Below are 55,735 nucleotides of genomic sequence, written 5' to 3' on the forward strand. Positions count from 1 at the left end.
GGCCAAGCGCCCAGCGAGAGGGCGGGTGGGTGGGGAAAAAACCTCACGGCCGCAGAAAGCGACGCAGGCGCGTCAGTGGCCACGTGTTGATGACCTCGGCCGGCGTCAGCCAGCCCCGCTGGGCCGTCGCCACGCCGAACCGCACGTTGGCCAGCTCCGAGACCGCGTGCGCGTCGCTGTCGATCGCGAAGCGGACGCCGTGCCGCCGCGCCAGCAGCACGTGTTCGTCGCGCAGGTCGAGCCGTTCCGGGTGGCCGTTGACCTCCAGCGCCGTTCCCGTGCGCGCGCAGGCCGCGAAGACCGCGTCGAGGTCGACGTCGATGCCGGCCCGGCGGCCCAGTTTCCGTGTCGTCGGGTGGCCGATGACGTTGACGTGCGGGTTCTCGATGGCCCTGATGAGGCGGCGGGTCTGGGCGGCGCGGTCGAGGCCGAAGTGGGAGTGGACGGAGGCGACGCAGAGGTCGAAGCCGGCGAGGAAGTCGGCGGGCCAGTCCACCTCGCCCTCCGGGTCGATGTTGAGCTCGGTGCCGTGCAGCAGCCGCAGCCGGCGCCCGTACCGGTCGGCGAGGGCCCGCACCCGGTCCCGTTGGGCGAGCATCTTCTCGCTGGTCATCCGCTGCATCTTCAGCTCGGGCGCGTGGTCGGTGACGGCGTAGTAGGCGTAGCCGCGGCGCGCCGCCGCCTCCACCATCTCCTCCAGGGACGCCAGGCCGTCCGTCAGGTCGGTGTGCGTGTGCAGGTCGCCGCGGAGGTCGTCCTCGCCGACCAGCGTGGGGAGTTCGCCGCGCTGGGCGGCGGCCACCTCGCCGCGGTCCTCGCGCAGGGTCGGCGGGATCCACGGCAGGTCGAGGTGGGCGTAGACCTCCTCCTCGGTGCGGGCCGGCAGCGGCTTGTCCCGCTCGGCGTCGAAGACGCCGTACTCGGAGAGCTTCAGGCCCTTCCGCTGCGCGATCTCGCGGGTGCGGATGTTGTGTTGCTGGGCGCCGGTGAAGTACTGGAGGCCGGCTCCCCATGAGTCGGGCGGCAGTACCCGCAGGTCGATCTGGAGGCCCTTGGCGGTGCGCACCGACGTCTTCTTCAGCCCGTGCACGACGACCTCGGCGGCGGTCGGCAGTTCGGTGAAGGCCGTCATCACGGCCTCGGCGTCCTCGTCGGGGGCGGCGACCAGCACGTCGACGTCGCCGATGGTCTCCTTCATCCGCCGCACCGAGCCGGCGTAGGCGCACCGCTCGCAGCCGGTGGCGGCGACGAGTCCGGCGACGGTCTCCTCCGCGATCCGCAGCGCCTCGCCCAGCAGGATCCGGCCGCCGGAGGCCCGCATCAGTTCGACGCCGTGCAGGATGTTGTCGGCGGCCTTGGGGCCGAAGCCCTTGAGCCCGGTGAGCCGGTCCTCGTGGACGGCGGCCACCAGTTCGTCGACGGAGGACACCTTCAGCTCGCGGTAGAGCGTCATGGCCCGCTTGGGGCCGAGGGTCGGGATCGACATCAGTTCGCGGACGCCGGGCGGCACCGTGGACCTGGTCTCCTCGATCGCGGCCACGTGCCCCGTCTCCAGGTATTCGGCGATCTTGTCCGCGATGGACTTGCCGACGCCGGGGATGCCCTTGAGCGCCTTGGCGTCGAGCCCCGACACGTCCTGCGGGTAGCCGCCGACGGCGCGTGCCGCGCGCTCGTACGCGCGCTGCTTGAACGCGTCCCCGCCGGTGATCGCGATGAGGTCGGCGTACTCCTGGAGCAGCGCCTCGACCTCCTCGTTCGGCCGAGCCATGCGTTCAGTCTAGGAAGCGGGGCGCGCCCCGGCACGGCGAGCGGTCGCGGCCATTGGCGCGGCGCGGCGCGAGGAATGGCCCGGCCGGTCGCGGGTACTCGGCGCCGGTCAGTGGCACAGGGGGCCGAGGGTGAGGTGGTGACCGGTGCGCGCGACCTTCGTTCTGGGGCGGATCGCCGGCATCAGGGTCGGGGTCAACTGGAGCGTCCTGGTCATCTTCGCGCTGATCGCCGCCGTGCTGGCCGCCGGCCGGCTGCCGGCCGACTACCCGGGGCACGGCTGGGTGATCTACACCCTGGTCGGCGTCGGGACCTCCGTCGTCTTCTTCGCCTCGCTGCTCGCGCACGAGTTGGCGCACGCCATCCTGGCCAGGCGCAACGGCGTCGAGGTCGACGACATCACGCTGTGGCTGCTGGGCGGGGTGACCCGGATGCGGTCCGAGGCGCCGACGCCGGGCGCCGAGTGGCGGATCGCGGGCGTCGGCCCGCTGGTCAGTCTGCTGCTGGGCGGCGTCTTCGTGGTGCTGACGTGGCTGCTGCACGCCATCGGGGCGTCCGGGCCGCTGGTGGAGGGTGCGGCCTGGCTGGCCACCATCAACATCCTGCTGGCGGTCTTCAACGTCATCCCGGCCGCGCCGCTGGACGGCGGCCGGCTGCTGCGCTCGTTCCTGTGGTGGCGCACCGGCGACCGGCTGCGGGCGACCAACGGCGCGGCGCGCGCCGGGCAGGTGTTCGGCTGGCTGCTGGTGGGGTTCGGGCTCTGGGCCTTCCTGTGGAGCGCGTCGTTCTCGGCGCTGTGGCTGGCGCTCGTCGGCTGGTTCCTGGTGCTCGCGGCGACGGAGGAGGCCAGGCAGGCCAGGCTGCGGGAGCTGCTGTCCGGGGTGGCGGTTCGGGACACGATGACCCGGGATCCGGTCACGGTGCCGTCCCGGGAGACGGTCGGCGATTTCCTGTCCGGGGAGGCGCTGGCCGGCCGGCACGCCGCGTTCCCGGTGACCAGGGACGACAGCGGCGAGGACGGCCACGCGGTGGGGCTGCTGACGATGGACAGGGCGGAGCGGGTGGAGCAGGACGAGCAGGGCCGGACCACGGTCGGCGACATCATGCTGCCGCTGGAGGAGACCCGGCTGAGCCGGCCGGACGAGCCACTGTCCGAAGCGCTGACCAGGATGACGCCGGGCCCCGAGCACCGGCTGCTGGTGCTCGACGACGACGGCCACCCGGTGGGCATCGTGTCGCCGGCGGACGTCGACCGCACGGTGCGGCGGGTCGCGGCCGACCACGGCGGCGGCCGGGGGTGAGGTGGGTCAGCCGGCGGCGCGGGTGAAGCGGAGGCTGGCGGTGACCGTGGCGAGGCCGCGCATCATGCCCAGCTGGTTCCAGCCCATCTCGAACCGGGCGCGGTCCACGGTGAACTCGGTGTCCAGGGTGAGCGCCTCGCCGGACACGTCGCCGAGGGTGGCGGTGAGCGAGAGCGGCCGGGAGACGCCGCGCACGGTGAGCCGCCCGTCGACCCGCACGGTCCCGTCGTCGCCCGGCGTGGCGCCGTTCGCGGTGAAGGTGATCTCGGGGTGGCGCTCGGCGTCGAAGAAGTCGGCGGAGCGCAGGTGCTGGTCGCGCTTGGCGTGCCCGGTGTCGAGCGTGGCCACGTCCAGGGTGACGACGCCGCTGGCGGTGCCGTCGGCGCGCACCTCGCCCTGGCCGCTGACGGCGGCGAAGGTGCCCTTGACGGTGACCAGGCCCCACATCGTCCGGTGCCGGATGGCGACGGTCGAGGCGGCCTGGTCGAGCTGCCAGGTCCCGGTTTCCACGGCGACGGTCATGAGCCGCTCCTGTTCGTCCAAATTTGGATGAGTGTTGGCGTCACGCTAGCAAGTCATCCATTTTTGAACAAGCCGTAGAATCGGTGTCATGGCCGAACCCGAGGAACCCGCCGCCGACCTGCCCCGATGTCCCTCGGAGGCCGGCACGGGCGCGCTGCGGACCGAGCTCAGGGGCTGGATGCTGCTGCTCGCGGCCACCGGCGCGATCGAGCAGCGGCTGCGCTCGGTCGTCAAGGCCCGGCTCAACGTCTCGCACGACGAGTTCCTGGTCCTCTGCCTGCTGGCCGACCACCCCGACGAGGGCCTGCGGATGACCCGGATCGCCGAGCTGCTCGGCCGCCCCAAGACCCGGCTCACCTACCAGATCGCCTGCCTCCAGCACGCCGGGCTCGTCAGCAGGCGCTCCGTCTGCGGCGACCGGCGCGGCGTGGAGGTCGCCCTCACCGAGAGGGCCCGACGGCTGCTGGCGGAGGCGTCACCCGACCTCGCCGACACCGTCACCCGCGCCCTCGCCGAGGCCATCGGCCCCGCCCAGTGCGAGGCGCTGCGCGCACTCCTGCGCGACGCCCCGGACGGCGATCCGGCCTGACGCCCGCGCGGCGCGGCGCGAGGCGCCGCGCCGCGCACGCCGCTCAGTAGATGTCCGCCTCGCGGGAGGTGGCGGCGATCCCGTTGGCCCCGTTGAACAGCCGCTGGCCCCAGGAGGTCAGCTGCGAGGCGTTGAAGCCGGTGACCAGGTCCAGGTACTCGACCCCGCCGCTGTTCCCCGACCACGACCAGCCGAGGTAGCCGATCCGCAGCTGCTGCGCGGTCGCCATGATGGTGTCCTCGTCCGGGTTGCCGTCCGAGTGGTTGTGCCCGAACTCGCCGACGACGATGGGGAGTCGGGCGTTGACGAACGCGTTGAGGTAGTCGCGCACCTCGGCCGCCGTGTCGTAGACCCCGTACATGTGGACCGAGAAGAGCGTGTTGCGGTCCGGGTCGGAGTTGAACACGGCCTGCGCGTTGGACCGCATGGTCCCCGACCAGTCCTGGCCCCAGTTGGGCGCGTCCACCATCAGCGTGTGGTCGAAGCCGGCGTTGCGCAGCCTGCTGATCGCGTTCTGCGTGTCGGCCGTCCAGCCCGCGGCGTTGTTGTTGCCGTAGGGCTCGTTGCCGATGTTGATGACGACGTAGTTCTCCTGGCCGGCCAGCGCGCTCTGCACGCTGATCCAGTAGTCGGCGGCGCGGCTGAGCGAGACGGCGCCCGACTGCTCGCCGTAGCCGGTGGTGTCGTGCGCCTCCAGCACACAGATCAGCCGGTTGGCCTTGCAGAGGTTGACGACGTTGGTCACGTCGGCGGCGTCGTTGCGCGTCCAGCGGTCGCCGGTGGAGAGCACCACCCGCACCGTGTTGGCACCGAGCCGCTTGATGTCGGCGAAGGAGTTGGTCTGCGAACGGAACCAGGTGTGGGCGTGGTTGACGCCCCGCATCACGAAGTCGTTGCCCGTCGACTCGACCAGCCGGCCGTTGCTGATCCGGAGGCCGACGGCGGCCGTGTCGACCGGCTCGGCCTGGGCGGCGACCGGACCGCCGAGACCGATGAGACCGATGAGGGCCGCGAACGCGGCCACCACCAGAGCGCCTGAGCGCGTGCGTGCTTTCATGGCCTGCTCCTCGAGGAGATCCGTCCCGTGGGACTCCAGTGTTTGGGAGCGCTCCCAATGCCCATCAGGCCAGCCTGTCCGAGCCATGTCAACCCACGCGAACCACCGAACCCCGGCGTTACCCGGCCCGCCCTCCGCCGCTCACGCCCGGCCCCGGCCGCCCACCAGGGCGGGCAGCAGGCCGGGGAACGCCGCCTCGAACTCCTCGCGGCGCAGCGCGTTCATCCGGGAGGTGCCGACGTAGTACTGACGGATCAGCCCCGCCTCACGCAGCACGTGGAAGTGGTGAGTGGCGGTGGACCTGCTGACCGGCACGTCGAAACCGCCGCAGCTGATGTCCCGGTCCGAGGCGTACAGCTCGGCGACGATCCCCCGGCGCACCGGGTCGACCAGCGCCTCGAGCACCTGCTGCAGGCCGATCGCCCCGACCTCCGGATGGGGCGGGACCCGCTCCCGCCCGTCGCGCCGCGTTCTCACCACGCCACCATGGTACGACGTTCATCAAAGTTTGACAGCCATCGTACTTATGGGCTTGGCTGAGGCGAGGACACGGTGAGCCGGCGACACGGCGACGTTCGAGAGGGATGAGGCGCGATGACCGCGACGGCGAGGACGGTACGGTTCCACGAGCTCGGCGGTCCCGAGGTGCTGCGCGTCGAGGACGTGCCGCTCGGCGATCCGGGCCCGGGCGAGCTGGCGATCCGCGTCGACGCGATCGGCCTCAACCGGGCCGAGGCCCTGTTCCGCGCGGGCCACTACATCGAGGACGTCAGGGAGTTCCCGGCCCGGCTCGGCTACGAGGCGGCGGGCGTGGTCGAGGCGGTCGGCGCGGGTGTGACCGGCTTCGAGGCGGGCCAAGCCGTCAGCGTGGTCCCGGCGTTCTCGCTCAACGACTACGGCGTCTACGCCGAGCGCGCCCTCGTCCCGGCGGCGGCCGTGCTGCCACGCGCGGCGGGGATCGACGCGGTTCAGGGCGCCGCCGTGTGGATGCCGTACGTCACGGCGTACGGCGCGCTGGTCGAAGTCGGCGGGATGCGCGCCGGCGACACGGTGCTGCTGACGGCCGCCACCAGCAGCGTGGGGCTCGCCGCGATCCAGCTCGCCCTGCGCGTCGGGGCGGTGCCGATCGCCACCACCCGCACCCCGGCCAAGCGGGCCGCCCTGCTCGAAGCAGGCGCCGCCGAGGTGATCGTCACCGGCGAGGAGGACGTCGTCGCGCGGGTCACCGAGCTGACCGGGGGCCGGGGCGCCGAGTTCGTCTTCGACGCGGTGGCCGGCCCGGGCGTGGTGGGCCTGGCCCGGGTGGTGGCCCCCGGCGGCACGCTCTTCCTCTACGGGGCGCTCAGCGGCGAGCCGACGCCCTACCCGGGCTTCCAACTCGGCATGCCGGCGCTGAACATCCGCACCTACACGCTCCACGAGACCACAAGGGACGCCGAACGCCTGCGCCGCGCCGAGGCGTTCGTCACCTCGGGCCTGCGGACCGGGGCGTTCCGCCCCGTGGTGGACCGCGTCTTCCACGGCCTGGACCAGATCGTCGAGGCGCACCGCTACCTGGAGGCGAGCGCCCAGGTCGGCAAGATCGTCCTCACCGTCGACCACGACGGGCCCGCCGAAAACCCGTTGGCGGACCGCGGCGGCCGCTGCTAGCTTGCTGGCGGCCGTGCGAGAGAACGAGGAGGTGGTACCCGTGACCGCGATATCGACATGGGTGCTCCCCTCCGGGGTCACGGTCGGGCGATAGGTCGTCCGGGAGCGCCGTTCAGCGCACTCCCGAAAGGCACGACCATGCCTCTTCACCTCACGTCCGAACAGCGCCTCGACGACGGCGTCCTGGAACGCGGGTTCACCCTCGGCGAGATCCCCGGCATCCTGTGGACGCCCCCGTCCGCGTCCACGCCGGTGCCGCTGATCCTGCTCGGCCACTCCCCGCTCGGACTGCGCCCGATGTACCCCCGCCTGGTGGCGCGGGCCCGGCGGGCCGCGGCGGACGGTTTCGCCGCGGCCACCGTCGAGCTCCCCGGCAGCGGCGACCGGCCCCGTCGGGCCGCCGCCGAGCAGGCCCGCGCCGACCTGCGCCGGGCTGTGGAAGCCGGCGAGCGGGTCGGCGACGAGATCGTCGACGCGCTCATCCTGCCGCTCGTCGACCAGGCGGTCCCGGAATGGCAGGCCGCCCTCGATGCTCTCCTGTCGCTGCCCGAACTCGGGGGCCCGGTCGGCTACTCGGGCGGAGTGATCTCCATCGGCGTGCGCCTCGCGGTGGTCGAGCCGCGCATCGTGGCCGCCGGCCTCTTCGCCGGAAGCCTCGTGCCGCGCGCCATCTTCGAGGAGGCCCGCCGGGTCACCATTCCGCTGCACGTCCTGCTGCAGTGGGACGACGAGGGGAACGACCGGCAGGCGGCGCTCGACCTGTTCGACGCCTTCGGCTCCAGGGAGAAGACGCTGGTCGCCAACATGGGCGGGCACACCGGCGTCCCACAGTCCGCGGGGGACGCCGCGGCCCGGTTCTTCACCCGGCACCTGAGCTAGCAGCGACCACCCCCGGCCGGCTGGGCACGGCCTCTCACAGGTCCCGGCGCATACAGGTCCGGGGCCATCGGTCCAGGCCGTGTGCCGCCTCGCGGTCCCGGATCTTCCGCAGGCCGGGGGTGAGGTCGCCGTCGTCCAGGGGATGGAACCCGCAGCGCGCGTAGTAGGGGGCGTTCCACGGGACCTCGGTGAACGTGGTGAGGGTCAGGGCGGGCGCGCCCTCGCTCGCGGCGTGCCCGGCCAGCTGGTCGAGCAGCGACCGGCCGACGCCGCGACGCGCGCTGTCCGGGTGCACCGACACCTGCTCGACGTGCAGGTTTCCCTCGACGCGGTCGGCGATCAGATAGGCGACCGGGGTGTCGGCGTCGTCGACCGCGACCCAGGCGAGCCCGGCGCGGTGGTAGCGGGCGAGTTCGTCGAGCGGCAGCGGCTCGTCCTCGGCGATCTCCGGCATGCCGACGTCCCGGAAGCACTGCCCGGCGGCCCGCTCGATGTCCTGGAGCAGCGGCAGTTCGTCCAGGTGCACGGCTCGTATGCGCATGAACGCATTGTCCGGGCTCGGCGGGCTCGCGCCACCGAATAACGGAGCCCGAGCGCCGGGCCGGCGCGGACGCCGACCGATCACGCCGGGCCGTCGAGAGGGTGTGTGCGCCGAAGTACTTGGAAGTTCCAAGGAAACGTGTGGGAGGAGGAGGTGACGGGGCGGGCGGTGGCCCGGACCGGGCTACCGGGTAGTGGTGCCCCATGACTTCCGCCTTACGACTCGAAGCCGTCGACCGGGACAACGTCGGCGCGGCCTGCAAGCTGGACGTCCGGCCCGATCAGCAGGACCTCGTCGCCCCCGTCGCCGTGTCGCTCGCCGAGGCGTACACCTGCCCCGACGTGGCCTGGCCCCGACTCGTCTACGACGGCGATCGCCTCGTCGGTTTCGTCATAGGCGCGGACAACACCGGGTGACCGTGCTGTGGGTCCCGCGCCCCGGCGGCGCCGAACCGTTCTACCGGGCGCTCGGCTTCCGGCCGACCGGCGAGACCATCGCCGGCCAGGTCGTCGGCGAGCGTTTCCTCGACCAGCCACCGCCGCCGGCTCGTTGAGCTACCGCGCCCGGCCCGGCTGCCAGGCGCAGTCGGGCGCGTGGTCCGCGCGCTGCTCGACCCGGTGACGGCAGTACGAGCACGTGGCGACGGGAACGGCCGTCGGCGCCTCGCGGCCGGTGACGACGGTGACCACGTCGGCGACCAGCGCGTCGCGCAGCGCGCCGGCGTCGGTCAGGCAGTCGCCACGCGGCGGCAGCAGCCAACGCACCGGTTCCCGCGTCCAGTCGGCCGGCGGCACGCCCACGTAGTGGCCGTGCCCGAGGATCCGCACCGCGCCGAGCGCCCACGCCTCGGCGGCACCCGGCGCGACGAACCACCGGGCCACGCCCGCGCCCTGGTCCTCCACGACCGGACCGCAGCGCCACGCGAGCCGCGCCATCGCGCCCCAGACCACCGAGCTCGGTGCCTCGGCGACGTCCCACCAACGACCCGCCGGCACGTCACGCACCCCGGCGGACGCGGGCGGGATCCACACGGGCAGCGGAGAGAGGAAGAAAGCCACGCGAGTGAAACTACGAGCTGTAGCCGATCGACTACAGGCATGGCGCGTGGCCGTCTCGCACCGCCTGGCCTACCAGGGGAGACACGGAGCGTGTCCGCTCACCGCACCCTCAGGAACTCCCCTACCTCCCGCTGCTCCCACGTGAGCGGACGGCGCTTCGCCCGCCGGGCCGCCCGGAAGACGTCTCGCGCCAGCCCCTGGTGCTGGAGCCAGCCGGGGGTCGAGTTCCGCAGCGCGGAGAGGATCCGGAACGCGTCGTCCGCCTGCCGGAGTTGCGTGTGGGCGTGCGCCACGTCGAGCAGGTGTCGGTTCCGGGTGTTCGACGTGAGCGTGAGGGTGGGCGGCAGACGTCGCGCGAGTCCGAGCACCCGCTCCGGGCGGCGGGCCACCGAGTGGTTCTCAATCGCCTGAAGCGCGACGCTGCTCCAGTCGAACCGCCCCCAACTACGCATCTCCGTGGCGGTCCTGCCACCGAGGGCCAGCGCGGCGGTCCGGGCGACGCGCAGCATTTCCCGGGCCTCACCGGGCCTGTTGTTCCGGGCCGCCGCCGAGGAGCCGCGCAGCAGGAGGCGCCCCCAGACGCCGAGTTCGCCGCGCGACGCGCGCGAGATACGGGGCTCGACCTCGTCTGCCGTGGCGACCGAGATCAGTTCCGTCTCGTCGAGCCGCCCCTGACGTAGGAGCATCCACCCCTGCAAATAGACGCCGGCTGCCCCGCGGGCTCGGTCTTCGACGGCCGCCGCGTCTCGCACCGCGTCCCGGAGAGCGATGTGGGCCAGGTCGTACGCGCGAACGGCCGTGAGATACCGGCCGGCCATCAGCAGGACGTCGGCGCGCAGTTCCAGCGCTGCCGCACGGTCGTCCCCGTCGTCGAACCGATCGACCGCGAGGTGCGCGGCCTGAACGAGCGGAGGCAGCAGCTTCCCCAACTCGTCGTAGTCGTCCTGGTAGTACGAGCCCACGACGGAGTCGGCGGCCCGGCGCAGCCGGTCCAGAGCGACCGGCTCGTCGGCATCGGTCAGGCTCAGGCGCCCGCCGATGGTGACCGGCGGCGAGATGGCCTGTCGCAGCGGCATCAACGCCATGGTCCGGTCATCGGCGTGCGGGTCCGCCCCGAGCGCGGGCGGATCGAACAGTTGGCTGGTCCGCAGCCCCAGCGCGCTGGCCAGCGCGTGATAGGTGTCGATCCGGCAGGTGCCGCCCCGCTCGATCTTCTTGACGACGCCGACGCTGAGTCCAGCGCGCTCGGCCAACTGTTCCTGGGTGAGGTTGAGGGCGTCACGAGCCCGCCGCACCCGCCGCCCGATGGCCAGATCCTCGTCCATGACGCATCCCCGTTCGCATGCCGCGCTCGCGAGTCGCTGCCAGCATAGGGCGGGAATTTCCGTTACAGCCCGGAGCGCGCCCCGAGGTGCGGCGGGCCCCGACCGAGCGGGTCTTCACCAGGCTGGACGTCAGTGACCGGACGCACGCCGTCGTGGTGGCGCTGCGGCGCGGGCCGTTGCCGCCGCCGTGACGGCGGTGGCCTCGGCGACGAGCAGCGCGCAGCGCAGCGTGCCGTCGTCGCGGCGGCCGAGCGCCGTCAGCGGGAGGATCCGCACCGTGAAGCCGGCGGCGGCCAACTCGCGTCGCACGTCGGGGAGTCGGAAGGTGCGGTAGTACATCACGAAGCGCGGGCGCCAGACCGCGTTGCGCAGCCGCATGGCGGCGTCGAAGCCCCACAGGGCCCAGTAGGGCGGGGAGCCGACGCGGGGCGGCGCGGCCATCGGGAAGGCGAAGCGGCCGCCGGGCCGGAGCGTGGCGCGGATGCCGGCGAAGAGCGCGGGGCGTTCGTGTGGCAGGAAGTGGCCGAAGGCGCCGAGGCTGATCGCGAGGTCGAAGGTGGCCGGCGCGAACGGCAGCGCCCGCGCGTCGGCGCGTACCCAGCGTGGCCCTCCGGGGTGTGCGGCGCGCGCCCGGGCGAGCATGCCGGCGCTGAAGTCGACACCGACCACCCGGTCCACGGCGAGGCGGCGCAGCACGCCGACGCCGGCGCCGGTGCCGCAGCAGACGTCGAGGGCGGCGTCGAACGGGCCGAGCGGGCGCAGCGCCTCGGTCATCGCGTCCAGCACCGGGTCCGGGGTGCGGAACGAGGTGTGATCGAACTTCGGCGCGAGCAGGTCGTATCCGCGCTCCACCGAGGACAGCGCCTGCGCGGTGAGCTCGCGGACGGTCGGGCCGCGCGTCACCGGCTCAACTCCCCTCGCCCCGCTCCGGGGCGGCGCGCCGGTGCCGGCCGACGGCCGGCGGGCAGGGCGTGGGGTCGGTGCCGGCCGTCTCCGGGTAGAGGATCCGCTTGGCCTCGGCCAGGTTGGCGACGACGGCGACGGCCTCCCACTCGTAGCCGTTCCACCGGCTGACGAGGCGGGGTGCCGCCGGGTCCACATGGCCGCCGGCCGGCGGGCCGGGGGTGAGCGTGACCACCCGGTAGCGATCGGCGCGGCGCCGGCTGCGTCGCTCTGCCCAGTCGGACAGCGGCTCCTCTTCCATGCGAACGGTTCTTTCTCTGGCGCGAACGGGGCGGAGTCCCTCCATGACACCACGACACGCCGTCAGGCACCCCCGTCTCGCGGGGAATCGTGACGCACGGCCGCCGCGCACCGGGGCACGGGGGACGCACGGGGGCGCGGCCGGTCAGTCCGCGCGGCCGGTGGCCGCCACCGTGACGCCGAGACCGATCATCGCGAAACCGCCGAAACCGCCGATGGCGGAGAGGCGCCGCGGGGAGCGCGCGAACCAGCCGCGGGCGCCGGCGGCGACCAGGCCCCAGACGCTGTCGAGGGTCAGGGCGATGGCGTTGAACACCAGACCGAGGACGAGCATCTGGAGCGTCACATGGCCCTGTGCCCGGTCGACGAACTGCGGGAGCACGGCGGCGAAGAAGACGATCGTCTTGGGGTTGGTGACACCGACCACGTACCCCTCCCACAGGGTGCGCAGCCCGCGTCGGGCCGCTGCCCCCTCGCCCTCGGCGGCGAACTCGGCGCGCAGCGAGCGGCGTTCACGGACGGCCCGGACACCCAGGTAGACCAGGTACGCGGCGCCGGCCAGCTTGAGGGCGGTGAAGACGAGGGCCGAGCGCTCGACGATCGTGCCGACGCCGAGGGCGACGGCGATCACCAGGGTGTAGGCGCCGAGCGTGTTGCCGACGACCGTGGTCAGCGCGGCGCGACGGCCGTGGGCCAGGGCCCGACCGATCACGAAGAGAACGCTGGGCCCTGGGACGATGATCAGCAGGAAGGACATGGCCGCGAAGGCGAGCAGCCGGTCAGGGGACGTCATCCGGCCATCGAAGCACGGTCGGTGACCGGCCCGCAGCCCTTTTCAGCGCTGGTGGTCGCGCTCCCAGTCCGCCCGGCTGAGCGCGTACTCGACGTCGCCGTGTTCGGCGCCCTCGGCGGGCTCCGGCCAGTCCTCGAAGAAGGTGCGGACGTGGCGCAGCCCGACCTTCTCCATCACCCGGCGGGAGCGGGTGTTGACGGACATGGTGGTGGCCAGGATCCGCCGGGCGCCGAGCTCCGTGAAGCCGAGCCGGACCAGGGCCCTGGCCCCCTCGGTGGCGTAGCCGCGCCCCCAGGCGGCCCGCAGCAGCCGGTAGCCGAGCTCCCGCTCCCCCGGGTCGGCCAGCGCGCGGAGTTCGAACCAGCCGACGAAGGCGCCGCCCGCGAGCTCCTCGGCCGCCCAGTAGCCGGGGCCGAGCAGCCTGGGCAGGGTCACGGTCCGCACGGTCTCGGGGTCGAGCGGGCGGCCGGCGTCGAGGTGGCGCATCACCTCGGGGTCGCCGTCGAGTTCGACCAGCGGGCCGAGGTCGTCGGCGGTGAAGGGGCGGAGGCGCAGCCGCGCGGTGGTGAGGTAGGCGTCCACGCGCCGATGATGGGCGACGGCGGCCGCCCGGGGCCAGGCGTTTTCACCCCTGGGCCAGCGGCTCCTCGCCCACCACCTCGCGCAGCCGGTCGTTGGCCTCCTCCAGGACCGCGAGGGCGATCTCACGGCGCTCGGGGTCGACGGCGCCCATGGTCAGCTCGGCCAGCTCGGCCCAGGTGCGCTCGATGTCGGGCAGCAGGCGGTGGCCGGCCTCGGTGACGACGATGCGGACCTGGCGGCGGTCGGTCGGGACCGGCTCGCGGCGGAACCAGCCGCCGGGTTCGAGCCGGGCCAGGCTGCGGGTGGCGGTGGGCTGCTCGATGCCGAGGGTGGCGGCCAGTCGCGAGACGGTCATGCCGTCGGGCTCCTGGGCCAGCACCCACAGCAGCACGTCCTGCCCTGGGTGCAGGCCGAGGGCCGCGAGACGGCGCGCCTTGGCCGCGCGGTACAGCTGGCTCGTCTTGTTCAGCGCCCGGTTGACGCGCCTGACCTCACTCGCTTCCACGCCTCGATCCTAGCTGCACATAGTCGGCTAACCGATAGTCGACTATGCGGATCGACCTCCCCGCCGGGCCGGCGCCCGGCTCCGGCGGAAGCGGTCAACGCATGCCGGTGGAGCGGCGGTTGGCCTCGGCCACCCGGGCGCTCAGCGACTCGCTCAGCGAGACCCGACGCACGTCGCAGGGACGCGCCGTCCACTCCAGGCCGCCCGCCAACGGGCGCAGCCACACCTGGCCGCCCTCGTAGGCCATGACGCGGCCGATCCGGTCGCGCCGCACGTCCCGTGCCATGGCGCCGACCTCCGGCAGCCCGCGCCCTTCCGCCCGGATGTCCTGCTCCATCGCGTCAGCTCCTTCCTGACCGCCGGCCGAGGGCCGGGGCCGGTGCCGGTGCGCCCACAGGAATCACGTGCGAGCGGCGCCGGCGGTTCATTCCGTCTTCCGGGGGAATCGGAAAACCCGCAGGCCGGACGGCACACGGGCGGGCGGAGACCGGCGCGACGGGTCACCGTTGCCGGGATATATCCTGAACTCAACGCCAGAGTCTGGGACTTCCACCGTGAGCCGCCCGGGTGTCGCCCGGATCAGCCGGTCGCGGTCGGACTATCAGGTCACGCTCCGCCCCAGATCGGCTACGCTGCATGACACGCGCCAGGACGAGCGCCAAGCCGCACGGGGACCCACATGGACGTGACCTACCGCCTCAGGTACGACCCCGTGGCGGAGGCTGCCCACGACGCGCTGCCGCCCGACGTCAGCGAGCGGCTGACCCTGGGCATGGCGGGGGCCTGCGAGGACCCGCTGCGGGCCACCGAGCCGTATGGCCACGACGACCCGGTGATGCGGATGGTGGTGACCGAGCAGGCGTTCGCCGTGGTGCTCGCCGGCCACCGCTTCAAGACCATGACGGTCCTGCAGATCAACCACCTGTGCTGAGCGGCGGCGCCGGTCAGCGCCGCCTGCCGATCGCCCGCGCCGGCGGGGGAGGCTCGGCGTGCGCCGCCCGGCCCGCGGCACGCGGGTGCACGAGGTCGGACGGCAGCGCCACATACGCCGAGACGCCGGCGCCGCGCGCCGCGGCCGTGGTGGGAGCGCTCTGGGTGTGTCGCACCTCCACCTGGACGCCGAGCCGGGCGGCGATGGTGCCGACCACGAAGTGGCCGAGGAACCGGGTGGGGGCCACCAGGAACGAGTCCTCGCCGCGCAGCCGGGCGTTGGCGAGGTCCAACTCCTCATCGGTCATCCCGTCGCCGCGGTCGACGATGGCCAGGCAGTACTCGGGTCCGTCCCACCAGCCGTAGACCTCCACGAGCCGGCCCTGCGGCGATGCGGTCAGCGCGTTCTCGATCAACTCCGCGAGCAGGTGCGAGAGTTCGTAGAAGGCGCCGCCGTGCACCGAGCACGGCTCGGCCTCGACGAGGGTGACCCTGCGGTAGTCCTCCACCTCGGAGACCGCCGAGTGGACCACCTCGGCGATCTCGGCGGTGCCGGTCCAGACGCGGGGCGGCAGTTGCTGGCCGGTGAGGATCAGCAGCGAGTCGGCGTTGCGGCGCATGCGGGTGGCCAGGTGGTCGAGCTCGAACAGCTCGCCCAGCGCGTCCGGGTCCAGCTCCTTGCTCTCCAGGGCGGTGATCAGCCGGAGTTGGCGGCGCACCAGGCGCTGGTTGCGGTGCCCGAGGTTGGCCAGCGACTCGGTGCCGTTGCGGCGCAGCACGGTCTGCTGGGCCGCCAGGCCGACGGCGGTGCGCTCCACGTCGTGCAGCGCGGCGGCCAGCCGGGTGACCTCCTCGGCGCCCCCGGCCAGCGTCGGGTCGGGTTCGGGCGGCAGCAGCTGCTCCGCCTCCTCCGGCTCGGCCTCCTGGATGGAGCGGACGGTCTCCGGGAGCCGGTGCCCGGCCACGGCCTCGGCCTGCCGGGTGAGCTCGTCCAGCGGGCGGGCGATGGAGCGGGCGGCGAGCACCGCGAGCCCCACGGCCACGCCGAGGATCAGCAGGCCCAGGGCGACGAAGCCGGCGAGCTGCCGGGTGGCGGCGGCGCTGAGCCGGTCGGCGCGCTCGGCGACGTCCTCCCCCACCTGTCGCTGGGTCTCGTGCAGCCCGTCGGTGAGCGCGGTGCTCGCGGTCCACCAGTCGTCGGCCTGGGCGTCGAGCGGGGAGCCGTCGGCGCCGGCGTCGGCCAGCTGTTCGAAGGTCGCGACCCGCGTCGCGTCCTCGGTCTCGAACGCCGCGTCGAGCGCGGCGCGTTGCTCGGCGGTGGCCACCTGCTCGTAGCCGCGCAGCGCGGACTCGCGGGCGGCCCTGGCGCCGGCGAACTCCACGTACTGGCCCTCGGTGAACCGGCCGGCCACGAACACGCCGTTCATCAGGCCGCGTTCCTCGGCCAGCGCCTCGGTGGCGCCGGCCAGCTCCTGCAGCGCGGCCATGCCGTCGCCGAGGAGTTGGTCGCCGTGGTTCGAGCCCTCGGCGAGCTGGGCGTCGTTCAACTCGGCCATGGCGGTGGCGAAGAAGCCGAGCGCCTCCTCACGGTCGATCGACTCGTCGTCCACCCCCTCGCGGACGGCGGGGAGTTGGTCGAGCGAGCCCAGCGCGTCCTCGAAGGCGGGGGCCGAGTCGCGGTCGACGCGGCGTTGCAGTTCGGCGTGGATGGCGTCCACCCGCCGCCTGGTGTCGGCCAGTTCCGGCCGGTAGCGACCGGCACCGCCGAGCAGGCCGCTGGTGAGTCCGTGTTCGCGTTGCAGCTCGCGGACCAGGTTCTGGGCGTCGAGGGCGAGTTGGACCCGCTCGCCGCTCTCCCGGGCCGCCGACCAGTCCTCCGCCCGGTCCCCCACCGCGACCCCGGTGAGCACGAGCAGCAGGCACGTGGGCACGGCGAGCACGATGGCCACCCGGCCGCGGATGGTGCTCCAGCGCGGCAGCCAGCCGGTCAGGACCCGCCTCCCGGTCGGCCGCCCGGACCGGCGTCCGGACCCTCGCCGCGTACTCGACACACGCGTCATAGCCACACAGCACAGCGTCACGTGGTTACCGAAGGCTCCGATACCCGTGGCCGTGAAGTGAACAAGTGGCGTGAATCGGGCCCGCGGCGGGCGTGAAGGGGACGGGTTCGAGCCCCACGCCATCCGGACAGTGACGCTCCGGTTCCCCCTCGGACCGGCCTGGACCGTTACCCTTCAGCTCATGAGCAGCCGCCCCGACCCGCCCGGTCCGGCCTACCGCAGACTGAGCGTGGAGGAGCGCCGTGGCCAGCTGATCGCCACGGCGCAGGCGCTGTTCGCGCGCAGCGTGCCGGAGGAGGTCTCGCTGGACGACGTGGCCCGCGAGGCCGGGGTCTCCCGGCCGCTGGTCTACCGCTACTTCCCCGGCGGCAAGCAGCAGTTGTACGAGGCGGCGCTGAGCAGCGCGGCCGAACAGCTCGAACTGTGCTTCGCGGTGGCCGAGTCGGGCGCGCTGAGTCAGCGTCTGGCGGCCGGCCTCGACCGCTACCTGGCCTTCGTCGACGGGCACGGCGAGGGCTTCACCGCGCTGCTCAAGGGCGGCAGCGTGGTGGAGACCAACCGCACCACGGCCATCGTCGACCGGGTGCGGCGGGCGGCGGCCACCCAGGTGCTGCGGCACATGCGGGTGGCCGAGCCGAGCCCGCCGCTGCGGCTCGTCGTACGCACCTGGATAACCACGGTCGAAGCCGCCTCGCTGATCTGGCTCGACGAGGAGAAGGAGCTGCCGCTCGACCGGCTGCGCGACTGGCTGGTGGACCAGTTCGTGGCCCAGCTGGTGGTCACCGCCGGGCGGGACAAGGCCACGGCGCGCTTCCTGCGCGCCGCCGCCGAGCTGGAGGAACCGGGCGGCCGGATCGACCAGTTGTTCGAGCGGACCATCGCGATGATGACGCCCACGGGCGCCTGACGGGGCGGCGGGATGCGGAGCGAACGCACGCCCTTCGTCGGCGGACCGCTCGACGGCCGGGTGCTGCCGGTGCTCGTCGGGCCCACGGGCAAGCCGCCGCGCGTCTACCGGGTGCCGGTGCCGGGCGACGAGGTGCAGCCTGACCGGGTCTACGTCTACCGCCTTGAGCCGATCGGGCACAGCAGGCTGCTGCGGCTGCCGCGCGGCTGGCAGTACGTCTATGACCCGGACGCCGGAGACTGACCACCCCTTCGGACCCGCCCGGCGCGCGCCGGCCGCGCGGCCGTGCGCACCATGCGCGTGACCACTGCGCGAGCGGCACGGAGGTGCGCCCTTGACCCGACAGCGCCGATGGGCGGCGGCGGCCCTGGCCGTGCTGGCCCTCACCGCCGTGCCGGTGCGTCCGGCGGCCGCCGAGCGCTCGCCGCAGGAGGAGTTGCGCGCCCTGTACCGGGAGACCGGGGAGGCGACCCGGGCTCACGAGGAGGCCGTCGCGCGGCTGGCCGAGCGGCGGGACGAGGCCAGGCGCTTGGAGGAGCGGCTGGCGGCGACCCGCTCCGACCTGGCCGCCGCCCGGGAAGCCGCCGGCCGCGTCGCCCGCGCCCAGTACCGCGGCGGCCTCCAACTGCCGCCGGCGCTCGCCCTGTTGCTCGGCGAGGACCCGGGGCAGGCGCTGCACGACCAGACGGTGGCGGCCCGGGCGGCGGCGGCCCGCGCCGCCGAGATCGACCGGCTCGACTCGGGCGAGCGGGCCGCCGACGAGCTGGCCACGGCGGCCCGGGCGGCCCTCGACGCGGAGCTGGCCGCCGCCGAGGAGGAACGCCGCCGGCGCGACGACCTGCACCGCCGTCTCGACGAACTGGCCGCCCTGACGGCCGGCCTCACCCCCGAGGAACTGGCCGAGCTGACACCGCCCCAGACGCCGGAGCCGACCGGAGGGGCCGGCCAGGCCGCCGGGGGCTAGCGGGGTCTCGGCGTCGCCTGGCGCAGTTCGGCCCGCAGCTCGGGGGTGAGCAGGTGGCCGGCGCGGCCGACGAAGAGCGCCATGTGGTAGGTCACCACACCCATGTCGGCCTCGGGGTCGGTGTAGACGCCGAGCAGCGAGCCGTCGCTGATGGACATGACCAGCAGGTTGCCCTCCGCCATGGCCACCAGCGTCTGCCGCACCTGGCCGCCGTCCATCAGCGCGGCCGCGCCGTTGGTGAGGCTGCCGAGCCCGGAGACCACGGTGGCCAGGTCGGCCGCCGCGCCCAGCGGTCCGGTCAGCGACCGGCGGCGCCGACCGGTCCCCGCCGGGTCCTCCGGGGGCTCGGAGGACAGCAGGGGCAGGCCGTCGGCGGAGACCACGGCGACCGAGAGCACCCCGGGCACCTCCTCCACCAGTCGGGTGAGCATCCAGCGCAGGTCCTGCCCTCCACTGCGGCTGGCGCCCGGCGGGACCTGGATCTGCGAGGTCATGACGGCATCTCCTCTCCGGTCGCTGCGGAGCCACGGAAGTCTCCCGGATAGCCACCCGCGGCCTGGGCCGCGTCCCGGTGGCCGTCACGCGCGCCACGCTGGAAGCCGCCGAGCCGACGACGCAGCTCCTCGGGGTCGACGGCCGGGGTCCGGCCGCCGTTGGGGTCGTCGAAGGGGGTCGGCACGCCCCTGGTGCGCCGCGGCAGGCCGCTGTCGGTGATGGCGTGCGCCGGCGGCGGCTGCGGCTGGAACCTGGGCGCGGTGTCCGCGGCGTGCGCGTGCTCGGTGTGCTCCGCCGCGCGCGCGTACTCGGCGGTCCTGGCGTCGGGGATGGGCACGGGCCCGCTGCCCCCCGGCTCGCGGACCGGCAGCGTGGGCGCCGTGCCGTGGCTCGGGTAGGGCTCGGTGACGTCCTCGACGAGGCGGGCCGGCACCGCGACCTCGGCCACCGTGCCGCCCGTCGGTCGGGCCCGCAGCCAGCAGCGGAGGCCGTGCCTGGCGGCCAGCCGGGCCACGGTGTAGAGGCCCATGCCGATGCCCATGCCGGCCTCGGGGACCGAGGCGGCGCCGGGGGGCGGGGTGACCGGGTCGGCGATCCTGGCGTTGAGCTCGGCGAGCCGCTCCTGGCTCAGGCCGAGGCCCTCGTCCTCGACGGTCATCAGCAACTCGCCGTCCGCCCAGCGGCCGGTGAGCCTGACCCGGGCGCCGGTCGGCGAGTAGGCGGTGGCGTTGTCGAGCAGTTCGGCCAGCAGGTGGCTCAGGTCGCGGGCCGCGACCCCGGTGATCCACACCGGCGGCGGCGCGGGCGCCGTCTCCACCAGCTCGTAGCGCTCTATCTCGCTGACGGCGGCGCGGGCCACGTCGATCAGCGGCATCGGCTCGTTGAGCTGCTGCGGGGGCTCGGCGCCGGCCAGCAGCAGCAGGTTCTCGCCGTGCCTGCGCATCCGGGCGGCGAGGTGATCGACGGTGAACAGCACCGCGAGCCGGTCCGGGTCGGTCTCCTGCGACTCCAGGCCCTCGATGACGGCCAGTTGCTCGCCGGTGAGGATCAGCAGCCGCTGCGCGTGGTGCGCGAACATGCCGTGCACCGCGCCGTGCAGCGCCGCGAGCCTGGCGTGCAGCTCGTTCTGCTCGGCGAGCAGCCGGTCGCGCTCGGCGCGCAGCCCGCCGGTGTCCTGGGCGATCTCGGCGGCCTGCTGGGCGGCCTCGGTCGCGTGCTGGTGCAGGCTGAGGGCGCGGGCGTGCAGCGCGTTGACCGAGGCCACGACCTCGGCGAACTCGTCGTTGCGCCCCGAGTACTTGACGGGCTCCTGCCCGGTGGGGTCGGCGGCGACCCGGCTGCTGCCAAGGCGGACGGCGGCCAGCGGGCGGGTGAGGGAGCGCGCGGTCCCCACGCTCACGCCGATCCCGAGGACCAGCGCCACCAGCAGGGCGCCGCCGGCGAAGGTGAGCTCCTGCACCTCGCCGTCGCGCAGGCTCCGCACCCGGTCGGTGTGCTCGTCGGCGAGGTCGGTGAGCACGCCCCGCTGGAGCCGGGTGCGGTCCAGCAGCGTGTCGTGGACCTGGCTCTCGTCCAGCGCGTGGTCCTCGGGCGAGAGCACGGGCGCGTCGGTGAGGACGAGCAGCAGCCCGGCGGCGGCCTCGGCGCCGCCGCCGGTGAGGGCGTGTTCGTAGGCGCCGGCGGCCCGGGGGCCGGCCACGGCGGTGAAGTCGGCGAGGGCGGCCTCCTCGCGCACCCGCTGCCGCTGGGCGAGGGTGGTGAGCTCGCGCTGCTCGCCGGGTCCTGCGAGGGCGGCGAGCAGCAGGCCGCGGGTGGCGGACGAGGCGTCCACGGCTCGGGCCAGGTCGGGCAGCGCGTCGGCGGCGGGGTCGTCGGCGTCCTCGGGGGCGGCGTCGACGGTGGCGCGCAGGAAGCCGTCGAGGGCCTGGACGATGGCGGTGTAGGCGTCGAAGGTCGCCAGCGGCGTCGCCTCGGCGGAGTGAGCGAACTCGCGGGCCGCCGGCAGGCCGGCGAGCGCGGCGCCGGTCTGCTGGTCGAGGGAACCGCCGAGGCCGGCGGCCGCGTCGTCGACGTGGGCCAGCTCGTCCTCGCCGCGAGCCGCGCCCGGGTTGCCCGCGGCGACGGCCGCGACCAGCGCGTCACGCTCGTCGGCGACCAGGTGGGAGAGGGTGACGACCTGCTCGGCGACCTGGGAGCGCTCGTGCAGCCGCCGGGCCTCGTCGTAGTCCTCCACGGTGCCGAGCATGGCGGGAGCACCGGCACCGAGCACCGCGACACCCGTGAGGAGCACACCGACCACCAGCCGGGTACGCACTCTCGCCCGCCGCCGCGCCGCACGCGTCCGGGAACCTGACGGTGCGGGGTGGGACGGGTCGGCGGGGTCGTGCAGTGTGGTCTTCCGCACCTGTGCTCGCATTCTCGTCACTTTGGGCACCGAACGTTGCCAGCGCCGACCGGGCAGCAGAGCGGTGTCCGCCCGGTCTTACCCGAAGGAGTGAACCTTACGGGGGAGTTGGCGGACAAGCCGACGTCGGAACCCGGCCTGCTCAGGGCCCCGATTCGACTGGAATTCCGCCGCGTCTCCTGGCAAGATCCCCTGTCCCCGCGTCAATACCCGCTGTTATACCCGCTGTTATCCCCACAATCACTGACATATCCCAGCCTACGGCAGACTGGTCGCCATGCGCATCCAGTCCGCTACCGAACCGGGCACCCCCGGCCTGCCAGACGAGGACTACGTGGCCGCGGCGACGCCCGCCTCGGGCGCGGGCGGCGCCCTCGTGCTGCTGGACGGCGTGACGGCGCCGACCGATGCCGTCGGCTGCCGGCACAGCGTCGCATGGTTCTCGTCGAGGCTCGGCGGGGCGCTGCTCGAACTGCTCGGCTCGCGGGCCGAGATGTCGCCCGCCTCCTGCCTGGCCGAGGCCATCGGCCGGACGGCCGACGCGCACCGCGAGACGTGTGACCTTTCTCACCGCCGCACGCCGCAGGCCACCGTCGTCTGCGCCCGCTGGACGGCCGAGACCGTCGAGTACCTGGTGCTTTCCGACTCCGCGCTGCTGATCGAGGACCAGGAGGGTGAGATCCACCCGGTACTTGACACGCGCCTCGACGATCTCCGGCCGGCGGCGCTGAGGTTGCCGCGCGGCGAGCGGGCGGCCTTCGTCGAGGGCCTGCGCAACATGCCGGGCGGCTTCTTCACGGCGGCGGCCGATCCGGCGGTGGCCGAGCTCGCCGTCACCGGCGCGCTGCCCCGGAGCCGGGTGCGCTCGCTGGTGGCCCTCAGCGACGGACTCGGCCGCTGGGTCGAGACGTTCGGCCTCGGCAACTGGGCCGACCTGTTCTCGGTGCTGATCGCGGACGGGCCGCAGGCGGCCATCAGGCAGGTGCGGGAGGCCGAGGCCGCCGACCCGGCGGGCACGGCGTACCCGCGCGGCAAGACGCATGACGACGCCTCGGTGTTGCTCGCCGAGCTCTGACTCCGCCCGCTGCGCGCGTAGACCGTGGGGGTCCCGGGGAGTTTTCACGCCTGAAAGTTGAGGGCCGGTCAGCCGTCCTGGCAGATCCGTTCGCGATCGCCACCGGGGTAGACCAACGGCGTGCCCGGCGCCCCCTTCCGCCTCACCAAGCACTCCCATTACCTTCACGATTGACGTGATCACACCATGTGAGCGCGACGAGCTGCTTCGCCCACCCCCACACCTCACGGCTCGAAAGGCTCGGCCCATGCTTGGTTCCGGTAGGTCAAGAACCCGTCCCGGCGCCCGCCGCCGCGGCATACCCGCCCTGCTCTCCACGGTCGTCGCCACCCTGGCGCTGCTGATCGCCACCCCCAACGCCGCGACCGCGGCCGAGGCCGCCGAGCGCGGCGAGCCGGCCGTCGGCTCCGCCTACCTCGGCTCCGAGATCCTCGAACACGAGGGCGGCCAACGCGTCACCGAGGACTCGATCGTCACCCCGCTCGCCACGGTCGAGGGCGTGGACGTCTCCAGCCACCAGGGCAACGTCGCCTGGAGCACGCTGTGGAACGCCGGCAACCGGTTCGCCTACGTCAAGGCGACCGAGGGCACCTCGTACCGGAACCCGTACTTCGCGCAGCAGTACAACGGCTCCTACAACGTGGGCATGATCCGCGGCGCCTACCACTTCGCGCTGCCCAACAACTCCAGCGGCGCCGCCCAGGCCAACTACTTCGTCGACAACGGCGGCGGCTGGTCCCGGGACGGCAGGACCCTGCCCGGCGTGGTGGACATGGAGTACAACCCCTACGGCGCCACCTGCTACGGGCTGAGCCAGTCCGCGATGGTCAACTGGATCCGGGACTTCGCCAACACCTACCGCGCCCGCACCGGTCGCGACGTGGTGATCTACACCTCCACCAGCTGGTGGACCACCTGCACCGGCAACTCCAGCGCCTTCGGCTCGACCAACCCGCTGTGGGTCGCCCGCTACGCCTCCTCGCCCGGCACCCTGCCGGCCGGCTGGGGCTTCTACACCTTCTGGCAGTACACCTCGACCGGTCCGACCGTTGGCGATCACAACGTCTTCAACGGCGCCATGGACCGGCTGCAGGCGCTCGCCAACGGCTGACCCGACCGCCGGAGCGAACCACCGCGAACGTGCGAAGGGGGCCATGCGCGATGATGGGCGCATGGCCCCCGCTCCGTTCCCCAACCCAGCTCCCCCCGCCGAGGACGACCGGCCGGTCGTCCTCGACCGCAGGGAAGGGCCGTTCGGCGAGGTGGTGTTGCGCCGCCACGGCGCGCTGCTCCAGATCGTCGCCAACGGCTGCTTCCTGATGGACACCTCGGACGGCCGCTCGGAACGCCTGCTGGTCACCGAGGCGTTCGCGGCCCTGGCCGGCGGCGGGCCGGCCGCCGCGCCGCCCGAGGTGCTGATCGGCGGTCTCGGGGTCGGCTTCTCGCTGGTCGCCGCGGCCAGCGAGCCGGGCTGGGGCCGCATCACCGTGCTGGAGCGGGAGGCGGCCGTCATCGACTGGCACCGGGCGGGCCCGCTGGGCGAGTTGACCGCGGGCGCGCTCGCCGACCCCCGGGTGCGGCTGGTCCACGACGACCTGCTGGCCCACCTGCGCGGCGTCCGGGCCGGTTACGACGCGTTGTGCCTGGACATCGACAACGGTCCCGACTGGACGGTGACCGAGGACAACGACGGCCTCTACTCCCCCGCCGGGCTCGCGGCCTGCCGCGCCGCGCTCCGCCCGGGCGGGCTGCTGGTGGTCTGGTCGGCACACGGCTCCGAGCGTTTTGTGGAGAATCTGCGGAAGGCCGGTTTCGCCGACGTTCGCACCAGAGAAGTCCCGGTTGCCCGAGGCGTTCCCGACGTGCTGTTTCTCGCCAGCCACCATCTCGCCAGGCAGTCCGCGTAGCCGCGGCCTTCCCATCGGGCCTACGCTGCTGCCCAGTGCCTACCAGCACCTTCACAGTCTCTGTGCAATCAGCACAGTCGCGGACCGCCACGACCGTTGGTCCACCCCGTACTTCGAAGCACACACCGAAGAACTCAGCAAAGAGCACAGCAAGAGAGCACAGCCAGCCGACTGGCACCACGATCCCGGGGGCGGGATAGATGAATCAGACGGACACCAGGACTCAGCCGATGGACCACACCCATCAGGAGAAGACACCCAAGCTCAACGGCCTGGGCGGGACCTCCGCCCCGCCGGAGCCGGCAGGACAGGAGCGCACCGGGCACCACACCTCCACCGCGACCACCCCAGGGGCGCAGCGCCGGGTCCTCGTCGTCGAGGACGACCCGACCATCGTCGAGGCGATCGCCGCCCGGCTGCGTGCCGAGGGCTTCCTCGTGCAGACCGCGGCGGACGGCCCGGCGGCCGTCGAGACCGCCGCCGCCTGGCACCCCGACCTGCTCATCCTCGACGTGATGCTGCCCGGCTTCGACGGTCTCGAGGTCTGCCGCCGGGTGCAGGCGCAGCGCCCCGTGCCGGTGCTGATGCTGACCGCGCGGGACGACGAGACGGACATGCTGGTCGGCCTCGGGGTCGGCGCCGACGACTACATGACCAAGCCGTTCTCCATGCGCGAGCTGGTCGCCAGGTCGCACGTGCTGCTCCGCCGCATCGAGCGCGCGGCGGTGGCCGCGACCACGCCCCGGCCCGGGAGCGTGCGCCTCGGCGACCTGGAGATCGACCGCACCCAGCGGCGGGTCCGGGCGGCCGGCAAGGACATCCACCTCACGCCGACCGAGTTCGACCTGCTGATGTGCCTGGCCCGCTCGCCGCGCGCCGTGCTCACCAGGGAGCAGCTGCTGGCCGAGGTCTGGGACTGGGCCGACGCCTCGGGCACCAGAACGGTGGACAGCCACGTCAAGGCGCTGCGCAGGAAGATCGGCGCCGAGCGGATCCGCACCGTGCACGGCGTCGGCTACGCGCTGGAGACCCCGCCGGGCTTCGCCGGTGAACCGGCGGCCAGGAGCCAGGGCGGATCCGAGGTCTGAGCCGCGTGTCCGTCCTGTCCGACCTGGTCAGACGCCCGGTCTGGCGGCGGGCCTGGCCCGCCGTGTGGCGGCTGCTGCGCCCGATCGACCCGATGCGCTCCGTGAAGGCGGCGCTCGGCTGGCTGGTGATCATCTCGGTCGCCATCACGACCCTGCTGATCCTGGTGGCCTACCGCTCGGACCTGGGGCTCCAGCTGATCGCCATCTTCGCGATCATCGCCTCGCTGCTGGTCACGCAGTTCGTGGCGCACAACCTGGCGACCCCGGTGCTGGAGATGACGTCCGCGTCCCGGGCCATGGCGCGGGGCGAGTACGGCCGGCGGGTGACCGTCACCCGTCGGGACGAGCTGGGCGACCTCGCGCACGCGTTCAACCGGATGGCCGCCGACCTGCAGGCGGCCGACCGGCACCGCAAGGAGCTGGTCGCCAACGTCTCCCACGAGCTGCGCACCCCCATCGCGGGGCTGCGCGCCGTGCTGGAGAACGTGGTGGACGGCGTCTCCGAGGCGGATCCGAAGACCATGGCCACCGCGCTGCGGCAGACCGAGCGGCTTGGCCGGCTCGTGGAGCAGCTGCTCGACCTGTCGCGCCTGGAGAACGGCGTGGTGCCGCTGCAGGCCGGGTTCTTCCAGGTCGAGCCGTATCTCACGGCCGTGCTGGGCGACGCCCAGGTGGCCCAGAAGCGCGGCAACGGGCGCACCGACGTGCGGCTGCGGCTCGACGTGACGCCAGTCGGCCTGCGGGCGCACGCCGACCGCGAGCGGCTCGACCAGGTGGTCACCAACCTGGTGGACAACGCGGTCAAGCACAGCCCGCCCGGCGGCCAGGTCACCGTGGTGGCGCGCCCCGGGCAGCTGCCGGGCGGCCTGGTGCTCGAGGTGCTCGACGAGGGTCCCGGGATCCCGCCGGAGCAGCGCGAGCTGGTCTTCGAGCGCTTCGGCCGGGGCACGATCGACGGCGTCACTCCGAGTGACGGCGGGACCGGTCTCGGGCTCGCGATCGCCCGCTGGGCGGTGGATCTACACGGCGGGACCATCGCGGTGGCCGAATCCCGACGGGGTTGCCGGATCCGGCTCACGCTCCCAGGTAACGCGAAGGCAAACAGTTGACGTAGAGTCGGTCCGGACCTCCGCCCCCAGGCCTGGCGGCCTGGGAGGTGCCCCCAACCGGGCGCTCCGGCGCCGACGGCTGCCCGCACGTGTCGGGCGCCGCGCGCCGGCATCGACGCAGCTCGGGTGCGGGGCCGGCCGGCCGCCACGGTGCCGTGGTCAGGCTTTGCCTTTTCGTTGCCTCTTTGAGCCGAACTTGGTGCCGTTCCCGAGGATTCAGCCGCTGAAACCCCATCCGGAATGTGGCGTAGGCCACGTCTGAGCTGTGAGGACTGCGCCCGACGGCGGTTGGGGCGTAGCCTTGTTTTCCGCTGTCCAATCACCTTGCGAAGCGGAAGAGGGCGGTTGCCGCCGTGTCGCCACAGTCTCCGAACACCTCCAGCGTCGACACCGACCAAGCGGCAGGGAAGAACCCTGCGGCTGGCTTCGGTGCAAACGAATGGCTCGTCGACGAGATCTACCAGCAGTACCTCCAGGACCCGAACTCGGTCGACCGTGCCTGGTGGGACTTTTTCGCCGACTACAAGCCGGGCACGGATGGTGCGGCGGCGGCCAGGCCGGCCGTGAGCACGCCGGCCGCCGCGGCACCCGCCGCCGCGCCGGCGGCCCGGGAGGCCGCCGCGCCCGCCGCTCCGGCCGCCGCGCCGGTTGCGCCTGCGAAGCCCGCCGCGGCCAAGCCGGCGGCGGCCCCGAAGGAGGTCGAGCCGGCCGCCGGGCCCGAGTTCGTCACGCTCCGCGGTCCCGCCGCGGCCGTGGCGAAGAACATGAACGCCTCCCGTGACCTGCCGACGGCCACCTCGGTCCGCGCGGTCCCGGTGAAGCTGCTGTTCGACAACCGGATCGTCATCAACAACCACCTGAAGCGCGCCCGCGGTGGCAAGGTCTCCTTCACGCACCTCATCGGCTACGCGATGGTGCAGGCGCTGAAGGCCATGCCGTCCATCAACTACTCGTACACCGAGAAGGACGGCAAGCCGACGCTGGTCAAGCCCGAGCACGTCAACCTGGGCCTGGCCATCGACCTGGTGAACAAGAGCGGCGACCGGCAGCTGGTCGTGGCCGGCATCAAGAAGGCCGAGACGCTCACCTTCTTCGAGTTCTGGCAGGCCTACGAGGACATCGTCCGCCGGGCGCGCACCGGCAAGTTGACGATGGAGGACTTCTCCGGCGTCACCGCCTCGCTCACCAACCCCGGCGGCATCGGCACGGTCCACTCGGTGCCGCGCCTGATGCCGGGTCAGGGCGTGATCCTCGGCGTCGGCGCGATGGAGTACCCGGCCGAGTTCCAGGGCACCTCGCAGGAGACGCTCAACCGCCTGGGCATCTCCAAGGTGATGACGCTCACCAGCACCTACGACCACCGGGTCATCCAGGGTGCGGCCTCCGGCGAGTTCCTGCGCCAGATCAGCCAACTGCTGCTCGGCGAGCACGGGTTCTACGACGACATCTTCGAGGCGCTGCGGATCCCCTACGAGCCGATCCGCTGGCACGTCGACATCGACGTCAACCACGACGACGAGGTCACCAAGGCCGCCCGGGTGTTCGACCTGATCCACGCGTACCGGGTGCGCGGCCACCTGATGGCCGACACCGACCCGCTGGAGTACAAGCAGCGCAAGCACCCCGACCTGGACATCACCGAGCACGGGCTCACCCTGTGGGACCTGGAGCGCGAGTTCGCGGTCGGCGGCTTCGCCGGCAAGTCCATGCTCAAGCTGCGCGACATCCTCGGCGTGCTGCGCGACTCGTACTGCCGCACCACCGGCATCGAGTACATGCACATCCAGGATCCCAAGGAGCGCAAGTGGATCCAGGACCGGGTGGAGCGCCCGCACACCCCGCCGGAGCGTGAGGAGCAGCTGCGCATCCTGCGCCGGCTCAACGCGTCGGAGGCGTTCGAGACCTTCCTGCAGACCAAGTACGTCGGCCAGAAGCGGTTCTCGCTCGAGGGCGGCGAGACGGTCATCCCGCTGCTCGACTCAGTGCTCGACGAGGCCGCGGCGGACAAGCTGGACGAGGTCGTCATCGGCATGGCGCACCGTGGCCGGCTCAACGTGCTGGCCAACGTCGTGGGCAAGTCCTACGCGCAGATCTTCCGGGAGTTCGAGGGCAACCTCGACCCGAAGTCCATGCACGGCTCGGGCGACGTCAAGTACCACCTGGGCACCGAGGGCACCTTCACCGGCCTGTCGGGCGAGCAGATCAAGGTCTCGCTGACGGCCAACCCCTCGCATCTGGAGGCCGTCGACCCGATCGTCGAGGGCGTGGCGCGGGCCAAGCAGGACGTGATCGGGCGCGGCGGCAAGGACTTCACGGTGCTGCCGATCCTGATCCACGGCGACGCGGCGTTCGCCGGCCAGGGCGTGGTCGCCGAGACGCTGAACATGTCGCAGCTGCGCGGCTACCGCACCGGCGGCACCGTGCACGTCATCATCAACAACCAGGTGGGCTACACCGCGACGGCCGCCGCCGCCCGGTCCTCCACCTACTGCACGGACGTGGCGCGGATGATCGAGGCGCCGATCTTCCACGTCAACGGCGACGACCCGGAGGCGGTGTGCCGGGTGGCCCGGCTCGCCTTCGAGTACCGGCAGGCGTTCAACAAGGACGTCGTCATCGACCTGGTCTGCTACCGGCGTCGCGGGCACAACGAGACGGACAACCCGTCGTTCACCCAGCCGCTGATGTACGACCTGATCGACAAGAAGCGCTCGGTGCGCAAGCTCTACACCGAGTCGCTGATCGGCCGCGGCGACATCACGCTGGAGGAGGCCGAGCAGGCGCTCCAGGACTTCCAGGACCAGCTGGAGAAGGTCTTCAAGGAGGTCAGGGAGGCCACGGTCACCCCGGCCCCGGCCGAGGTGCCGGCGCCCAAGCCGGAGTTCCCGGTGGCGGTGGCGACCGGCGTCAGCGCCGAGGTCGTCAAGCGGATCGCCGAGTCCCAGGTCAACATCCCCGAGCACATCACCGTGCACCCCCGGCTGCTGCCGCAGCTCCAGCGGCGCGCGGCGATGGTCGAGGAGGGGACGATCGACTGGGCGATGGGCGAGCTGCTGGCCATCGGCTCGCTGCTGATGGAGGGCACCCCGGTCCGCATGGCGGGCCAGGACACCAGGCGCGGCACCTTCGGCCAGCGGCACGCGGTGCTGATCGACCGGAAGACCGGCGAGGACTACACCCCGCTGCTCTACCTGTCCGAGGACCAGGCCAGGTTCAACATCTACGACTCGCTGCTCAGCGAGTACGCGGCGATGGGCTTCGAGTACGGCTACTCGCTGGCCAGGCCCGAGGCGCTGGTGATGTGGGAGGCGCAGTTCGGCGACTTCGCCAACGGCGCGGCCACCGTGATCGACGAGTTCATCTCGTCGGCCGAGCAGAAGTGGGGCCAGACCTCGGGCGTCACGCTGCTGCTGCCGCACGGCTACGAGGGCCAGGGCCCGGACCACTCCTCGGCCCGCATCGAGCGCTTCCTGCAGCTGTGCGCGCAGAACAACATGACGGTGGCGCTGCCGACCACCCCGGCGAACTACTTCCACCTGCTGCGGTGGCAGGTGCACAACCCGCACCACAAGCCGCTGGTGGTCTTCACGCCGAAGTGGATGCTGCGCCTGAAGGCCGCGACCTCCACGGCCGAGGAGTTCACGAGCGGCGGCTTCCGGCCGGTCATCGGGGACACCACGGTGGACCCGGCCGGCGTGCGGCGCGTGGTGCTCTGCACCGGCAAGGTGTACTACGAGCTGGCGGCCGAGCGCGAGAAGCTCGGGCGCCAGGACGTGGCGCTGGTCCGTCTCGAGCGGCTCCACCCGCTGCCGGCCGAGGAAGTCCAGGCGGAGCTCGCCAGGTACACGGCCGCGGACTCGGTGGTGTGGGCCCAGGAGGAGCCGGCCAACCAGGGCGCCTGGCCGTTCATCGCGCTCAACCTGGTGGAGAAGGTCGAGGCGGCCGGCAAGCTGCGGCGGGTGTCGCGTCCGGCGTCGTCCTCGCCTGCGGTCGGTTCCGCCAAGCGGCACCAGGCCGAGCAGCAGGCGCTGCTCGACGAGGTGTTCGCGCTCTGAGCGAGCCTTCCACGGGTCCGGCCCGTCGCCCGACGTGGGCGGCGGGCCGGACCCGTGTCCGTCCCCGTCCCGACAACGGAAAGGAGCAGCGTTGTACTTCACCGACCGAGGCATCGAGGAACTGGCGCGGCGGCGCGGCGAGGAGGAGGTCACCCTGGCCTGGCTCGCCGACCAGTTGCGGCTCTTCGTCGACCTGAACCCGGACTTCGAGGTGCCGGTCGAGCGGCTGGCGACCTGGCTGGCGCGCCTGGACGACGAGGACGACGACGACTGACCTTGACTTTCGCGTTACGCGATATATCGTGTGTCCAGGACGCGATATAACGCGGGAGGGGTCATGCCGCGCACATCCGAGTGGTCCATCAGCGAGGACCGCACGCTGACCTTCGACGGGGAGCCCGTGGAGGAGCTCCAGGTGCGGGTCGTCAGCGGCCTGGTCAACGTGGTGGGCACCACCGAGTCCACCACCCGGGTCGAGATCACCGAGGTCAAGGGGCCGCCGCTGGTGGTCCGCCGGGACGGGGGCACGCTCTCGGTCGCCTACGACGACCTGCCGTGGCAGGGCTTCCTCAAGTGGCTGGACCGCAAGGGCTGGCGGCGCAGCGCGGTGGTGTCGGTCTCGGTGCCCGCCGGCGCCCGGCTGACGGTGGGCCTGGTGGGCGCCTCGGCCGTGGTGAGCCGGATCGCGGGCCCCACGGACGTGCGGGGCGTCAGCGGGGACACCACGCTGGTCGGCCTCTCGGGCAAGGTGCACGCCGAGACGGTCTCGGGGGCTCTGGAGGCGCAGGGGCTGACCGGCCGGCTGCGGTTCAACTCGGTCTCGGGGAACCTGACGGTGATCGACCACCGCTCCCCCCAGCTCGCCGCCGACTCGGTCAGCGGGGACATGGTGGTGGACCTGGCGCCGTCGGCGCTGCCGCCTGAGCTGCGGCTCAACACCGTCTCCGGCGAGGTCGCGGTCCGGCTGCCGGAGGGCGTGAGCGCCGAGGTGTCGGCGAGCACCGCGAGCGGCCCCGTCTCCTCGGCCTTCGCCGAGCTGTCGGCGGTCGGCGGCTGGGGGGCCAGGCAGCTGTCCGGCACGCTGGGCGCGGGGGCCGGCAGCGTGCGGTGCAGCAGTGTCTCGGGCGCCCTGGCCCTGCTGCGCAGACCGCCGGCCGAGTACGACACGCCCGCCACCTCGCTGCGTAAGGACGCCTGACATGCCTCCCGTCTTCGGCCACGGCCGTCTCCGCCTCTACCTGCTGAAGCTGCTCGGGGAGGCGCCCCGCCACGGGTACGAGGTGATCAGGCTGCTGGAGGAGCGCTTCCAGGGGCTCTACGCGCCGTCCGCCGGCACGGTCTACCCGCGGCTCGCGAAGCTGGAGGCGGAGGGCCTGGTCACCCACTCGGAGGAGGGCGGCCGCAAGGTGTACTCGCTCACCCGGGAGGGCGAGCGGGAGCTGGCGGCGCGCGACACCGAACTGACGGACCTGGAGCGGGAGATCAGGGACTCGCTGGCGGCGCTCGCGGCCGACATCAGGGAGGACGTCAGCGGCTCGGCGCACGACCTGCGGCAGGAGGTCAGGGAGGCCGCCGCGGCGGCCCGCGGCGGCCGGCCGCCGGGCGGCGCCGGCGGGCAGCGGCACGGCGCGCATGAGCGGGCCGCCTGGAAGGCGGAGGCCAAGCGGGCCAGGGAGGAGGCCCGTCGGGCGCGCGACGAGGCGCGGACGGCCGGCGCCCGGGCCGGCGAGGAGGCGAGGGCCCAGTTCGAGCAGGCCGCGCGGCGCATCCAGGAGCGGGTGCAGACCAGGGCCGCCAGCGGCGACTGGTCGGGCGCGGTGCGCGAGGGGCTCGACGGCCTCAACCACGAGATCGGGGGCTGGAGCCGGTTCGTCGGCCCGAGCACCCCGTGGGCCTGGGGCCACCCGGTGCGGGAGGACGAGCCGGGCGGCGAGCCGGACGAGCCGGTGGCCGACCCGGAGCGCGAGCTGATCCGGCTCCTCGACCGCTTCCGGGACGACGTGCGGGACGCGGCCAGGGACCACGGCGTCTCCCAGGACCAGCTGCGCCACGCCCGCCGCCACCTGTCGGCGAGCGCCGCCCACCTGGTCGCGCTGCTGCGGCTCCCCGAGGACGGGTCCTAGGGCCGGACCGGGCCTAGCCTTCGGTCAGGGGCAGGGGTGGTTCCCCTCGCCCCAGGTGGTCCTGACGTCCGCCGCGGTGACGGCCCCGCAGACCAGCTCGGCGCGCGGCGGCTGTGCGGCGGCGACATGCAGGATGATCACCAGCTTGTCCTCGGTGGTGCGCCCGCCGCCGTCGGCGCCGGCGGGGTCGAGCCGGCCGGTGGCGCCGTCGAAGCCGTCCGGGCCGAGGCCCTGGTAGAGCACGCCCTGCACGAGGTCGCGGTCGAGCCGGCCGTTGGCCCGGCCGGTGCTCTCCCACGCCTGGTCCACGGCGGTGGCGAAATAGCGCAGCGCGTCCCAGGCCAGCGCGGGTCGCGGGTCGAGCGCGATGGCCCGGGCCACGTCGGCCGCGTCCGTCCCGCCGTAGGCCCGCTCGTAGGCGTCGGCGAAGGCCTGCCCCTCCTGGCTCTCCCGCAGCATCGGCCCGCCGCCGTCCAGCACGTAGTACAGGGAGAGCTCGGGGAAGACCCGCCAGGGCTCGTCCTCGGTGATCCGCACGTTGGAGATCTCGTCGCCGCCGAGCACGCTCACCCGCGGGCAGTCCTCCGACCGCACCCTCAGCTCCTGGAGGAAGAGCGGGAGTTCGCTGCCCCGCGCCGCCCAGACCAGGGCGGTGGCGGGCTCCTCGGCCAGCCGTCCGCACACCTCGGCCGCCAGCCGCGCCAGGGTGGGCGCCGGCTCGCCGGTCAGCGTCCCCTCGTCGCGCGGCAGGTCGTTCGACGGCGTGTAGAGCAGGGTGTCCAGCGGCCCCGGGTAGCTCTCCTGGAAGGAGCCGGCCAGGCCGCTGCTGTAGGCGTCGCGGGCGTCGGCCACCAGCACCGCCCGCTCGGCCGGGCGCCGCCGGCCGTCCGCGTCGGCGATCATCGGGGCGTCGGTGGCGAACGCGGCCATGGCGACCGCGGCCCTGCTGTTGGTGGGCGCGTTCTGGTAGTAGTGCGTGCCGTGGTCGAGCAGTTCGTCCGCGGTGCCGGCCATGCCGACCACCGGAAGCCCGGCCCGGCTCAGCACCTCGAGGGCCCGGTAGACGGTGTCCCGGCTCTGCGCCATCCCCACCACCCCGACGATCGACGGGTCCTCCTCGGCCAGGTCGACGACGTGCCGCGCCACCTGCACCGCGTCACGGAACCGGTCCCCCGCGTCGGCCGCGACCACCCGCAGCGGCACCCGCTCCCGGGTGCCCAGCGCCTGCGCGTTGCCGTGGCCCTGGGCCAGCGCGAGCCCGCGCAGCTGGGCGAGCGTCCCGCCGCGCACCGGATCGTCGGAGCCGGCGCCGCCGCTCAACGGCCCGATGTAGAAGACGGTGCGCGGCATCGGCAGCCCGTCCTCGGGACGCCAGTCGGCGGTGGCGGCGTCGACCGCGGCGTTCTGCTCCTCGATGCGCCCCAGCACCTCGCGGATGTCGGGGTCGGGGACGACCGGGCTGCCGAGCGTCGGCCCCTGCGGCCCCACGCAGGTGCCGTCCGAGCCCCGGAAGGTGCCGCCTGCGCACCCGTCGTCCCCGGGCAGCGGGACGAACGGCAGCAGGCCGGCGAGCAGCGCCACCGCCGTGAGTTCGGCGGCGAGTTCGGCGCGCGGCCCCAGGCGGTGCGGCCTGACCCGAAGGCGCCGCCGGCGCCGCAACTGGTAGGCGGCCCTGGGGTCGTCGGGGGCCTGGTCCTCGGGCACGGTGACCACGAGCCCGGTCACCGTGGCCACCAGGCGGGGGTCGGTCAGGCCGTCGACGAGCCAGTCGGCGGCGGCGTCGAAGCCGGTCTTCTCCTCGTCGGGGATCAGGCTGGCGAGCCCGTTCACCCCGGCCGCCACCACCAGCAGCGAGGTGGCGCCCCGGTCCTTGGCCTCGTTGCGCAGCTCCCTGATGAACCGCTGCACCCGCGAGTGCTCGTCGCCCGCGCGGTCGAAGAGCAGCACGTAGCGGTGGGCGCGCCGGCGGCGCCAGGGCCGCGGGAAGCCGCCGCGCACCGCCCGCTCCAGGTCGGTCATCATGGCCTGCACCAGCACCCGGTCCAGGTCCTCGAGGCCCTCGGCGCTGGACGCGGCCGGCACCAGGTCGCGCAGGTGGTCGAAGAGGGAGGCGGGGCCGCGTTGCCGGTCCGCCCAGGCGGTGAACCAGGCGAGCCGGCGCTTGGCGCGGGCCGTGAACAGCAGCCGGGGCAGCCCCTGGAAGGCCCAGCCGACCAGGAAGTTCCACACCGCCGCGGCGATGCCGCCGTCGCCCCTGATGCCGTCGCCGCGTTCCTCGCCCGCCACGTTCCACAGGGCCTGGGCGAGGGTGGACTCCTCGCGGTGCCTGGCGTAGAGGTGGTCGCGCATGCCCCGCCAGTGCCCCGACCTGATCGGCTCGGGCGCCGCGGCGACCGTCCTGAGCAGCCAGAGCCCGGGGAGCCTGAGCCGGCCGCCGTCACAGGCGCGGGTGGTGCGCCGCAGCTGCTCGCTGATCTCGTCGAACAGGTCGGGCGCCTCCGGGCCGCTCTCCGCGCCCGAGACGTAGGCGTGCGGGGTGAGCGGGCCGTGGTCGCCGTTGAGCCAGCGCCGCAGCCCCGTGGCGACGCGCCCGTCGACCGGGCCGGTGAGCAGCAGCACCGGCAGCCAGCTGCGCCGCCGCCGGGGCTGCTTGATCAACTGTTCGAGGGCATCGACGAACTCGCCCATCCCCCGGTACGCGGGTAACTCGCCCGCGTCTCCCCCCTGGTCGGTCATGGTCGCCTCCCCCAGCGCCATCCTCGTCCCCGTCCTGCTGGACGACGCCGGGGGCACTCGGAACGGTTCCGTCACATGGTGAGCACGATCTTCCCGAACTGTTCGCCGGCCGCCATCCGGGCGAAGCCCTCGCGCGCCCGGTCGAGCGGCAGCACCGTGTCGATCACCGGCCGGATGCCCTTGGCCGCGCAGAACGAGGCCAGCGAGGCCAGTTCCTCCCGGCTGCCCATGGTGGAGCCGACGACCTTGAGCTCCAGGAAGAAGATGCGGTTCAGCTCGGCGGAGGGCGGGGCCTGCCCCGAGGTGGCGCCGGAGATCACCAGGGTGCCGCCGGGCCGCAGCGACTTGACGGAGTGTGACCAGGTGGCGGCGCCGACCGTCTCCAGCACCGCGTCGACCCGCCTCGGCAGCCGCGCCCCCGACTCGAACGCGGCCTCGGCGCCGAGCGCCACGGCCCGCTCACGCTTGGCCGCGTCCCTGCTGGTGACCAGCATCCGCAGGCCCGCGGCGGCGCCGAGCACGACGGCGGCGGTGGCCACCCCGCCGCCGGCGCCCTGCACCAGCACGCTGTCGCCCGGGCGCACCCCGGCGTTGGTGAACAGCATCCGGTAGGCGGTCAGCCAGGCGGTGGGCAGGCAGGCCGCCTCCTCGAAGGACAGCTCCTTCGGCTTGGGCAGCACGTTCCACCGGGGCACGGCCACCCGCTCGGCGAGCGTGCCCTGGTACTTCTCGCTCAGCAACGTGCGGCGCTCGGTCGGGCCGACCCCGTGTCCGGTGGCCCCGATGACCGAGTACACGAGGACCTCGTTGCCGTCCTCGTCGACGCCGGCCGCGTCGCAGCCGAGCGTCATCGGCAGCGCCTCGGCGTCGAGCCCGACGCCGCGCAGGGACCACAGGTCGTGGTGGTTGAGGGAGGCGGCGCGGACGTCGACGACGGCCCAGTCGGCCCGGGCCTCGGGCTCGGGACGGTCGCCGAGCTCCAGGGCGTTCAGCGGCTGGTCGCGGTCGAAGCGCGCGGCATAGGCGGCAAACATGGCCCTCACGCTAGTACCGTCCCGCCGCTCCGTTCCAGAACCGGCGCTGGAGTGGGACGATGGAGAGTTCACGGCGCGGAGTTCACGGGGAGATGTCATGGGCACGGTTTTTCTGCGGCGTCTCAGCCGGTGGCAGGCGGAGTCGGAGCGCGCGGGCATCGGCGACCTCTACCTGGCGGCCCGCCAGGACGCGCCGGGCGTCTTCCCGCTGGAGCGCGAGGAGTTCGTCCGCCGGCTGGTCGACGAGGACACCGGCGAGCCGGAGTTCGACATGATGGTCGCCGGCGACCCGGCGCCCGTCGGCTGCGTCTACGGCTTCCGCGTCGACCGGGACGGCGACTGGTGGCGCGCGTTCACCGACGTGCCGCTGACGATCGACGAACTCACCACCTCCCGCCAGGTGTTCGTGATCGCCGCGCTCCTGGTCGCGCCGCACCGCAGGCGCCAGGGGGTGGCGACCAGGCTCCAGCGCGAACTGCTCGCCCGCCACCGGGCGGGCCTCCACCTCACCCTCCTCGACCCGGGCAACACCCCGGCCCGCACCGCCTTCCAGTCCTGGGGCTGGACCAAGGCCGGCCAACTCACCCCAACCGACGGCACGCCGCCACGGGAGGCGTGGATCGCCACGTAACGGGCGTGCCCGCGTAACGGGCGTGGCCGCCCTACCCGACCCGGCCGCGGCGTCGGGCCACCGCCGGGACGCTGTCCCACCCCGCGCTGCGCGCGGGGCGCCAGGGGCGTGCCGCTCCCCACGGAGTGCTGAGCGCCGCTCGGCGCGAAAAGCCCGAGCGCCGGCTCGGTCGGGCCGGAACACAGCCGGGGCCGTGCCCCGCGCCGCCCTGCGCGCGGCCGTGCCACTCGGCGTGAAGCGGAGCGCCGGCACCGTCGGGCCGGAACACACGGGGCCGGTGCCCCAGCCCCGCGCCGCGCGCGATGTGGCGCGTGAACGGACGCCACCCTGCCACTTGGCGCGAAGCGCCAAGGCACCCGGCCCGCCGGACACCGCTGCCGCGACCTGCCCTCCGGCGCGAAGCGCCGGCTCCACCGGGTCGGATCGCCACGGGCCTCGCCCCGCACCGCGCTCTGCCGCGTGCGCGCCACCGCGCCACTCGGCGCGGGAAGCGCCCAGGCAAGGGCTCCACCGGACCGGAACGCACGGGGCCGGCACCCCGCCCCGCGCTGCGCGCGACCGGGCCCACCCGGCGCGCGGCGCCAAGGCCCGGCCCCGCCGGACACTCACTGCCGCGGCGCGCGACGTCCCAGGGGACGCACCACCGTGCCACCCGGCGCGGAGCGCCAAGGCATCGGCGGAGCCGGTCGCCCGCTCGGCGCGGAGCGCCGAAGGGTCCGCTGTCGCCGGCGCTGCGCGCCGGTTCCGCAGGGCACGCCAGCCGCTAGAGGACCTTGGAGAGGAACGCCTGCGTCCTCGGGTGGCGGGGGCTGTTCAGCACGTCCCTCGGGTGTCCGGACTCCACGACCACGCCGTCGTCCATGAACACGAGCGAGTCGCCAACCTCGCGGGCGAAGCCCATCTCGTGGGTGACCACGATCATCGTCATGCCGTCCTCGGCGAGCCCCCGCATCACGTCGAGCACCTCGCCGACCAGCTCCGGGTCGAGCGCGGAGGTCGGCTCGTCGAACAGCATCAGCTTGGGGTCCATCGCCAGCGCCCTGGCGATCGCCACCCGCTGCTGCTGCCCGCCGGAGAGCTGGGCCGGGTAGTTGTCCACCCGGTCCGCGAGCCCGACCCTGGCCAGCAGGGCCTCGGCTCGCTCCCTGGCCGCCGCCCGCTTCATGCCCTTGACCTGGACCGGCGCCTCCATCACGTTCTCGGCGGCGGTCATGTGCGGGAAGAGGTTGAAGCGCTGGAACACCATGCCGATGTCCCGCCGCTGCGCGGCGACCTCGCGCTCCCGCATCTCGTAGAGCTTGTCGCCCTTCTGCCGGTAGCCCACCAGGTGGCCGTCCACGTAGAGCCGGCCGGCGTCGATCTTCTCCAGGTGGTTGATGCAGCGCAGGAACGTCGACTTGCCGGAGCCCGACGGGCCCACCAGGCAGAACACCTCGCCGGCGCGCACCTCCAGGTCGATGCCGCGCAACACCCGTACGGAACCGAACGACTTGTGGACCCGCTCGGCCCGCACCATCGGATGAGTCGACCCGCTCATATGCTCGTGCCTCCCACCTGGCTCGGGCTGCGCAGCGACGTCAGCTGCGCCCGCACCCGCTGCAACGGCGTGGCGGGCAAGGCCCTGTTGGTCCCCCGGGCGTAGTGACGCTCCAGGTAGTACTGGCCGATGCTGAACACCGTGGTCAGCACCAGGTACCAGACGGTGGCCACGAGCAGCAGTTCCATCACCGCCAGGTTGCGGGAGCTGATGGTGGTGGAGGCGCGGAACAGCTCGGTGTACTGGATGGCGTAGACCAGCGACGAGGTCTTCAGCATGTTGATGAACTCGTTGCCGGTCGGCGGGATGATCACCCGCATCGCCTGCGGCAGCACGATCCGGCGGGTGGTCTTGGCGCCGCTCATGCCGAGCGCGTGCGCCGCCTCCGTCTGCCCCGGGTCGACGGAGAGGATGCCGGCCCTGGCGATCTCGGCCATGTAGGCGGCCTCGTTGAGGCCGAGCCCGAGGAGCGCCGCGAGGAACGGCGTCATCACGTCGTTCATCTCGTTCTTGTACAGCGGCCCGAGGTTCACCGTGTCGAAGACGAACGACAGGTTGTACCAGAGGAACAGCTGCACCAGCACGGGCGTGCCCCGGAAGAACCAGATGTAGCCCCAGGCGACGCTGGAGAGCACCGGGTTCCTCGACAGCCGCATCACGGCGAGCAGGACCCCGAGCGCCACGCCGAGCAGCATGGAGAGCAGGGTGATCCACAGCGTCTTGCCGGCGCCCTCGATGATGGTGTCGTGGTCCAGGTAGTCGCCGACGACGCCCCAGTCGACGTCGGCGCCGGCGAACGCCCACACCAGCAGGCCGAGGACGGCCAGCACGGCGGCGGCGCCCACCCAGCGGCCGTAGTGGCGCACCGGGACGGCCTTGATCGGCACCGGGAGCTCGTGGGCCGTCTTCCCCGGTTCTGGTGACGGTACGGTCTTGGTCACGGCGCCGCCCCTACTGGCCGGCGTTGACGGTCGCCTCTTCGATGGCGCCGGCCTCCGCGTCCCACGCGGCCAGGATCTCGGCGTAGGTGCCGTCGTCGATGATCTGCTGGACGGCCGCCTGCAGCGCGTCGCGCAGCTCGGTGTCCTCCTTGTTGACGGCTATGCCGTAGGGCGCGGCGTCGATCTGCTCGCCGACCACCTCGAACAGCTCGCCGCCGCCCGCCTCGCGCTCGTTGTAGAGGGCCACCGGGAAGTCGGTGATCGCGGCGGCCGCGCGGCCGCTCTGCAGCGCCGTGATGGTCTCGGTGTCGACCTCGTTGATGATCGGGTCGATCGGCTCGTCGCAGTTCTCCTGCTGCGCCTCGATCACGGCCTCGTTGGCGGTGCCCTGCTGGGCGGCGACGGCCAGCCCGCACAGGTCGTCGAGGGACTGAATGCCCTCGGGGTTGCCGGCCGCGACCAGGATGGCGGAGCCGGCCTGGAAGTAGTTGACGAAGTCGGCGCCGCCCTCGGCGTCCTCGCTCACGCCCTGCTGCCGCTCGGCGGTGTCGGTCATCGCCGACATGATCACGTCGTGCCGGCCGTTGTTCATGCCGAGGATCAGGCCGTCGAAGGTGCCGTTCTCGAACTCGAACTCCACGCCGAGCACCTCGCCGAGCGCGGCCGCGATGTCCGGGTCGATGCCGGCTATCTCGTCGTTCTCGTCGTAGAACTCGATGGGCGCGTAGGCGATGTCGGATCCGACCTTGATCACGCCGGCCTGCTGGATGTCCTCCGGCAGCAGGTCGAAGAGCGGCGCGTCGGCACCGGCCTCCTGGCTCGCCCCGCCGTCACCGCCGCCGTCGCCGCCACCGCTGCCGGCGTCGTCGGTCTGGTCGCCGCAGGCCGTCAGCAGCAGCGCGCCGGTGGCGACGAGGGCCCCGAGCGCGGCGCGGCGTCGGGGGCGGCGGACGAGGTTGGCGCTCATGGCGTTGGTCCTCCAGGGGTCGCGGAGTATCCGAGGGGGCCGGGCACGCGTCTTCGGGTGTCACGACAGGGCAGATGCGATGGAGGGCATCCTCCCACTCCGTTCGACGTATTCGGCGGCCGCGAACGTCAAGATCGGATAACGGACACGTCGTACCGGTTACCGGGAGTGATGAACTGCCGGGCGCCTCGCCCGTCTTGCGCCCGCCCGCGCGCCGGTGAGAGATGCGTCACGCCCCCGTGGCGACGGTCGCGGGCGGGTAACCCCTGAGTGGGCCGGTGGCCGTGCGTTTCGCCCGCCGCGCTGCCACGGCCCGGTGTCAAGAGGAGCACTCGTCAAACGGCCGCGCCCAGCCTGGTCGCGGATCACGCTCGTCCCACGCGTGCTTGATCAGGTAGAACCGATCGATACACCCCTCACCCGGGGACCTGGACGCGTGTGCGGCGCGTCCGGCGTCCGCTGCCCACCCTCGCGGACGTGGTGCCCGCCCGTTCCCCGACCGGGGAGCGGCCACCCTCGATTCAGCGACGCAGTAAAGGGGTTACCCAGTGGCTTCGGAGACCGTCAATCCCAGCGACGGCAAGCTCACCGACACTCGACTCGACAGCGGGCTCGATACCGAGCTCGATCCGGCGTTCGCGCTCCACCGCGGCGGCAAGATGGCCGTCACGGCGACGGTTCCCGTGCGCGACCGCGACGACCTGTCGCTCGCCTACACGCCGGGCGTGGCCCGGGTGTGCGCGGCGATCGCGGAGCGTCCCGAGCTGGTCCACGAGTACACCTGGAAGTCGAAGGTCGTCGCCGTCGTCACGGACGGCAGCGCGGTGCTCGGCCTCGGCGACATCGGGCCCGAGGCCTCGCTGCCCGTGATGGAGGGCAAGGCGATCCTCTTCAAGCAGTTCGGCGGCGTGGACGCGGTGCCGGTGGCGCTCGACTGCCGCGACCCGGACGAGATCGTGGAGACGGTCGCCCGCCTCGCGCCGTCGTTCGGCGGCATCAACCTGGAGGACATCGCGGCGCCGCGCTGCTTCGAGATCGAGCGGAAGCTCCAGGAGCGGCTCGACATCCCGGTCTTCCACGACGACCAGCACGGCACGGCCGTGGTGACGCTCGCCGCCCTGCGGAACGCGGCGCGGCTGACCGGCCGGGCGCTGGCCGACCTGCGGGTGGTGATCTCCGGCGCGGGCGCGGCCGGGGTGGCCATCGCCAAGATCCTGCTGGGCGCGGGCGTCGGCGACGTGGTGGTCTGCGACCGGCGCGGCGTCGTGTCGACCGACCGGGACGACCTGACGGCCGTCAAGCGGGAGCTGGCCGAACTGACCAACGCGGGCGGCCTGACCGGCTCGCTCGAGTCGGCGCTGGCCGGCGCGGACGTCTTCGTCGGCGTGAGCGGCGGCACGGTCCCCGAGCCGGCGGTGGCGAAGATGGCGCCCGGCGCCTTCGTCTTCGCCATGGCCAACCCGGACCCGGAGATCCACCCGGACGTCGCCGCCCGCTACGCCTCGGTGGTGGCGACGGGGCGCAGCGACTACCCGAACCAGATCAACAACGTGCTGGCCTTCCCCGGCATCTTCGCGGGCGCGCTGCGGGTGGGCGCGAAGCGGATCACCGAGTCCATGAAGCTGGCCGCGGCCGAGGCGCTGGCCGCGGTCGTCGCCGACGAGCTCGCCCCCGACCGCGTCATCCCCTCCCCCTTCGACCCCCGCGTGGCCCCCGCCGTCGCGACGGCCGTCGCCGAGGCGGCGGAGAAGGAGGGCGTCCTCCGCTGACACCGCCTGCCGGCGGCAGCGACTCGAAGGCCGCGGGGGTGGTGGGGGACCTCGGGCCCCCACCACCCCCGGCCGCGGTTCCTTGGCCGGCTTCGCCGGCACGAAGACGCCGCGGGCGCCACCGGTCACGGGCGCGCCCGCGGCACCCGCCCGCACCGCAGACCACGGGCGGCCCGGCTGAGCCGGCCACCGGGCCCGTCCAAGGCGGACGCGGGCACAGCCGCCTTCGACGAGGCCAGGCCCCGCCTTCGGGCAACGAACCGCGCCGCGCCGGCGTCGGCACCGGCTCTGCCCGTGCCGGCGCCGCAGGCGCCCGCCGGCCCGTCCCGAAGGGCGGCTGACCGAGCCGGCCACAGCGCGAGCACAGCGCCCGCCGCGCAAGGCCGGCCGCAGGCCCGGCGACGCCGCCACGGGCGGCCCGGCTGAGCCGGCCCCACCCCGGGGACGACCACGCCGTGCCGACTACCGGGCCCGTCCATGACGGATGCGGGCGCACCACTTGCCCGGGCCACCCGTCGTACGGCGCACGCGTCGCCCGTCCGGTCCGAGGAGTCACGCCGGCCGCAGGCCAACCCACCGCGGAGCGGCAACGCACCGTCACGCCGGCCGCAGGCCAATCCGCCGCGGAGCCGCGAGAGCCGTCACGCCAGCGCGAGCACGACCGCGTCCGTCAGCGAGCACCACGCGGGGCGCGTCTCCGCGAAACCCGCGGAGCGCAACGCTTCGAGGTGCCACGCGACCGGCAGGGCGCCCTGGTCCGAGTGGTCGGCGCCGTGCTCCGGGCGTCCGTAGCGGGCGAACCGCCGCTCGGCCGCCTCGGCCAGTTCCGGCGCGGCGGCGACCTGCGCCCACCAGTCGGGCCAGTCGAGGACGCCGGCCGCGCGCGCCCCGGCCTGCCGGGACTCGGTGAACGCCCGCTCCGCCGCGTTGATGCGCGGCGTCGAGGGGTCCGGCATGTGGTCCGCGTTCAGGAACACGCCGCCGGGTCGGAGCAGCGTCGTGAGCCGCCCGTACAGCTCGCGCAGCGCGTCGGGGGTGAGCCAGTGGAGCGCGGTGGCGGTGAGCACGGCGTCATAGGTGTCGTGCGGCAGCAGGGAGGGCCAGTCCGGGTCCGTGAGGTCGGCCGTGACGAAGCCGGTCCGCTCGTCGCCGGCGAAGTGGCCGCGGGCGATGGTCAGCAGCGCCGGGTCCTGGTCGACGCCGGTGGTGACCGCGCCGGGGAAGCGCCGCAGCACCCGCGCCGTGATGGTGCCGGTGCCGCACGCCACGTCGAGGACCCGCGGCCGGTCGCCGACCAGCGCCTCGACGGCGTCCAGCATCACCCGGAACCGCTCCTCGCGGTCCGGCAGGTAGAACTCCTGCTGCCGGTCCCAACTGTCCTGCCACGCCTGCCAGTCCGCCATCGCCTTCCCTCCGGGAATCCGCATCGAGTAATAGGCGCCATCACCAAACATCCATTACGGGTACGCTGAGAACCCTAGGCCACTCCAGTAAGGAACACAATTGGAACTGACCTATTACTCGGACTTCGCCGTGCGCCTGGTGAACACCGAGGAGCCGCTGCGCGGCACCGACACCCTCACCTCGGTGGAGGCCGTGCGCGCCCTCTTCGGCGTGCACCAGTACGGCGCGCGCCGCGTCGGGGAGGCGGACGTGACGCGGCTGCGCGCCGTGCGGACCCGGCTGCGGGCCGTCTTCACGGCCGCCGCCGAGGGCGACGAGGCCAGGGCCGTCGACCTGCTGAACGCGCTGCTGCTCGAGTACCCGGCCAGCCCGCAGATCTCGGGGCACGACGAGCTCACCGACAGCGGCCGCCCCAACTGGCACCTGCACCTGGCCGAGCACCCGTCCAACGCGACCGCCGGATACGCCGCGATCGCCTGCATGGGCCTGGCGTTCCAGCTCACCGACCTCGGGGTCGACCGGCTCGGCGTCTGCGGGGCCGCCCCCTGCCGCAACGCCTATATCGACACATCGACAAACCGCTCCAAGCGCTACTGCTCGGACCGCTGCGCCACCCGCGCCAACGTCGCCGCCTACCGCGCCCGCAGACGCCGCGAACGCAGCCTCAACCACCGCACCGAGGACGGCAGCCAGCCGAGCACCGCCACCAGCGACCGCTGATGCCGCAGCGGCGGGCGCAGCCGCAGCACCGCCCGCGCCACCACGAGTCCGTCCGGCACCACGCCGAACTCCCGGCTGTCGTTGGTGACCAACGGGTTGTCCCCCACCACCCACCAGCCGCCATCCCGCCGCTCCGCCGCGCGCTTGACGATCAGCAGGTCGTGCTGGAAGGGATGCCGCACCACGACCACGTCCCCCGGCCGCACCCGCGCCCCGTAGCCGAGCAGCAACTGGTCGCCCGGCCGCAGCGTGGGCAGCATCGACGGGTTGTAGACCTCGGCGAGCCCCAGCTTCATCACACACCTCTCCTCACCCGCCATCGTCAGCCATCGGGCCGACTCCCGCATTGGACTTTTGACCTAGGCGACGCCGCACCGCCCGGCCCGCCCAGGAAAACCAGCCCTGCACGGAGTAATGTCGCCGTGAGAAGACGATCACGAGGAAGGACAGCTTCATGCTCTCCCGCCTGTTCGCCCCGAAGGTGAAGGTCAGCGCCCACTGCGACCTCCCCTGCGGTGTCTACGACCCGGCCCAGGCCCGCATCGAGGCCGAGTCGGTCAAGGCCATCCAGGAGAAGTACCAGGCCAACGAGGACCCGCACTTCCGCGCCCGCGCCACCACCATCAAGGAGGAGCGGGCCGAGCTGGCCAAGCACCACGTCTCGGTGCTCTGGAGCGACTACTTCAAGCCGCCGCACTTCGAGAAGTACCCGGAGCTCCACCAGCTGGTGAACGAGACGCTGAAGGCCCTCAGCACCGCCAAGGGGTCCACCGACCCGGCCACCGGCCAGAAGGCGCTCGACTACATCGCCCAGATCGACAAGATCTTCTGGGAGACCAAGAAGGCCTGACCGCCCGTTCGCACCGCGGTCGCCGTGCGGCGCCCCGTTCCGTTCCGGAACGGGGCGCTTCCCATGGGCCGTTCGGGGCATCCGGCGCCGCGGCCGGGCACCCGTCAGGGGGAACGCGGTGCCGGTTCGCGCCCCGGATCTCGTCCTCGTTCGTTTGAGAGCGCCCGCTTTCTGAACGAATCTGATCACACGGGCATCCGCCCGGCATCTGGCCAGACGGGACGGCGCAGCGATGGAGAACCCGAAACCGACACCGGCGGTGGCCACCGCCGTGGTGGACGGCTCGGGGACCATCACGGCCTGGAGCGAGGGCGCGGCGCTGCTGCTCGGTCTGCCGGCCGCCGAGGCCGTGGGCAGGGCGGCGGCCGAGCTGCTGGCCGAGCCCGTGCCGCCCGACGCCAGGGCGTCACTCGCCGCGCTCCCCCGCTGGAACGGCACACTGGCGCTGCGCCACCGCGCAGGACACGTGGTGCGCGCCGCGGTGATCGCGCACCGCAGGGAGCCGGACGAGGACGGCGACGGCTGGCTGCTGGTCAGCCGGCTCTCCGGCGGCGAGCCGCGTCCCGGCGAGGAGGAGCTCGCGGCCATCGCGTTCGAGCAGACGACGGCCGCGCTGGCCATCTACGACACCGACCTGCGGCTGCGCCGGTGGAACGAGGAGATGGCGCGCACCGTCGGGCTCACCGAGGACGAGGCGCGCGGCCTCCGGCTCTCCGAGATCGGCGGCAAGCCGCAGAGCCGGGACCTGGAGCAGCACCTGGCGTACGCCAGGGACACCGGTCGCCGGCAGGACCTGGACACCTTCCTGCGCACCGGCGGAGAGCGGCGGGAGCACGCCTGGGCCGCCTCCTTCGTGCCGTTGCGCGACCGTTCCGGCCGGCTGCGCGCCGTGTGCCTGACGGCCATCGACACCACCGAGCAGTACGCGGCCAGGCAGCGGCTCGCGGTCCTCAACGACGCGGCCGCGCGCATCGGCAGCTCGCTCGACGTCACCCGAACGGCCGAGGAGCTGGCCGAGGTGTGCGTGCCGTACCTCGCCGACCTCATCACCGTCGACCTGTTCGAGCCGCCGATGGAGGCGAACGCGTCGGCGCCCTGGCGGCGGCCGATGCGGCGGATCGCCGTGCGGTCCGTGCTGGAGGGCTGCCCGGAGGCCCTGACACCGACGGGCACCCTGACCAGCTACTCGCGGCACTCACCGCAGGCCCAGGCGCTGCGCGTCGGCCACTCGGTGCGCTACGCCCTGGAGGACCCCGCCCTGCGCCCGTGGTACGAGGAGCGGCCGCAACGGCTGGCGCGCTTCCGCGAGTTCGGGATCCACTCGATGATGACGGTGCCGATGCGGGCCCGCGGCGTCACGCTGGGCGTGGCGATGCTCGCCCGGCACCGCCGCCCCGAGCCGTTCGTCCACGACGACGTGCTGCTGGCCGAGGAGATCGCCGCCCGGGCCGCCGTCTGCGTGGACAACGCCCGCCGCTACACCCGCGAGCGCGAGGTGGCGCTGACGCTCCAGCGCAACCTGCTCCCCCGGGTGCTGCCCCGCCCCACGGCCGTCGCCACCGCCTCCCGCTACCGGCCGGCCGCGCCGCACACCGGGGTGGGCGGCGACTGGTTCGACGTCATCCAGCTCTCCGGCGCCCGGGTGGCGCTCGTGGTGGGCGACGTCGTCGGCCACGGCGTCCAGGCCTCGGCCACCATGGGCCGGCTGCGCACGGCGGTGCGGACGCTGGCGGACGTCGACCTGCCGCCCGACGAACTCCTCACCCATCTGGATGATCTGGTGGCGCGTCTCGCGATGGAGACCGGCGACCAGGGGGCGGCCGGCGACGTCGGCGCCACCTGCCTGTACGCCGTCTACGACCCGGTCTCGCGGATCTGCCAGCTGGCGCGGGCCGGCCACCCGCCGCCGCTGGTGCTCCCGCCGGACGGGGCGGCGCCCGAGGTGCTGCGGGTGCCGGCGGGGCCGCCGCTCGGCGTGGGCGGCCTGCCGTTCGAGGCGGTGGAGCGCGAGCTGCCGGAGGGCAGCCTGCTGACGCTCTGCACGGACGGTCTGTTGGCGACCCGCGACCGGGACATCGACGCCGGCTTCGCGCTGTTGCGGGAGGTGCTCGGCGGGCACCGGGACGAGCCGCTCGAGTCGCTGTGCGACACGGTGCTCGAAGCGCTGCTGCCGGCGGACGGGGCGCGCGACGACGTGGCGCTGCTGCTGGCCCGCACCCGGGCGCTCGGCGCCGACCGGACGGCGTTCTGGGACGTGCCGCCGGTCCCGGAGTCGGTGGGCGAGGCGCGGAAGCGGGTGGGCGAACGGCTGGCGGTCTGGGGTCTCGGCGAGGCGGAGGTCATGACCAGCGAGTTGCTCACCAGCGAGCTGGTCACCAACGCCCTCCGGCACGCCAGCCCGCCGATCGGGCTGCGGCTGATCCTCGACAAGGGCCTGATCTTCGAGGTGTGCGACGCCAGCAGCACGGCCCCGCACCTGCGCCGCGCCCGGTCGCTCGACGAGACCGGGCGCGGCCTGATGCTGGTCGCCCAGCTCGCCCGGCGCTGGGGTACCAGGCACACCCCGGCCGGCAAGGTGATCTGGGCCGAACTGCCGCTGCCCGAACCGCTGGCGGCGGGCCGTCCCGATGCCTGAGCGTCAGAGATCGCCGAGCGGCGGCGACGGTGGGCGGGCCGCGTCGTGCAGGACGACGAGACGCCGGGTGGGTCGGGTCAGCGCGACGTAGAGGTCGTTCAGGCCGCGCGGCGAGTCGGCGACGATCCGGTCGGGGTCGACCACGACCACCGAGTCGAACTCGAGTCCCTTGGCGGTCCTGGGGTCGAGCACGTCCACCCGGTCGGGAGCGGCGGCGCGCACCGGCCCGGCGAGCGCGGCGACCAGGCCGGCGGGCGCGATCACGCCCACCCGGCCCCCGGTGGTGCGGGCGCGCTCCGCTGCGGCCAACCGGCCGGCCGCGGCGGCCAGTTCGCCGGCCGGCACCGGCTCGCGCCAGGGCGCGACGCCGGCCGCCCGCACGGCGCGCGGCGCGGTGCGGGCGGCGTCGATCCGCCGCAGCACCGCCGCGGCCAGCTCGGCGATCTCGGACGGCAGGCGGTAGTTGACGGTCAGCTCGGCCAGCCGCCAGCGGTCCCCGACGTGCGGCGCGAGCACCCCCTCCCAGGACGGGGCGCCGGCCGGGTCCCCGGTCTGCGCGATGTCGCCGACGATCGTCATGGAGCGGGCCGGGCAGCGCCGCATCAGCAACCGCCAGGCCATCGGGGAGAGTTCCTGGGCCTCGTCCACCACGACGTGCCCGAACGCCCAGGTCCGGTCGGCGGCGGCGCGCTGGGCCTGGCCGCGGTGGTCGGCCTCCTCGTGCCGTTCGGCGAGCGTCTCGGCGTCCAGGAGGTCGTAGGCGGAGAGGAGTTCGGGCTCGTCGCCGTCGTCGAAGTCGGTGGTGCGGGAGCCGTAGGCGACGTCCAGTGCCTCCTGGGCCAGCCGCAGGCGCTCGGCGCGCTCGGCCGCCGCCGCGGCGCGCTCGGCGCGGTCGTCGACGCCGAGCAGTTCGGCGGCCTCGTCGAGCAGCGGCACGTCGGCCGGGCTCCAGCCGCGATGCGGGCCGCGCAACAGCGCGGCCCGCTCGGCGCGGTCGAGCCGGGGCGCGGCGGCGGCCAGGCGGCGGGGCGAGGCGTAGAGCTCGGCGAGCAGGCGCTGTGGGTCGAGGGCCGGCCAGAGGGCGTCGACGGCGGCCGCCACCTCGGGGCTCTCGCGCAGCTCGGTGACGATGGTCTCCTTGTCGGCGTCGGTGAGCAGGCTGCCGCCGTCGAGCGGGTCGGTGCCGTAGCGCTCGCTCGCGGCACGCGCCAGCGCCTCGATCATCCAGCGCCGGAACCAGGGGCGGGCCTCGTTGTGCGGCAGCCGGGTCTCGCGGGCCCTGGCGCGGATCCGCAGGCACGTCTCCCGGTCGAGGGAGAGCCGCTCGCCGTCGTGGACGACCTCGAAGCGCTCGCCCTCCTCCGGAACCCGCTGCCGGTCCCGGACGGCGGCGGCGACCACCTCGGCCATGTCGAGCCGGCCCTTCAGCTCGACGACTTCCGGGGCCTCGGCGAGCTCGGCGCGGACGCCGGGGAAGAGCTCGCCGACGGTGGCGAGCAGCACGCCGGTCTCGCCGAGCGACGGCAGCACGTCGCCGATGTAGCGCAGGAAGGTGGCGTTGGGGCCGACCACCAGCACCACGCTCCTGGTGAGCCGTTCGCGGTGGGTGTAGAGGAGGTAGGCGGCGCGGTGCAGGGCGACGGCGGTCTTGCCGGTGCCCGGGCCCCCCTGGACGACGAGCACGCCGGCGTGGTCGGCGCGGATGATGTCGTCCTGCTCGGCCTGGATGGTGGCGACGATGTCGGCCATCCGGCCGGTCCGCTCGGCGTCGAGCGCGTCGAACAGGGCGGAGTCACCCGTCGGTTCGGCGCCGCGGTCGAACTCCTCGTCCTGCACGCCGGTCACCCGCCGGCCCTCGGTCCTGATATGCCGGCGGCGCCTGACGTTTTCCGTGGAAACGGCGGTGGCCACATAGAAAGGGCGGGCCGCGGGGGCGCGCCAGTCGATCAGCAGCGGCTCGTAGTCGGTGGTGTCGTCGAGGATTCCGATACGGCCGATATGGCGGCGCTCGCCGTCGCGCATGTCGAGCCGGCCGAAGCAGAGACCGTTCTCGACCGAGTCGAGCCGGGCCGCCCGACCGGCCAACTCGGCGGCCGCCACGTCCCGTTCGGCGAGCCCCTGGTGACCGAGCCCGGTGCTGGCCAGCACCTGGTCGAGCCGCGCCCTGGTCTCCCCGCGCAGCGCGTCGAGGCGGTCGTAGAGCCGCGTCAGATATTCCTGTTCCTGGTCGTGCATTCCGCCGCTTGACACTTCGGTCCCCACCTCACTAGAATTCCCTTTGTATCCCGCCTGCTTGACGCCACCTGGAAAGCGTCAAACCACGGAATATACCGGGGAATTCCGACCGCCGCCAGCGCGCGGCGGTTTTTCGTTTCCCCCTATTCGCGCCGGCCCCGCCCGGCCGCCAGGCGCTCGCAGAGCGCGAGCACCGCCTCCCGATTCGCCTCGACCAGCACGCTGGCCGGCCAACGGGCCCACTCCCCCCTAGCGTTGAGATAGCGCCCGGTCACGCCGCCGAGCTCGGGATCGCCGGCGAGCCGCACGCTGGATCGCGCCGCCTTCGCGAGGTCGCCGAGCAGCACGGGCCCGAGCAGCCGGATCAGCGGCGCCAACGGGCGGTAGACGTAGGGGAAGGCGCGGGCCGGGGTGGCCCGGTTGCCCGGCGTGTAGGCGTGCCCGGGATAGGCCACGTTCACCGTGACGCCGGAGCCGGCCAGGCGCTCCGCGAGGGCGAGACTCAGCGCCATCAGGGCGGTCTTGGTGTGGTTGTAGTGGCTGAAGGTCCAGCCGCGGTAGCGCCGTTCGCCCTGGAGGTTGGTCGGGTCGATCGGGCCGTCGGGCAGGCCGCCGGTGAGGTTGACGACGCGGGCGCCGCCGTCGGCCGCGCGCAGCGCCGGCAGCAGTCCCGTGGTCAGCACGTAGGGCGCCAGCACGTTGGCCGCGAAGGCGGTCTCGACGCCGTCCTCGGTGAGCGTGCGGTCGGCCGGGTTCACGCCGAAGTTGTTGACCAGCACGTCGAGCCCGCCGCGCCGCGCGGAGACCTCGGCCACCAGCCGCCGCAGGTCGGCCAGCCTGGTCAGGTCGGCCGGGAACGCCTCCCCACCGATCTCCCGCGCCGCGGCCGCCGCCCGGCCCGCGTCCCGCCCCACCACGACCACCCGGGCACCGAGCGCGGCGAGCCCGCGCGCCGTCTCCCTACCGATCCCCCCGGTGCCGCCCGTCACCAGGACCGTCCTGCCGCGCACAGCCATCAACTCCTTCACCCGACGACTAATCTGTCACCCGGTGACAGGATAGCCATCGAGTACCGATCTCTAGACTCTGGGCATGAGCGGCGACGAGGAAGCGGCCCCGGGCCTGCGCGAACGCGCCAGGCACGCGGTCCGGGCGGAGTTGGCCAGGTTGGCACTCGACCTGTTCACCAGCAGGGGCTACGAGGAGACGACCGTCGAGGACGTGGCCCGGGCCGCCGGCATGTCCAAGCGCAGCTTCTTCCGCTACTTCCCCACCAAGGAGGACGTGGTCTTCGGCGACCTGGAGCTGATGGCGGCGCGGATCGCCGAGGAGATCGCGGGCCGGCCCGCCGACGAGCCGCCCTGGCGCTGCCTGACCGCCGTGCTCGCCGACTGGCAGGACCGCATCCACGCCGGGCAGCGCGAGCTGACCGGGCTGCGGCTGATCGAGTCCAGCCCCACGCTGCGCGCCCGACTGCACCAGAAGCGCGACGAGTTGCGCGCGCTGGTCGCCGAGGCGCTGCGCGCGCGCCCCGGCGCGCGCCTCGACGCGTTCACCGCCGACCTGCTCACCGGCGCCGCCGCGGCGGCCCTGGACGCGGCGGGGCGCGAGTGGCTGCGCAGCGAGGGCCGCGCCGACCGGGCCGCGCTGCTGACGCGCGCCTTCGCGCTGCTCGAACCCCGAGACGCCGCCCCCGATGTCGGTGCCACCGCCTAGGGTTGCGGACATGGCACCACCCAAGGCCCCCCTGCCACCCGCGACCCGCTCGATGACGCTCCTCGCCGCCGCCGTGCTGGTGCACGACCTCGCGGAGCGGCGCGTCGTACTCCTCCAGCGCGGCCCCGAGGCCAAGTTCGCGCCCGGCCACTGGGACCTGCCGGTCGGCAAGAGCGACCCGGGCGAGCCCGTCACGCACACCGCCGTCCGCGAGTTGGCCGAGGAGACGGGCCTCGTCGTCGACCCTGCCGAACTGCGCCTGGCGCACGTGGTGCACGGCGCACACGGCGTGGAGTCGCCGAACGGCTTCATCACCGTGATCTTCGCGGCCCACCGCTGGAGCGGCACCCTGCACAACCGTGAGCCGGAGAAGCACTCCCGCGCCGCATGGGTCCCGGTCGACGCGATACCCGAGCCGCTGGTGTTCGGCGAGGAGCGCGTCATCCACCGCTGCCTGGCCGGCGATCCGGGCGTCAGCCTGCCGGGTTGGGCCTGACGGCGACCGACCACGGCCGACCCCGCCGGACCGCCGGCGCAGTACGATCAACGATCATGGCGCTGCCACCCCCGCAACGCCGCGTCGTCGCCGAGGAATTGGCGCCGCAAGGCTGGCCACAGTAAGCACCGGATGCATTACGATGAGTAATACCGCCGAGATGGTCAGGGCCGCCGGCGCATCCCACGGCAGGCGACAGCGCGCCGGGGATCGCGGTAGCGTCGCAGGGCGTACCAGGGCATCCGGCAGGTGCCAGGGAGCGCTCAATCAGTGTGAGTCTCTGTGGAGGTGAGGGTGTCCCCAATCCCAGGTGAGCCCGGATCGCAGGACTTCGTCGAAGTCCGACTGCCGGCCGCCGGCGCCTATCTGTCGGTGCTGCGGACGGCCACCGCCGGCCTCGCGGCCCGACTGGACTTCACCCTCGACGAGATCGAGGACCTGCGCATCGCGGTCGACGAGGCCTGCGCCATCCTGCTGCAACAGGCCAAGCCGGGCAGCGTCCTCGACTGCGTCTTCACGCTGGTGGGTGACGCGCTGCGGGTCACGGTCTCGGCCCCGACCACCGAGGGCCACGCCCCGGAGCGGGACACCTTCGCGTGGACCGTGTTGACCGCCCTGGCGGGCGAGGTCGAGTCGGCCGTCGGCGAGGACAAGACGGTCAGCATCAGCCTGCACAAGAAGCGCGGCGCCGCCCCCGGAGCGCCGTGACCGGCGATCGGGGCCCGTCAGACGATGAGGGGGCCGAGGTGAACGAGGTGGAACAGACGGCGACAGCGGCCGCGGCCGCGATCCCCGAGCAGGCGGAGCCGACGAGGAGCGCCCCGCGGCGCCCCACGCCCGATCCGCGCGACCGGAGCGCCGCGCGCGATCTCTTCGTCGAGCTGCGCGGGCTCCCGCCGGGCTCGCCGGAGCGCGCGGAGCTGCGCAACACCCTGGTCAGGATGCATCTGCCGTTGGTCGAGCACCTCGCCAGGCGTTTCAGGAACCGGGGCGAGCCGCTCGACGACCTGACCCAGGTCGCCACCATCGGCCTGATCAAGTCCGTCGACCGGTTCGACCCGGAGCGCGGCGTCGAGTTCTCGACCTATGCCACGCCCACGGTGGTCGGGGAGATCAAGCGGCACTTCCGCGACAAGGGCTGGGCGGTCCGGGTGCCGCGCCGGCTCCAGGAGCTGCGGCTCTCACTCGGCCAGGCCACGGCCGAGCTGTCGCAGCAGCACGGCCGCGCCCCCACGGTGCACGAGTTGGCCCGCCGGCTCAACATCTCGGAGGAGGACGTGCTCGAGGGCCTGGAGTCGGCCAACGCGTACAGCACGCTCTCCCTCGACGTGCCGGACACCGACGACGAGTCCCCGGCCGTCGCGGACACCTTGGGTGCCGAGGACGACGCGCTGGAGGGCGTGGAGTACCGGGAGTCGCTCAAGCCGCTGCTTGAGGAACTGCCGCCGCGCGAGAAGAAGATCCTGCTGCTGCGCTTCTTCGGCAACATGACCCAGTCGCAGATCGCCCAGGAGGTCGGCATCTCCCAGATGCACGTCTCCCGCCTGCTGGCCCGCACGCTCGCCCAACTGCGCGAGAAGCTGCTGGTCGAGGAGTAGGGGTCGGCAACCACGACCCCAGCACGCCCGGCCAGAGAGCGAATCCGCCAAGCCCGCCCGGCCAGGGCCGCGCTGGTCGAGGAGTAGCGGCGCACGCCAGGGCCGGGCGGCACCCCGTCCGGCCGGGACTACACCTCGCGCGGGCCGACGCCGAGGGCGGCCGTGGCCGTGGGGTTGACGAGGCAGGCCAGCACCGCCACGGCCGAAACGCCGAGTGCCACCGCGGCCAGCGGCCACAGCCGGCCGCTGCCCAGCAGCGTGAAGGCCACCGGCAGCGCCAGCAGCTGCATCACCACGGCCGGCCCCCGGCTCCAGCGGCGCAGCCGCCACAGCCCGTGGCCGGCGGCCAGCGGGAGCGCCGCCAGCACCAGCACCGTCAGCGCGCCGGTCACCGCCTGCGCCAGATCCTCCGCGTCGCCGAACAGGGCGAGCGCCAGCAGCACCGCGCCGAGCCCCGCGACCACCACGCCCTGCACCCCGCACAGCAGCGCGGCGACGCTCACCGTGCGCGGCCGCGCGCTCACCCGGGGGTCGGTGCCCCCGCCGCCGTTCTCGCTCACCTGGCCAGGGTAGCGCCGGGCGCCGCCGCCCCCACCGCCCTGGCCTGGGTACTCTGCACTTCATGCGCGCACTTCTCGTGGTCAACCCTGTCGCCACCACCACTAGTGCGCGGACCCGTGACGTCCTGGCGCACGCCCTCGCCAGCGATCTCAAGCTGGAGGTCGCCGCCACGGAGTACCGCGGTCACGCCAGGGAGCTCGCCCGGCGGGCCGCCGAGCAGGGCACCACGGACCTGGTGATCGCCCTGGGCGGTGACGGCACGGTCAACGAGGTGGTCAACGGGCTGCTCCACCACGGACCCCGCCGGGGTGAGCTGCCGAGCCTGGCGGTGGTGCCCGGGGGCTCGACCAACGTGTTCGCCAGGGCGCTGGGGCTGCCCAACGACGCGGTCGAGGCGACCGGCGCGCTGCTCGGGGCGTTGCGCGACGACAGCTCCCGGGAGATCGGGCTGGGCCTGGTGACGGGCGCCCCCGGCTCGGCGGACGCCGAGGTGCCGAGCCGCTGGTTCACGTTCTGCGCCGGCTTCGGCTTCGACGCCGGGGTGATCGGGCGCGTGGAGTCACACCGGGAGCGCGGGAAGCGCTCCACACACTCCCTCTATGTCCGGCAGGCGGTGCGGCACTTCACGGACGACCGGCAGCAGCGCCACAACGGCACGATCAGCCTGCTCCGGGAGGGCCAGGAGCCGGTGGACGGGCTGGTGTTGACCATAGTGTGCAACACCGCTCCGTGGACCTTCTTCGGCAACCGGCCGATCTACGCGGCCCCCCGGGCCTCCTTCGACACCGGTCTCGACCTGACGGCCGTAACCCGGCTGTCATCGGCGGCTCTGGCCCGTTTCACGGCCCAGCTGCTCGCCTCGTCGCCGGAGCGCGGGATGAGCGGCCGGCATGTCGTGTCCCTGCACGACGAGACGAGCTTCACCTTGCAATCGCAGGCGCCACAGCCGTTTCAGCTTGATGGTGACCACCTTGGGCTGCGTACCAGCGTCTCGTTCACAGGCGTGCGCCGTGCAC

General features: G+C 73.5%; 53 protein-coding genes and 1 pseudogene (1 of these 54 cut by a window edge). 28 read left to right on the forward strand and 26 right to left on the reverse strand.

Going from position 1 to position 55,735, the window contains the following annotated elements; translation table 11 throughout:
- Positions 1-43: 43 nt before the first annotated feature.
- On the reverse strand, positions 44-1,768 hold the full coding sequence (gene polX, locus RNC47_RS13975; protein WP_311598749.1) for a DNA polymerase/3'-5' exonuclease PolX: 1,725 nt from the start codon (positions 1,766-1,768) through the stop codon (positions 44-46).
- A 145-nt stretch (positions 1,769-1,913) separates the two neighbouring features.
- Between polX and RNC47_RS13980 the strand changes: the two genes are divergently transcribed.
- A complete protein-coding gene (locus RNC47_RS13980; RefSeq protein ID WP_311598751.1) occupies positions 1,914-3,068 on the forward strand; it encodes a site-2 protease family protein in 1,155 nt (384 codons plus the stop codon).
- 6 nt (positions 3,069-3,074) lie between these two features.
- Here RNC47_RS13980 and RNC47_RS13985 read toward each other — a convergent pair whose 3' ends face one another.
- On the reverse strand, positions 3,075-3,590 hold the full coding sequence (locus RNC47_RS13985) for a YceI family protein (RefSeq protein WP_311598753.1): 516 nt from the start codon (positions 3,588-3,590) through the stop codon (positions 3,075-3,077).
- 88 nt (positions 3,591-3,678) lie between these two features.
- Between RNC47_RS13985 and RNC47_RS13990 the strand changes: the two genes are divergently transcribed.
- Positions 3,679-4,179 carry a MarR family winged helix-turn-helix transcriptional regulator gene (locus RNC47_RS13990; protein ID WP_311598755.1) on the forward strand — a complete coding sequence of 167 codons (501 nt, stop codon included), beginning with the start codon at positions 3,679-3,681 and terminating at the stop codon, positions 4,177-4,179.
- A 43-nt stretch (positions 4,180-4,222) separates the two neighbouring features.
- On the opposite strand, the gene RNC47_RS13995 is transcribed toward RNC47_RS13990, so the two are convergent.
- Together RNC47_RS13995 and RNC47_RS14000 are read right to left on the reverse strand one after the other, a co-directional pair.
- Positions 4,223-5,236, reverse strand: a complete 1,014-nt coding sequence (locus RNC47_RS13995; RefSeq protein WP_311598757.1) for a glycoside hydrolase family 5 protein — start codon at positions 5,234-5,236, stop codon at positions 4,223-4,225.
- A 141-nt stretch (positions 5,237-5,377) separates the two neighbouring features.
- Positions 5,378-5,716, reverse strand: a complete 339-nt coding sequence (locus tag RNC47_RS14000; protein WP_311598759.1) for an ArsR/SmtB family transcription factor — start codon at positions 5,714-5,716, stop codon at positions 5,378-5,380.
- Between the two features lie 114 nt (positions 5,717-5,830).
- On the opposite strand from RNC47_RS14000, the gene RNC47_RS14005 reads away from it, so the two are divergent.
- Positions 5,831-6,886, forward strand: a complete 1,056-nt coding sequence (locus tag RNC47_RS14005) for a zinc-dependent alcohol dehydrogenase family protein (protein ID WP_311598760.1) — start codon at positions 5,831-5,833, stop codon at positions 6,884-6,886.
- Positions 6,887-7,024: 138 nt separating this feature from the next.
- Positions 7,025-7,765, forward strand: a complete 741-nt coding sequence (locus RNC47_RS14010; RefSeq protein WP_311598762.1) for an alpha/beta hydrolase — start codon at positions 7,025-7,027, stop codon at positions 7,763-7,765.
- A 34-nt stretch (positions 7,766-7,799) separates the two neighbouring features.
- On the opposite strand, the gene RNC47_RS14015 is transcribed toward RNC47_RS14010, so the two are convergent.
- Positions 7,800-8,306, reverse strand: coding sequence for a GNAT family N-acetyltransferase (locus tag RNC47_RS14015; protein WP_311598764.1), 507 nt, complete (start codon positions 8,304-8,306; stop codon positions 7,800-7,802).
- A gap of 203 nt (positions 8,307-8,509) precedes the next feature.
- Here RNC47_RS14015 and RNC47_RS14020 point away from each other — a divergent pair.
- Positions 8,510-8,859 (forward strand): annotated as a pseudogene (locus RNC47_RS14020) (hypothetical protein).
- 1 nt (position 8,860) lies between these two features.
- Here the strand turns inward: RNC47_RS14020 and RNC47_RS14025 are convergent.
- The 8 genes from RNC47_RS14025 to RNC47_RS14060 all read right to left on the reverse strand — a co-directional run bounded on the left by RNC47_RS14025 (position 8,861) and on the right by RNC47_RS14060 (position 14,109).
- Entirely contained in the window at positions 8,861-9,364 is a 504-nt protein-coding gene (locus tag RNC47_RS14025) for a hypothetical protein (RefSeq protein WP_311598765.1), read from the reverse strand.
- A 98-nt stretch (positions 9,365-9,462) separates the two neighbouring features.
- Positions 9,463-10,689, reverse strand: coding sequence for a helix-turn-helix domain-containing protein (locus tag RNC47_RS14030; protein WP_311598767.1), 1,227 nt, complete (start codon positions 10,687-10,689; stop codon positions 9,463-9,465).
- A 129-nt stretch (positions 10,690-10,818) separates the two neighbouring features.
- On the reverse strand, positions 10,819-11,592 hold the full coding sequence (locus RNC47_RS14035) for a class I SAM-dependent methyltransferase (protein ID WP_311598769.1): 774 nt from the start codon (positions 11,590-11,592) through the stop codon (positions 10,819-10,821).
- A 4-nt stretch (positions 11,593-11,596) separates the two neighbouring features.
- Complete coding sequence (locus RNC47_RS14040) at positions 11,597-11,893, reverse strand: DUF6087 family protein (RefSeq protein WP_311598770.1); 297 nt, start codon at positions 11,891-11,893, stop codon at positions 11,597-11,599.
- 144 nt (positions 11,894-12,037) lie between these two features.
- Complete coding sequence (locus tag RNC47_RS14045; RefSeq protein WP_311598772.1) at positions 12,038-12,685, reverse strand: LysE family translocator; 648 nt, start codon at positions 12,683-12,685, stop codon at positions 12,038-12,040.
- A 42-nt stretch (positions 12,686-12,727) separates the two neighbouring features.
- Positions 12,728-13,267 carry a GNAT family N-acetyltransferase gene (locus RNC47_RS14050; protein WP_311598774.1) on the reverse strand — a complete coding sequence of 180 codons (540 nt, stop codon included), beginning with the start codon at positions 13,265-13,267 and terminating at the stop codon, positions 12,728-12,730.
- 43 nt (positions 13,268-13,310) lie between these two features.
- Complete coding sequence (locus RNC47_RS14055; RefSeq protein WP_311598776.1) at positions 13,311-13,772, reverse strand: MarR family winged helix-turn-helix transcriptional regulator; 462 nt, start codon at positions 13,770-13,772, stop codon at positions 13,311-13,313.
- Positions 13,773-13,866: 94 nt separating this feature from the next.
- The gene (locus RNC47_RS14060; protein ID WP_311598778.1) at positions 13,867-14,109 is read right to left on the reverse strand and encodes a hypothetical protein; all 243 of its coding nucleotides are present in this window, start codon (positions 14,107-14,109) and stop codon (positions 13,867-13,869) included.
- Positions 14,110-14,451: 342 nt separating this feature from the next.
- On the opposite strand from RNC47_RS14060, the gene RNC47_RS14065 reads away from it, so the two are divergent.
- A complete protein-coding gene (locus tag RNC47_RS14065) occupies positions 14,452-14,703 on the forward strand; it encodes a hypothetical protein (RefSeq protein ID WP_311598780.1) in 252 nt (83 codons plus the stop codon).
- 13 nt (positions 14,704-14,716) lie between these two features.
- Here RNC47_RS14065 and RNC47_RS14070 read toward each other — a convergent pair whose 3' ends face one another.
- Positions 14,717-16,651: a nitrate- and nitrite sensing domain-containing protein gene (locus RNC47_RS14070; RefSeq protein ID WP_311598782.1), complete on the reverse strand. Its 1,935-nt coding sequence runs from the start codon at positions 16,649-16,651 to the stop codon at positions 14,717-14,719.
- Between the two features lie 292 nt (positions 16,652-16,943).
- Here RNC47_RS14070 and RNC47_RS14075 point away from each other — a divergent pair, with 292 nt between their 5' ends.
- The 3 genes from RNC47_RS14075 (at position 16,944) to RNC47_RS14085 (ending at position 18,633) form a co-directional block, all read left to right on the forward strand.
- Positions 16,944-17,669 carry a TetR/AcrR family transcriptional regulator gene (locus RNC47_RS14075; protein ID WP_311598783.1) on the forward strand — a complete coding sequence of 242 codons (726 nt, stop codon included), beginning with the start codon at positions 16,944-16,946 and terminating at the stop codon, positions 17,667-17,669.
- Between the two features lie 12 nt (positions 17,670-17,681).
- The gene (locus RNC47_RS14080) at positions 17,682-17,912 is read left to right on the forward strand and encodes a hypothetical protein (RefSeq protein WP_311598784.1); all 231 of its coding nucleotides are present in this window, start codon (positions 17,682-17,684) and stop codon (positions 17,910-17,912) included.
- 91 nt (positions 17,913-18,003) lie between these two features.
- The gene (locus tag RNC47_RS14085) at positions 18,004-18,633 is read left to right on the forward strand and encodes a coiled-coil domain-containing protein (RefSeq protein ID WP_311598786.1); all 630 of its coding nucleotides are present in this window, start codon (positions 18,004-18,006) and stop codon (positions 18,631-18,633) included.
- On the opposite strand, the gene RNC47_RS14090 is transcribed toward RNC47_RS14085, so the two are convergent.
- On the reverse strand, positions 18,630-19,127 hold the full coding sequence (locus tag RNC47_RS14090; protein WP_311598788.1) for a roadblock/LC7 domain-containing protein: 498 nt from the start codon (positions 19,125-19,127) through the stop codon (positions 18,630-18,632). The two genes, RNC47_RS14085 and RNC47_RS14090, sit on opposite strands and share 4 nt — an antisense overlap.
- Positions 19,124-21,418 (reverse strand): sensor histidine kinase, encoded by a 2,295-nt coding sequence (locus RNC47_RS14095; protein WP_311598790.1) that lies wholly within the window; start codon positions 21,416-21,418, stop codon positions 19,124-19,126. Before RNC47_RS14095 ends, RNC47_RS14090 begins: the two co-directional genes overlap by 4 nt.
- 391 nt (positions 21,419-21,809) lie before the next feature.
- Here RNC47_RS14095 and RNC47_RS14100 point away from each other — a divergent pair, with 391 nt between their 5' ends.
- From RNC47_RS14100 to RNC47_RS14140, 9 genes are all read left to right on the forward strand, one after another.
- Positions 21,810-22,607 (forward strand): protein phosphatase 2C domain-containing protein, encoded by a 798-nt coding sequence (locus RNC47_RS14100; RefSeq protein WP_311598791.1) that lies wholly within the window; start codon positions 21,810-21,812, stop codon positions 22,605-22,607.
- 247 nt (positions 22,608-22,854) lie between these two features.
- Complete coding sequence (locus RNC47_RS14105; protein ID WP_311598792.1) at positions 22,855-23,718, forward strand: lysozyme; 864 nt, start codon at positions 22,855-22,857, stop codon at positions 23,716-23,718.
- Positions 23,719-23,779: 61 nt separating this feature from the next.
- Positions 23,780-24,514 (forward strand): spermidine synthase family protein, encoded by a 735-nt coding sequence (locus RNC47_RS14110; RefSeq protein WP_311598794.1) that lies wholly within the window; start codon positions 23,780-23,782, stop codon positions 24,512-24,514.
- A 230-nt stretch (positions 24,515-24,744) separates the two neighbouring features.
- Positions 24,745-25,602, forward strand: a complete 858-nt coding sequence (locus tag RNC47_RS14115) for a response regulator transcription factor (RefSeq protein ID WP_311598796.1) — start codon at positions 24,745-24,747, stop codon at positions 25,600-25,602.
- A gap of 5 nt (positions 25,603-25,607) precedes the next feature.
- Complete coding sequence (locus tag RNC47_RS14120) at positions 25,608-26,711, forward strand: sensor histidine kinase (protein WP_387097272.1); 1,104 nt, start codon at positions 25,608-25,610, stop codon at positions 26,709-26,711.
- A gap of 353 nt (positions 26,712-27,064) precedes the next feature.
- Entirely contained in the window at positions 27,065-30,766 is a 3,702-nt protein-coding gene (locus RNC47_RS14125; RefSeq protein WP_311598798.1) for a multifunctional oxoglutarate decarboxylase/oxoglutarate dehydrogenase thiamine pyrophosphate-binding subunit/dihydrolipoyllysine-residue succinyltransferase subunit, read from the forward strand.
- A 91-nt stretch (positions 30,767-30,857) separates the two neighbouring features.
- Positions 30,858-31,040 (forward strand): DUF6104 family protein, encoded by a 183-nt coding sequence (locus RNC47_RS14130; RefSeq protein ID WP_132929215.1) that lies wholly within the window; start codon positions 30,858-30,860, stop codon positions 31,038-31,040.
- Between the two features lie 63 nt (positions 31,041-31,103).
- Positions 31,104-31,964 carry a DUF4097 family beta strand repeat-containing protein gene (locus tag RNC47_RS14135; protein ID WP_311598801.1) on the forward strand — a complete coding sequence of 287 codons (861 nt, stop codon included), beginning with the start codon at positions 31,104-31,106 and terminating at the stop codon, positions 31,962-31,964.
- A 1-nt stretch (position 31,965) separates the two neighbouring features.
- On the forward strand, positions 31,966-32,889 hold the full coding sequence (locus tag RNC47_RS14140; protein WP_311598803.1) for a PadR family transcriptional regulator: 924 nt from the start codon (positions 31,966-31,968) through the stop codon (positions 32,887-32,889).
- A gap of 24 nt (positions 32,890-32,913) precedes the next feature.
- On the opposite strand, the gene RNC47_RS14145 is transcribed toward RNC47_RS14140, so the two are convergent.
- Positions 32,914-35,625 carry an ABC transporter substrate-binding protein gene (locus RNC47_RS14145; protein ID WP_311598804.1) on the reverse strand — a complete coding sequence of 904 codons (2,712 nt, stop codon included), beginning with the start codon at positions 35,623-35,625 and terminating at the stop codon, positions 32,914-32,916.
- A gap of 71 nt (positions 35,626-35,696) precedes the next feature.
- Positions 35,697-36,659 carry a zinc-binding dehydrogenase gene (locus RNC47_RS14150; RefSeq protein ID WP_311598806.1) on the reverse strand — a complete coding sequence of 321 codons (963 nt, stop codon included), beginning with the start codon at positions 36,657-36,659 and terminating at the stop codon, positions 35,697-35,699.
- Between the two features lie 97 nt (positions 36,660-36,756).
- On the opposite strand from RNC47_RS14150, the gene RNC47_RS14155 reads away from it, so the two are divergent.
- Entirely contained in the window at positions 36,757-37,290 is a 534-nt protein-coding gene (locus RNC47_RS14155; RefSeq protein WP_311598808.1) for a GNAT family N-acetyltransferase, read from the forward strand.
- Positions 37,291-38,053: 763 nt separating this feature from the next.
- Here the strand turns inward: RNC47_RS14155 and RNC47_RS14160 are convergent.
- The 3 genes from RNC47_RS14160 to RNC47_RS14170 are packed head-to-tail and all read right to left on the reverse strand — an operon-like array spanning position 38,054 to position 40,735.
- A complete protein-coding gene (locus RNC47_RS14160) occupies positions 38,054-38,806 on the reverse strand; it encodes an amino acid ABC transporter ATP-binding protein (RefSeq protein WP_311598928.1) in 753 nt (250 codons plus the stop codon).
- Positions 38,807-38,823: 17 nt separating this feature from the next.
- Complete coding sequence (locus RNC47_RS14165; protein ID WP_311598811.1) at positions 38,824-39,768, reverse strand: amino acid ABC transporter permease; 945 nt, start codon at positions 39,766-39,768, stop codon at positions 38,824-38,826.
- Positions 39,769-39,778: 10 nt separating this feature from the next.
- The gene (locus RNC47_RS14170) at positions 39,779-40,735 is read right to left on the reverse strand and encodes an ABC transporter substrate-binding protein (RefSeq protein WP_311598813.1); all 957 of its coding nucleotides are present in this window, start codon (positions 40,733-40,735) and stop codon (positions 39,779-39,781) included.
- A 548-nt stretch (positions 40,736-41,283) separates the two neighbouring features.
- Between RNC47_RS14170 and RNC47_RS14175 the strand changes: the two genes are divergently transcribed.
- Positions 41,284-42,504, forward strand: a complete 1,221-nt coding sequence (locus RNC47_RS14175) for an NAD(P)-dependent malic enzyme (protein ID WP_311598814.1) — start codon at positions 41,284-41,286, stop codon at positions 42,502-42,504.
- Positions 42,505-43,145: 641 nt separating this feature from the next.
- Here RNC47_RS14175 and RNC47_RS14180 read toward each other — a convergent pair.
- Positions 43,146-43,931: a class I SAM-dependent methyltransferase gene (locus RNC47_RS14180; RefSeq protein ID WP_311598816.1), complete on the reverse strand. Its 786-nt coding sequence runs from the start codon at positions 43,929-43,931 to the stop codon at positions 43,146-43,148.
- A gap of 76 nt (positions 43,932-44,007) precedes the next feature.
- Between RNC47_RS14180 and RNC47_RS14185 the strand changes: the two genes are divergently transcribed.
- Positions 44,008-44,628 (forward strand): CGNR zinc finger domain-containing protein, encoded by a 621-nt coding sequence (locus tag RNC47_RS14185; RefSeq protein ID WP_311598818.1) that lies wholly within the window; start codon positions 44,008-44,010, stop codon positions 44,626-44,628.
- On the opposite strand, the gene sodX is transcribed toward RNC47_RS14185, so the two are convergent.
- On the reverse strand, positions 44,541-44,975 hold the full coding sequence (sodX, locus tag RNC47_RS14190) for a nickel-type superoxide dismutase maturation protease (RefSeq protein ID WP_311598820.1): 435 nt from the start codon (positions 44,973-44,975) through the stop codon (positions 44,541-44,543). The genes RNC47_RS14185 and sodX overlap by 88 nt on opposite strands.
- Positions 44,976-45,082: 107 nt before the next feature.
- Between sodX and sodN the strand changes: the two genes are divergently transcribed.
- Together sodN and RNC47_RS14200 are read left to right on the forward strand one after the other, a co-directional pair.
- On the forward strand, positions 45,083-45,478 hold the full coding sequence (gene sodN / locus RNC47_RS14195; RefSeq protein ID WP_311598822.1) for a superoxide dismutase, Ni: 396 nt from the start codon (positions 45,083-45,085) through the stop codon (positions 45,476-45,478).
- Between the two features lie 232 nt (positions 45,479-45,710).
- Positions 45,711-48,113 carry a SpoIIE family protein phosphatase gene (locus RNC47_RS14200; RefSeq protein WP_311598824.1) on the forward strand — a complete coding sequence of 801 codons (2,403 nt, stop codon included), beginning with the start codon at positions 45,711-45,713 and terminating at the stop codon, positions 48,111-48,113.
- A gap of 3 nt (positions 48,114-48,116) precedes the next feature.
- Here RNC47_RS14200 and RNC47_RS14205 read toward each other — a convergent pair whose 3' ends face one another.
- Both RNC47_RS14205 and RNC47_RS14210 read right to left on the reverse strand, forming a co-directional pair.
- A complete protein-coding gene (locus RNC47_RS14205; RefSeq protein ID WP_311598930.1) occupies positions 48,117-50,348 on the reverse strand; it encodes a HelD family protein in 2,232 nt (743 codons plus the stop codon).
- 143 nt (positions 50,349-50,491) lie between these two features.
- A complete protein-coding gene (locus RNC47_RS14210; RefSeq protein ID WP_394814784.1) occupies positions 50,492-51,364 on the reverse strand; it encodes an SDR family NAD(P)-dependent oxidoreductase in 873 nt (290 codons plus the stop codon).
- A gap of 76 nt (positions 51,365-51,440) precedes the next feature.
- Between RNC47_RS14210 and RNC47_RS14215 the strand changes: the two genes are divergently transcribed.
- The 4 genes from RNC47_RS14215 to RNC47_RS14230 all read left to right on the forward strand — a co-directional run bounded on the left by RNC47_RS14215 (position 51,441) and on the right by RNC47_RS14230 (position 54,158).
- A complete protein-coding gene (locus tag RNC47_RS14215) occupies positions 51,441-52,064 on the forward strand; it encodes a TetR family transcriptional regulator (RefSeq protein ID WP_311598828.1) in 624 nt (207 codons plus the stop codon).
- Between the two features lie 10 nt (positions 52,065-52,074).
- Entirely contained in the window at positions 52,075-52,560 is a 486-nt protein-coding gene (locus RNC47_RS14220; RefSeq protein ID WP_311598830.1) for an NUDIX domain-containing protein, read from the forward strand.
- A 294-nt stretch (positions 52,561-52,854) separates the two neighbouring features.
- Positions 52,855-53,268, forward strand: coding sequence for an ATP-binding protein (locus RNC47_RS14225; protein ID WP_311598832.1), 414 nt, complete (start codon positions 52,855-52,857; stop codon positions 53,266-53,268).
- The gene (locus tag RNC47_RS14230; RefSeq protein WP_311598834.1) at positions 53,157-54,158 is read left to right on the forward strand and encodes an RNA polymerase sigma factor SigF; all 1,002 of its coding nucleotides are present in this window, start codon (positions 53,157-53,159) and stop codon (positions 54,156-54,158) included. Before RNC47_RS14225 ends, RNC47_RS14230 begins: the two co-directional genes overlap by 112 nt.
- 128 nt (positions 54,159-54,286) lie before the next feature.
- Here RNC47_RS14230 and RNC47_RS14235 read toward each other — a convergent pair whose 3' ends face one another.
- Positions 54,287-54,718 (reverse strand): hypothetical protein, encoded by a 432-nt coding sequence (locus RNC47_RS14235; RefSeq protein WP_311598835.1) that lies wholly within the window; start codon positions 54,716-54,718, stop codon positions 54,287-54,289.
- A gap of 62 nt (positions 54,719-54,780) precedes the next feature.
- Here RNC47_RS14235 and RNC47_RS14240 point away from each other — a divergent pair, with 62 nt between their 5' ends.
- Positions 54,781-55,735, forward strand: partial view of a diacylglycerol/lipid kinase family protein gene (locus RNC47_RS14240; RefSeq protein ID WP_311598837.1) — the 5' portion only. 17 nt of this gene lie beyond the right edge of the window; 955 of the gene's 972 nt are visible here — the first part of the coding sequence; its start codon is at positions 54,781-54,783; the stop codon falls past the right edge of the window.

This window comes from Streptomyces millisiae, assembly GCF_031845425.1.
GTDB lineage: Bacteria > Actinomycetota > Actinomycetes > Streptomycetales > Streptomycetaceae > Streptomyces > Streptomyces millisiae.

What these genes read in the sequence shown, in the direction of transcription:
- polX (WP_311598749.1), bottom strand. Translation starts at nt 1,768, where the DNA reads ATGGCTCGGCCGAACGAGGAGGTCGAGGCGCTGCTCCAGGAGTACGCC.
- RNC47_RS13985 (WP_311598753.1), bottom strand. Translation starts at nt 3,590, where the DNA reads ATGACCGTCGCCGTGGAAACCGGGACCTGGCAGCTCGACCAGGCCGCC.
- RNC47_RS13990 (WP_311598755.1), top strand. Translation starts at nt 3,679, where the DNA reads ATGGCCGAACCCGAGGAACCCGCCGCCGACCTGCCCCGATGTCCCTCG.
- RNC47_RS13995 (WP_311598757.1), bottom strand. Translation starts at nt 5,236, where the DNA reads ATGAAAGCACGCACGCGCTCAGGCGCTCTGGTGGTGGCCGCGTTCGCG.
- RNC47_RS14005 (WP_311598760.1), top strand. Translation starts at nt 5,831, where the DNA reads ATGACCGCGACGGCGAGGACGGTACGGTTCCACGAGCTCGGCGGTCCC.
- RNC47_RS14010 (WP_311598762.1), top strand. Translation starts at nt 7,025, where the DNA reads ATGCCTCTTCACCTCACGTCCGAACAGCGCCTCGACGACGGCGTCCTG.
- RNC47_RS14015 (WP_311598764.1), bottom strand. Translation starts at nt 8,306, where the DNA reads ATGCGCATACGAGCCGTGCACCTGGACGAACTGCCGCTGCTCCAGGAC.
- RNC47_RS14030 (WP_311598767.1), bottom strand. Translation starts at nt 10,689, where the DNA reads ATGGACGAGGATCTGGCCATCGGGCGGCGGGTGCGGCGGGCTCGTGAC.
- RNC47_RS14040 (WP_311598770.1), bottom strand. Translation starts at nt 11,893, where the DNA reads ATGGAAGAGGAGCCGCTGTCCGACTGGGCAGAGCGACGCAGCCGGCGC.
- RNC47_RS14045 (WP_311598772.1), bottom strand. Translation starts at nt 12,685, where the DNA reads ATGACGTCCCCTGACCGGCTGCTCGCCTTCGCGGCCATGTCCTTCCTG.
- RNC47_RS14060 (WP_311598778.1), bottom strand. Translation starts at nt 14,109, where the DNA reads ATGGAGCAGGACATCCGGGCGGAAGGGCGCGGGCTGCCGGAGGTCGGC.
- RNC47_RS14065 (WP_311598780.1), top strand. Translation starts at nt 14,452, where the DNA reads ATGGACGTGACCTACCGCCTCAGGTACGACCCCGTGGCGGAGGCTGCC.
- RNC47_RS14075 (WP_311598783.1), top strand. Translation starts at nt 16,944, where the DNA reads ATGAGCAGCCGCCCCGACCCGCCCGGTCCGGCCTACCGCAGACTGAGC.
- RNC47_RS14080 (WP_311598784.1), top strand. Translation starts at nt 17,682, where the DNA reads ATGCGGAGCGAACGCACGCCCTTCGTCGGCGGACCGCTCGACGGCCGG.
- RNC47_RS14090 (WP_311598788.1), bottom strand. Translation starts at nt 19,127, where the DNA reads ATGACCTCGCAGATCCAGGTCCCGCCGGGCGCCAGCCGCAGTGGAGGG.
- RNC47_RS14100 (WP_311598791.1), top strand. Translation starts at nt 21,810, where the DNA reads ATGCGCATCCAGTCCGCTACCGAACCGGGCACCCCCGGCCTGCCAGAC.
- RNC47_RS14105 (WP_311598792.1), top strand. Translation starts at nt 22,855, where the DNA reads ATGCTTGGTTCCGGTAGGTCAAGAACCCGTCCCGGCGCCCGCCGCCGC.
- RNC47_RS14110 (WP_311598794.1), top strand. Translation starts at nt 23,780, where the DNA reads ATGGCCCCCGCTCCGTTCCCCAACCCAGCTCCCCCCGCCGAGGACGAC.
- RNC47_RS14115 (WP_311598796.1), top strand. Translation starts at nt 24,745, where the DNA reads ATGGACCACACCCATCAGGAGAAGACACCCAAGCTCAACGGCCTGGGC.
- RNC47_RS14135 (WP_311598801.1), top strand. Translation starts at nt 31,104, where the DNA reads ATGCCGCGCACATCCGAGTGGTCCATCAGCGAGGACCGCACGCTGACC.
- RNC47_RS14140 (WP_311598803.1), top strand. Translation starts at nt 31,966, where the DNA reads ATGCCTCCCGTCTTCGGCCACGGCCGTCTCCGCCTCTACCTGCTGAAG.
- RNC47_RS14145 (WP_311598804.1), bottom strand. Translation starts at nt 35,625, where the DNA reads ATGACCGACCAGGGGGGAGACGCGGGCGAGTTACCCGCGTACCGGGGG.
- RNC47_RS14150 (WP_311598806.1), bottom strand. Translation starts at nt 36,659, where the DNA reads ATGTTTGCCGCCTATGCCGCGCGCTTCGACCGCGACCAGCCGCTGAAC.
- RNC47_RS14155 (WP_311598808.1), top strand. Translation starts at nt 36,757, where the DNA reads ATGGGCACGGTTTTTCTGCGGCGTCTCAGCCGGTGGCAGGCGGAGTCG.
- RNC47_RS14160 (WP_311598928.1), bottom strand. Translation starts at nt 38,806, where the DNA reads ATGGTGCGGGCCGAGCGGGTCCACAAGTCGTTCGGTTCCGTACGGGTG.
- RNC47_RS14170 (WP_311598813.1), bottom strand. Translation starts at nt 40,735, where the DNA reads ATGAGCGCCAACCTCGTCCGCCGCCCCCGACGCCGCGCCGCGCTCGGG.
- RNC47_RS14180 (WP_311598816.1), bottom strand. Translation starts at nt 43,931, where the DNA reads ATGCGGATTCCCGGAGGGAAGGCGATGGCGGACTGGCAGGCGTGGCAG.
- sodX (WP_311598820.1), bottom strand. Translation starts at nt 44,975, where the DNA reads ATGCGGGAGTCGGCCCGATGGCTGACGATGGCGGGTGAGGAGAGGTGT.
- sodN (WP_311598822.1), top strand. Translation starts at nt 45,083, where the DNA reads ATGCTCTCCCGCCTGTTCGCCCCGAAGGTGAAGGTCAGCGCCCACTGC.
- RNC47_RS14200 (WP_311598824.1), top strand. Translation starts at nt 45,711, where the DNA reads ATGGAGAACCCGAAACCGACACCGGCGGTGGCCACCGCCGTGGTGGAC.
- RNC47_RS14205 (WP_311598930.1), bottom strand. Translation starts at nt 50,348, where the DNA reads ATGCACGACCAGGAACAGGAATATCTGACGCGGCTCTACGACCGCCTC.
- RNC47_RS14210 (WP_394814784.1), bottom strand. Translation starts at nt 51,364, where the DNA reads ATGGCTGTGCGCGGCAGGACGGTCCTGGTGACGGGCGGCACCGGGGGG.
- RNC47_RS14215 (WP_311598828.1), top strand. Translation starts at nt 51,441, where the DNA reads ATGAGCGGCGACGAGGAAGCGGCCCCGGGCCTGCGCGAACGCGCCAGG.
- RNC47_RS14220 (WP_311598830.1), top strand. Translation starts at nt 52,075, where the DNA reads ATGGCACCACCCAAGGCCCCCCTGCCACCCGCGACCCGCTCGATGACG.